We start from the raw sequence: 57,671 nt of genomic DNA on the forward strand, positions 1-57,671 counted from the left end.
ACGGGCCTGGAAGGCCCGGCCACGTCCGCTTGCTCACCCCTTTCAACGGCACCCACCGACCTCCCGACTCACAGCGTCAGGGCAGCGGCGGCGGCCCGGCAGATTCCCCGTCGCTCTTGCGGATCGGATACTTCGGCTGCCAGGTCGGGTGGTCCTCGCGCAACCAGCCATCGAGCCTGCCTGCCAATGACTTCACCATCTCGGGTTCCGTGGCCCCGAGATCCTTCGCCTCCCCCGGATCGTCGGTCAGGCAGAACAGCGACCACGCATCCGTCTCATAGTCATAGCAGGCCTTGAAACGTTTGCCGCCGATCTCATCGACCACCCAGGCGCCCGGCTGGGCACGGCGGTCGAGGTAGCCGGGAAACAGGAAGAACACCGGACCGCGGTCGGCATCCGTGCCCGGCTCGAGCATCTCCTTGGCGAAAGACTCCCCATCCAGCGGATGATCGGCAACCGGCGGCGTCCACCCGCCCCCGGCGAGTTCGAGCAAGGTCGGGTAGTAGTCGACCGCGTGCACCATGCGGTCGCTGGTCCTGCCGGCGGGCAGCCTGCCCTTCCAATACGCGATCAGCGGCACCCGCGTTCCGCCTTCGGTGAACATGCCCTTCACGCCCTTCAGCGGGGCGTTGCTGGCGTGCGTGCCCCCGTTGTCGGAGGTGAAAAGAACGACGGTGTTACCGGCGATCGAGTCGGCGGGATCCCCGTCGCCATCCGGATCCTCGAGCAGGTCGAGCAGTCGGCCGACGTTCTCGTCGACGCCGGCGATGAAGCCGAGATACTCGGCCTGGCGGTTGTCGGACGCCCGCTTCGCCGCCGCCTCGCGCAGGTCGGGCCGCGCCCGCACGGGTCCGTGCACGGCATAGGTGTGGAACTGCAGGTAGAAGGGCTTGCCGCCGGCGGCGAGGGTGCCGACGGTTTCCCCGAGGGCATCGCCAAGGGCGTCGCTGATGTGTTTGGGGGTGCCGGCCAAGGACTCCGGCAGCCCGCGCTTCTTCAGGTAGGCCGCGTCATACGGCGCCGCCCAGCGGTCGAAGTGGCCGAGCCCGACGCCCTTGAAGCCCCATCCGTCCTTCTGCTTCGTGGCGAAACAGGTCGGCTGGTGACCCTGCTGATGACCACCGAGATTGATGTCGAAGCCCTGCTTCTGCGGCAACGTCTCCGGGCCGGAGTGACCGCCGACGTGATACTTCCCGATGTGAGCCGTGGTGTAGCCGTTCTTCTTGAGCGCCTCGGCGAGGGTCACCGCCTCCGCGGCGACGTCCTCGGTCTGCTCCGCGCCGAGAAACTTCGCATCCTGCTTGGAGATGCCGCCGCGACCATAGCGGTTGAGGCTGCCGACCACATAGACGTCGTTGTGGATGCGCGCCGGATACTGGCCGGTGAGCATCGCGGCGCGGGTCGGCGCGCAGTTCGGCTGGGCGTAGGCGTGGGTGAAACTCACTCCGCCCGCCGCCAGCTTCTCGAGGCTGGGGGTCTGATAGACCGCCGGCGCCGTCCCCAGCGTCGGCTGTTCGGCGCTGATGTGGTTCCAGCCGAGGTCATCGACCATGAAGACGATGACATTGGGCCTGCCGTCCGAAGCCGTGGCGAAGGAGGGCTTGTCCGCCGAAGCCGTGGCGAAGGAGGAAGGTTCCGCAGCGACGGCTAGGCCGATCGCAGCGAAACTCGTGGGAAGCAGACGGGAGAGCATCTTTCCATTAAGGACTCCCGGCCGCCGATATTTCAATCAAGCCGCCTTGGGCCTCTTCAGCGGCAGCACGATCAGTCCGGCGATCACGCAAAGAACGCCGCAGATCGTGAAGGCGAGCGGGAAGTTGCCCAGGTCGCCGAGCTTGCCGGCCAGCACGGGGCCGATCAGGCCGCCGATCGCATAGGCAAGGAACACCCAGCCGTAGTTCTGCCCGATGTGCTTTGCCCCGAAGGTCTCCGCCGTGATGGTCGGGAACAAGGCGAAGATGCCCCCGTAGTTGAAACCGATCAGCGCCGCTCCGATGAACAGCAGGAAGGGCGTTCCGGCCATGAACTGGAAGCAGTAGACGATCAGCCCCTGCAGGATGGACATCAGGATGATCGAGCGCTTGCAGCCGAGCTTGTCGCCGATCATCCCCCAGATGATGCGGCCGAGGCCGTTGGCCAGCGCGTAGTACACCGCCGCCGCCGTGCCTGCCAGGGCGAGGGCCTTCTCGAGGTCATACCCGGACTCGACCAACGCCTCCTTCGGAAACTGCTTCATGATCCCGATGCTCATCAGGCCCGCCGCCGCACCGAAGGCAAAGGACAGCAGGATGGTGAAGTACTGCGGAGTTCGTAGCATCGCGCCGCTTTCCAGCCCGGGGCCGTCGTCGACCGGTGCCGCCTTGGCCTTTGTCGCAACCGGCGGCGCCCAGCCCTCGGGCGGATAGAACATCCACAGGCTTCCGATGCCGATCACCAGGATGAAGGTGATGCCGTAGGCGATGAAGGTTCCTCCGATACCGATGGTGTCCAGCAGGTGCCCCCACTCGCCGGCAAGCTTGATCCACAGCATCGCGCCGAAGCCGAAGCCGGCCACCGCGAGGCCGGAGATGAGCCCCTTGCGGTGGGGATACCAGCGGACCCCGACGGCGATCGGCACGACATAGGAGAGACCGATGCCGGCACCGCCCATGATGCCGATGAAGATGAACAGGAGCGGGTAGCTCGTGCCTCCGAACAGTCCCGCCAGAATGTAGCCGAGCCCGAGCAGGGCCCCGCCCGCCATGCAGACGTTGCGCGGGCCGAACTTCGGCAGCAACCGACCGGCCAGCACCATCACGATGGCAAAGGTGACCAGGCCCGCCGAGAACACGTTCTGGGTCTGGCTGACCGTCCATCCCACATCCTGAAGCGTCGGGGTAAAGGTCGACCAGGCGTAGATCGCGCCGAGGCAGTACTGGATCGCGATGGCCGCGATGACGATGTCGATGCGGGCGGCGGTGGGTGTTTCTTCGGTAGGCATGGCTTTACACCCCCGTTGGCCCCAGGGGGCGCCGCGTTCATGCCGCCTGACCCGGTTCGTTAGAAGCCACGCAAAATCCGTGCGCAGGGAATCAGAAACCCGGCGGACTTCCGATCGGACAATCACGTTCCGTTTGCCGGAAAGCCACTAATCCCTACGTTTTCCCCCCTCGCGCAGGGTGGCGATGTCATCGGGATGGATGGCCCCATCCGGCAGCGGCCCGGTGTTCAGCAGCAGTTTGCAGTTCATCGAGCGGGCCTTCTTCAGCATGCCCATGACCTGATCCGGCGTCTTGTGCCGAGCCTCGTCGGCCTTCATGTAGCCCCGGCCCTGCGGCTGTTGGGTGTCGCAGATCTCGTTGTGCTTGTCCTTGTTGGCGGCCCATGCCCGGGCGACGAGGTCGGTGATGAAGTCGGTGTCGAATTTCTCCGGATCGAAGCGCCCGGTGAGCTTCTCGTAGTCTTTCACCGGGATCTTCTCACGGAACATCACCCACTCGTGGCGCCCGAGGATGGAGTAGAGCCCGTGGTGCATGAAGAGCCCGAACTCCGCCTGCCCGAACCAGGCCAATGCGGCGTCGATGGGCCTGCGATGCAAGGCGGTGGCAAAGTGGGCGAGATGGGGTGGCACCTCCGCGCGACCGTTCCCAGCAAACAGGGGACCGGCAAGGGCGGTCGATGCCGCCGCCGTGGTCGTGGTGAGAAACTGGCGTCGTTGCATGGCGGCGATACGGCTGTCTTCCACCACCTCCTGTTAATCGACCGCCTCCTCCGACATCCACCCACCTCACGCCACCTCATCCCCCATCGTCAGGCGGAAGAGGGCGTCGGCGAGGGCTCGCTTGAAGTCCTTGTTGTTGGCGTAGAGCTTGTAGAGCTGGGTGTGGTCCTTCATCAGGCCGAGCATGGCCGTCTTGAGGGCGTCGTCGTGGGCGATGCGGATGGTCTGCTCGTTCTGCTTGCTGGACTTGGCGTTCTGGAAGCTCTCGTTGCCCCGGATCTTCTGCTGCAGCTCGTTCATGGTCTTCCGCAGGCGGTCCTCGTCCTCCCAGGCGATGTTGCCGAACTGGTCGTTGAAGCTCCTGATGATGTTCGAGAGCAGGTCGAAATCGGGCTCCTGCCTCCCGCCGCCACCGCCGACAGGGACCGGCTCCAGCGTCTCATCGCCTTCGAGGATGATGTCGTTGGTGGCCTGCTTCTCGACCCGGTAGGAATCCATGTCGATTGCCTCCATGATGCCGGCGGCAAGGTCGGGATCCTCTGGTGAAGGGAGTTTGTGGACCAGGAAGCGGAGGAAGGTCGCCAGCTTCTCCCATTCCAGGTTCTTGAAGGGCAGGATGCCGCCGAGGAAATTGTAGGTCCGCACGAAGGCCTTGGCGTTGCCCTTGAACTTGATCTGTCCGTCTTCGTCGAGCTCCTCCTTGTAGCAGGCGGCACAGGCGTCGAGGATCACATCGAGGTCGTAGCGGGACGCGTCCTGGAGAAACTTCGAGACGAAGGTGTCCACCTCTTCCTGTCCGTAGACTTGGGCGGCATCGAGTTCGGCCTTGAGGTCGTGGAGCTTGTTGGGGTCGGTCTCTTCGCTGAGGATCGTCGTCTTGTAGTAGGGCTCGAAGGACTTGCGGATTGGTTCGGCGTCGTTGTGGAAGTCGAGAACGAAGGTGTCGCGTTTCACACCCGGGATGGTGCGATTGAGCCGTGACAGTGTCTGAACCGCCTGCACGCCGGCCAGCTCCTTGTCCACATACATGGTGTGGAGCAGCGGCTGGTCGAAGCCGGTCTGGAACTTCTCGGCGACGATCAGGAAGCGGTATTCTTCCTTCTCAAACTCGTCGGGGATCTTGGCCCCGGCGAAGCCGTTCATGCTGTCCTCGGTGTATTTCTCGTCCTGGTATTTCTTCTCTCCAGTAAAGGCGACCAGGGCCTTGTAGGGGCTCCGTCGTTCGGCGAGGTAGGCGACGATGGCGAGCTTGTATTGGATCGCCCGCTCGATCCCGGAAGTCACGACCATCGCCTTGGCCTTGCCGTTGATCTTCCGCTTGGCGATCACCTCGTCGTGGAAGTGGTCGACCATGATCTCGGCCTTCATGCGGATGGCGTGCTCGTGGCTTTCCACGAACTTCTTCAGCTTCTTTCGGGCCTTGCGGGCATCAACCTCGGGGTCGTCCTCGACCTTCTTGAGCAGCTTGTAGTAGCTCGACCAGGTCGTGTAGTTCTGCAGCACGTCGAGGATGAAGCCCTCGTCGATGGCCTGCCGCATGGTGTAGGGGTGGAAGGGACCGAAGGTCCCGTCCGGCTGCTTCACGCCGAAGAGCTCGAGGGTCTTGTTCTTGGGCGTGGCGGTGAAGGCGAAGTAGCTGGCGTTATCGAGAAACTTGCGGCTTTCGATGATCTTGTTCAGTCGGTCTTCGTCGGTCTCGTAGAACTCTTCGTCGTCGTCCCGGAGGGTCTCGTTGAGCTTGGCGGCGGTCTGCCCGCCCTGGCTGGAGTGGGCCTCGTCGATGATGATCGCGAAGTTGTTGCCGGGCAGTGAGCGGATGTCATCGCAAACGAAGGGGAACTTCTGGATCGTGGTGATGATGATCTTCTTCCCGTTCTGGAGGGCCAACTTGAGCTGCTTGGAGCCCTGGGTGATGGCTTCCACGACGCCGGCGACGCGGGCGAACTGGGCGATGTTGTCGCGGAGCTGCTTGTCGAGGACCCGGCGGTCGGTGACGACGATGATGGAGTCGAAGACCGGATCGGTGGCTACCTGGCCGCGTAGCTCGGTGAGCTGGTGGGCGAGCCAGGTGATCGAGTTCGACTTTCCGGAGCCGGCGGAGTGCTGGACGAGGTAGCGTTTCCCCGGGCCGTTGGTCGCGGCATCGGAAAGGAGCTTGGTCACCACGTCGAGCTGGTGGTAGCGGGGGAAGATCTGCTTCCGCTTCTTCCGCTTCGTCTTGGGGTCCTCCTCGGTGATGATCTGGGCGAACTTCTCGATGATGCGGCCGAAGACCTCCTTGGTGAGAATCTCCTTCCACAGGTAGTCGGTCTTGAGTCCGTCGGGATTCGGCGGGTTGCCGGCTCCGTCCTTCCAGCCCTTGTTGAAGGGGAGGAAGACCGACCGCTCGTCGGCGAGGGCGGTGCAGAAAGCCACCGTCTGGTCATCAACGGCGAAATGCACCAGGCAGACCCCGAACTTGAAGAGCGGCTCGGTGGTCGGGCGGTCCCGTTGATACTGGCGGATCGCGTCCTTGGTGGACTGCTTGGTGAGCGAGTTCTTCAGCTCGAAGGTGGCGATCGGGAGTCCGTTGAGGAAGACCACCATGTCGAGCGAGCGGGCCTGCTCGTCCTGGGAGTAGCGGAGCTGACGGGTGACCACCCACCGGTTGGCGGCGTGATTCTTCCCGGCCTGCTCGTTGTGGGCACTGGGGGTCGGGTAGTAGAGGCGGATCTTGGCCACGGCCTGATGCCCGAAGCCGCTGCGAAGCACGTCCACCACACCCCGCTTCCGGATCTCGGCAGAAAGGCGGGACAGGAACTTGGTGCGTGATGCTTCCTCCTGCCCGATCCCGAGCTTCTTCACGATCTCGGGCTGGGTGGCCTCGAGAAATCCCATCAAGTGCGGCACGTCGAGGCACAGCGTGCGGTCGTAGTCGGCCGGGTCGCCCTTCGCGTAGCCGTTGGCGTCGAGCAGGTGAGACTCGATCAGGGCTTCGAGGGAGGCTTCGTTGAGGGAGGAGGGCATGGGGCCGAGAATCGGATTAGTCAGTCGCCAGCACGAACCGGGCACGCTCAGCCCGGAGCATCGAATACAGGTTCGTCCACTCGACGTCCATGGCTTGGCACACGTTCGGGATCTTCACCTTGCGGCTATTCTCCGGGACCGGAACTTCGTGGGTGACGACCTTGTGATCGTGGGCTTTTGCACAGGCAATCAAGAGCGGATCCGCCTTTGCGAAGAAGTTGGCCCGGTGTTCCTCCTTGTAGTCCTGGGCCATCACCCAAGCCGTAACCTCCCTCATCGCTACGGCGGTCGCGGCATCGGGTGCGAGAAACATCCCGGAGGCGTCCCTTACCGCCCACTCCGAAAGTTCATCCGTTTGACGACGCAGTTCGGTCGACACCGCCTCGATACTCAGGACGGAACCTTCTCCGATCTTGAGCACCAACCAGTCCCAAAAACCGGGGCACACCTCAAAAGAGTAGTGAGCGTTCTTGGCTTCGATCAGCGTGTTGGAATCGAGAAGGTACGCCATCACACCGAGAACTTGAGTTCGCTGGCAAACTTCCGAAACGTCTCTACCTTGCTGAAGCCCAACAGAGAAAGAGCGTCACGAATCAACGTTCGCCCCTCGAGCGTGCTGGCCACAAGAGCCCGGGAAAACCGGGGACCTATTCGGCCCGGCTGGTTCCTGTAAAAGTCGCCACCGGAAGCCCTCGGAGAATCGGCATGCTGATCGAGCCGCTCCTCATACCAAGCCTTGAACTGGTTGCGATTGATCTGCCCGATGTCGTGGAGACGGCGGATAATCACAAGGTCGCTGACCCGATACCGTCTGCGGAGCCTTTCGACGAGTTGACCGGGCTCGGACTCGTCTTGCTGAACCAGTTCCCGGAGCTCTTGGATCGGGACCAAATACTCGGCAGCAACCGCGTTGCAGTACGCCTCCACACGCTGATCGCGGGGGCTGTACGTGTTCTCCAAGTTGAAAATGGCGGACTGCCCCACCCACAGATGTACGACTTCGTGGATCAAGGTGAAGATCTGGGCGGCCTTGAAGTCCGCAGCATTCACAAAGATCAGCGGAGCGTATTCATCGACCAAGGCAAACCCGCGGAACTCCTCGGGGTCCAGTTTTCGCCGTGTCGCATTTCCGACAATACCGGCCCGCACGACCAGAATCCCGATGGCCTCGATCGCAGCACAAAGGTCGTTCAAGACGCCCTCGAGCGTTCGCTCGGTGCTTTCGGACGGGTGAAAACCGAGTTCGCGGCGAATCGCGGTGGCAACCCTCTCAGGGGACTGGCCGACATCCACGCTGTTAACAAAACCCAGCGGCTCCTCTTCCTCGGCGACAAGATAATCCCGGAACCAGTCCTGTCGCCTCAAGCTCTGATGGAGGACGTCAATCAAGTCGGGGCTCGGCCGTCCGACTGCTCTGCCACGGTGGGTCCGGAAGTCCGGAATCGGCAGCCGTTCTTCCGGCGGAGACTCCAGGAACAAATACCCGAAAGGCGTTCGGGTCGCCGCGGCGACCTTCTCGGCCTGCTTCCAGGTCAGCTCACCTTCCTCCTCCCAGCCAGCGACCTTCTCGACGCTCGTGCCAACCTTCTTCGCCAAGTCCTCGCGGCTGAGCTGGCCGCGGTCGCGGGCCCAGGCGAGCACTTCAGGTTGGAGAGTGATCTTCATTGGCGTCGAGGCAGATTATCGCAGGGGCTCTAGGATGTCGAACCGGACGGCATCTGGGTCAGGTCGCCGGCCTCGATCCAGCTCAGGAGCGTCTGGATCGGGTGCTGATTGACGGAGTAACGGGGCTGGGACATTGGGATCTTGATATGAGAAATGGCGAGCTTATGCTCACGACAAATCTGAATGCTGGCCTGAATGCTGGCTTGACCGGGTAGTAGGATTCCACCGGGGGCCGCAAGGCCCCCTTCATGCCTTCGCGGGGGAAAGTAGTTGGGCTATCAAATCCAGCACTTCCCGAATCTCCCCGTTGAAGTGCTCTCCCGAGCATTCGTCGATAAGAAGATGGAGTTCCCCTTTGCGGAGCAGCATCCGGGTGCCGCTCTTCGCGGCGAGGCGGCGGAAAAACTCTTCGGCGAAATCGCTCAGTTTGACGCCCGATGTCTGGGCCCGCCAGATCAGGCTCTTCTGGTTCGGTTCCGCTTCGAGGTAGGCGGAGAGATCCTCCTCGGCTCCGCCAAAGACCCGCTCCAGCAGCAGCTCCCGCTGAATCTCGTCGATCACCGGCCGGAAGCCCTCGAACAGTTCCTGATCGTCGAGGTGCCGCATCGCGTAGGCTGACAGCAATTCGGGGGTCACGAAGTAGTTCTCCGGCTCGTATCGCTTCCAGACGTGCTCGCGGAAGCCGCCTTCCTCGCCTTCGGTCGATCCGCGACGGGCGTCGCCATCCCTCAGCGCGAGGCCCCGCAGGTTCGGGACCATGTCGCGGAGCGCAAAGAAGTGCTTCCGGGCCGAAATCCCGTAGCCGCCTTCCACCCGTTCCAACTCCTGTTCGACCTCACGTTCAGCTTGCGGATAGTTGTCCTGGAGGTAGTAGGTGTTCAGCCGACTGCCTTGTTCCAGAACCTCTGCAACCGGATGATCGAGCTTGCGGGCGAAGCCCCGGAGCATGTCGATATCCGTGCTCCCTTCGACGTAGAGCACCGTCCCTGTCTGGCGAGCCCTGACGTAATGCTCGGCCCCGAAGTGCTTCAAGGAATTCCGGATCATCTCCGAGCCGCCGACCTGATCGGTCTGGCCGTCCAGAATCAGCGTCAGGTTGGTATCGATCGCCTCATTGAGCACCACCTCGGAATGGGTGACCATGACCACCTGCGACTCGTTTCGGTGCGCCACATCGCGTAGCAGCACATAGACTTGCCGCTGCCGAAGGATCTCCAGATGAGCATCCGGTTCATCAATCAGCAGGATGCTGCGCTTGTGGGAAAACAAGTAGGAGAGAATAAGCAGCATCTGCTGGAAGCCACGGCCTGCCATGCTGATATCCAGCGCCTCCTTGACCTCGGGCTGGCGGTAGAAAAGCTCGACCACGCCGCGCACTTCATCCTCCACCGGATTCATCAGCTCGGCCCCGAAAAGCCGCTTCATCAGGCCCGTGATCCTCCTCCAGTCGTCGGGAGTGTCGCGGGCGACGATCAAGCACAGGTTCCGCAGCACCTGGGCGGTCTGGCCCTGGCCGAGCAGGACGTTGATCCGCCCGGGCTTGATCACCGGTTCCTCGGTCTCGATGCCGGACATGGAATAGAGGAGCTCGACGTTCAGCCGAGCCGAATACTGGATCAGGTCGAGATCTTCGGAACAATCCTCGCCCGGCTCGCAGTAGGCGAGCTCGTCCGACTGAGACTTGAACTTCATGGTCACCGGCCGGACCTTCCCTTTGTACTCCACGCCGACGGTGATCGACATGATGATCGGCTGATTGCCCGTGCGGACGCGGGCGTCCTTCCAGAAGAACCGCGTCCGCGTGACCGGCACCGAGACGATGCTGAGCCGGTTCAGGGCGGTGGCGACCCGCTCGCTGGCCTTCGAGTCGCGGCGGCCGGAGTACCAGGTCTTGATCCCGAAGGACCAGAGGGCCAGTGCCTGGATCGCACTGGTCTTGCCGCAGTTGTTCGGGCCGATGAGCACCGCCGGGTGCTCCAGCTCGATGCGCTGGCGTTCCCCGAAACGCTTGAAGTTCTCGATCTCAAGGTAGTGGAGCAGGCGCATGGCGGCAGTCTGGTTCAGGTCGGGCGGTCCGTCACGTCGATCTTCCCCGTCACCGCCTCGGCGATGAGGGCGGTGCGGTATTCCTGCATCCGCTTGATCTGACGGCGGGCTCGGGTGATGGTGGTGTCGATTTTCTCCACCTCCTCATTGCATTCCCCAACGATCATCAATTGCAGCTTCTTCGGTGGCATCGGGATCTTCAGGTGCTTCAGGTCGTGGCAGGTAAGGGCCCCCTTGGTGCTCCCTGAATCATCGCTCATTGCCCTGAGTTGGGCATACAAACCACGAAGTGCGAGGTGGAGATACCTCGGCACGAGTCGTGGATTGGTGATTGTGATGAAGGCGAGATGCTGATTAATCGTTGCCTCGAAGTCGAGAAGGGCTGCTGTGCCACGGGTCTTACCTTGTCCGGTGATCGCAACAAGCACACTATGCCGGGGCACGATCGGAAGATGGCATTCTCGTAAGGCTGTCGGCGTTACAAATTGGTCAGACTCAGTAATCGTTCCTTGATTGACTGATGCACTGTTAAGCCACGGGTAGGCTCCCTCCGTCCAATAGCTCGGCTGTGACCTTGCAGGGGTCGACCCATTGCCGACTCTGGCGAGGTGACCTATTCTCCATGCTTCCCACCCCACCGGAATCTCTGGCAGCCAGGGGATGCCGGAGGGTTGGAGTTTGGGGTTGGGGTCGAGGCCGCGGGTGACGGCCCGGTGGATGAGGGCCCGCTTGCGTTCTTCCAAGAGAGCAATCTCCCGCTCCTTCACCCGCAGGTAGCGGTCGATCGCTTCGAGCTTCCCATCCAAATACGCCACGATGGCGTCTTGTTCGGGGCGAGGTGGCACGGGTAGCGGAATCCGGAGAAATTCCTCCGGATACAACCGTAGTCGGGATTGTCGGATGCCGGTTGAGCGACGCATGTATTCCGCGGCATATTCAGGTGTTCGGAGAAGGAGGTCCAGGAATCGTGGGTTGTAGGTCTGCGGATCGTGGAGGCGGTAGACACCATAGGAGGGACTGACTATTCCATGGTAGTTGGAGACGCCGAGGGCTGACATCCACGCCCACATCGTGTTGATCACCAAATCCCCCGGCCAGCAGAGCTTTGAACCCTCATACGACTCGGCTTCAAACATGGTGATATTCTTCTCCGACCGCGGTGTGACGCCAGTTACGTGAGAGACGGAAAGCAGCTCTTCTTCACCAGTAGCCGATCGAACGTCGATCTCGCGAAGGAGAAACTTCGCTCGCTTCGTTGGCCATCCATTCTGTGTAGTTGCCGCCATCTTACGCCAGCACCTCCTCAAGCAGTTGTTCGGCCTCGGCTTCGAGGGCCCGGAGGTCCTCGGCAATCTCCTCCAGCGGGCGGAGCGGCTGGTATTCGTAGAAGTGGCGGGTGAAGGGGATCTCGTAGCCGATCTGGGTCTTCTCGCCATCGATCCAGGCGTCCCCGACGTGGGGCTTCACCTCCCGCTGGAAGTAAGCCTCGATGCCGCCGGGCTCGGTGAGTGGCACCTGCTCCGTGTCCCGCAGCTCGGAGTCGGACTCATACTGGAGGAAGCCGCCCTTGTCCTTGTAGGTGCCATAGAGGGCCTCGCGTTCGAGGCTTTCCTCGGTGTGATACTTGGCGAGGCGCTTCTTGATGACCGGAGCGGCATCCGGGTTGCGGAAGGTGACGGCGGCGAGGAGGGCCTTCTTCTCGACGGTGGCGAGCTTCCGGTCGAGGTCCTTGAGGGCGGCCTTCAGGTCCTTCTCGAAGGCGGCGAAGTCATCCCACTGCCGGTCGGCCCCGAGGAACTCCTGCAGCTCCTGGGCGAGGGCGTGGAGGTCGGCATCGGCCTGCCAGGTCTTGGGGTCGAGGAACTGCTTGCGGGCCTTGGTCTTGAGCTTGGGCTCGTGGGCGTCGGCCATCTTCTCGAGGCGGGGCTTCAGCTCCTTGAACCGGGCGGGGTCGAGGAGGGCGTTGCCGTGCTTGTCCCAGGCCCGCCGGCGGAGGTCGTCGGGGCCGGTGCGGAAGCGCAGTGGATCGATGGCCTCGTCGCTGAAGCGGACGGAGAGCCGGAGTGGGCGTTCCACGACGATCTTCCAGTAGCCGAAGTCGGCGTTGTCGAAGATCTTCGACTTCACCGGGTTCTCCTCAGTGGCTTCCCGCTCCTCGAAGGCCATGAAGGCGTCCATGACCTGCTCGAGGTGCTCGTCCCGCAGCTCGCAGTTCTTCTTGCCGAGATTTTTGCGGAGCTTGGAGAAGGCCGCGGTGGCGTCGATGAGCTGGACCTTGCCCCGGCGGTGGGCCGGCTTGCGGTTCGAGACGACCCAGAGGTAGGTGGCGATGCCGGTGTTGTAGAAGAGGTTGAGCGGGAGGGCGACGATGGCCTCAAGGTAGTCGCTTTCGATCAGGTGGCGGCGGAAGTTCGACTCGCCCTGGCCGGCGTCGCCGGTGAAGAGGGCGGAGCCGTTGTGGACCGAGACAATGCGGGAGCCGAGCGGCGTGTCGTGCTTCATCTTGTCCACCATGGTGGCCAGGAACATGAGCTGGCCGTCGGAGGAGCGGGTGGTGAAGTTGAGATCGTCGCCGTCCTCGGTGGTGACGCGGAAGCGTGGGTCGACCATGTCGTCCTTCGAGCCGCCGCAGAGCTTGTCGAGGTCGTTCTTCCAGGACTTTCCGTAGGGCGGATTGGAAAGCATGAAGTCGAAGCGGGTCCGCGGGAAGCGGTCGGCACTGAGGGTGGAGCCGTAGCCGATGTTGTCGGTGGGGCGGCTCTTGATGAGCATGTCCGACTGGCAGATGGCGTAGGTCTCGGGGTTGATCTCCTGGCCGTAGAGGTGGATCTGGACCTTCTTCTGCTGCTCGTCGGCGAGGTGGAGCAGCCATTCCTCGCTCTCGGTGAGCATGCCGCCGGTGCCGCAGGCAGGGTCGTAGACGAGGTAGGGGGCCGACTCGATCTGGTCGGCAATGGGGCGGAAGATCAGCCGCGACATGAGGCGGATGATTTCCCGCGGGGTGAAGTGCTCGCCGGCCTCCTCGTTGTTCTCCTCGTTGAACTTGCGGATCAGCTCCTCGAAGACGTAGCCCATGCCGAGATTGCTGAGACCCGGCAGCTCGGTGCCGTCGGGCCGGGTGAAGGGCTCCGGGGAGAGGTTGATGTCCCGGGAGAGGAATTTCTCGACCAGGATGTAGAGGACGTCGGCTTCCTCGAGTGTGTCAAGCTGGTTGTAGAGTTTGAACTTGGAGATGATCTCCTGGACGTTCTTCGAGAAGCCGTTGAGGTAGGCCTCGAAGTCGTCGCGGAGGTTGGTGGGCGACTTGAGCAGGCCGCGGAGGGTGAACTTGGAGGTGTTGTAGAAGGGGTAGCCGGAGGCGTCCTGCAGCGGGGCGTCCTGCTCCTCGATGCCCTCCTTGTCACAGAAGGCCTTCATTTCGAGGACGGCGTCCTTGGTGGGCTCCAGGAGGGCGTCAAGCCGCCGGAGGACGGTCATGGGGAGGATGACGTCACGGTATTTGCCGCGGGCGTAGACGTCGCGGAGGACGTCGTCGGCGATGCCCCAGATGAAGGAGACGATCTGGTTGTGGGTGGAGTGGTCCATGGTGGGAGAATCGGGCCAGGAAAGGCGGCGAGCCGACCTTTCCCGGAGGCTGGGTCAGGTCTAACGGTGTGGCCGTCCGGGGACAAGGCTGGATGGCGGGGTGGGACAAAGGCGGGGCGGACCTCACTCCCCCGCCGCGCGGCGTGCAAGCCGGGCACGCTCGTCGAAGGCCGATGCCGTTCCAGCCTGCCCCATCGCCCGCGCGGCGTCGGCCAACCCCTCGAGGTCGTCCGCCACCTTGCCCGGCCGCGCGAGGTCGCGGTCGATCGCCAGGGCGCTTTCGAAAGCCGCTTGCGCCGCGACGGCATCGCCGGTGGCCAATGCCGCCCGGCCGCCCAGCCGGTGGGAATCCGCTGTCTCGGCGCGTTCGCCGGCGCGGCGGTTGATGCCCGCCGCCCGCCGGGCCACGGACAAGGCCCCGGCGGCATCGCCTTCCTCGAGACGGAGGCGTGCCTCCAGGTTGTCGAAGCGCCCCCGCATGCCGCGTGGCGGGCCGAGCGCGCGACCACGCTCCAACTCACGCCACGCGCTGCCACGACGTCCGGCATCCAGTTCGAGATAGGCCCGCATCCATGCCGCCTCGGCCCTCAACTCGTTGAGTTCCCCATCGATCTCTCCGGGGGAAAGTGTCGCCACGTAGCGGTCGACCGCATCGAGACAGTCCGACGCGTCGGACCTCGCCCCGGAGGCATTGCGGACGACGGCGATGTTGACCAGGGAGCGCACGATCCCGACCGGATCGTCGATCGAACGGTAGCGCGAGAGGGCCTCGCCATACGCCAGGGTCGCTTCCTCGATCCGGCCTTCGGCGAAGGCATCGTGGCCGTCGTCGGCCCGCTCGCGCGCCTCGCGCACCACCGGCGGAACGGCATTTCCCGGACCTGCGCAACCGGCAGCCAGCAGCACCAGCATCATCGTCATCCAGCGCTCAATCATCGCTCGAGGTCCTCAGGGTTTTGCCATCGTCCTTCGACACGCCGCCCCGGATCGGCCACATGTCGCGCACCGCACTCATCACATCGTCCGCCTTGTCGACCGTCCGCGAGCTCTTGCGGACCATCTCGGGCACTTCGGGACCGGCCACGTCGACCGCCTCGCGAAGACCCCCGACCACGCCGTCGGCCTCATCGATCAGCCCGCCGGCCTTGGCCAGGGTTTCATCCAGCCGGCCCGAGGCCGAGTCGAGCTTGGTCAGAATGGAGTCGAGGTGCTCGCTCATCGCCCGCGTGGCATCCTCGAACTGGTCGATGCCCTTCATCATGTCGTTGTCGGGTGCCCGCAGTTCCGCCACCAGCGATTCGATCTCCGCCAGGGCCGCGCTGAGCCGGGCGAAGCCCTGCTGAAGGTCGCCGTCCTCGCGACGCAGGTCCACGACCAACGCATGCGACTCGTCGATGACGCGATCCACCCGGTCCACCGTCAGCGGCAGCTTCTCCGCCACGCCTCCGAGTCCCACCAGGATCGGCTCGAACTCCTCCTTCAATTCCTCGACCATCGCCCCGATCGTCGGCTCGGCCTCGATCTGGATCTCCGCGCCTTCCGCTGCGGGCGGAGCTCCGGCACTGCCGGCCGTCAGCTCGATGAAACGGTCGCCAATCAGGTTCTCCCCGCGAACCTCTGCCCGCGAGTCGGTTTTCACGTAGTGAACGTACTCGTCGAAAACCTTCACACTCACGGTCACCTCGCCCGGACCGACCAGCTCGATCCCGTCCACCTTGCCGATCCGGAATCCACTCAGCCGCACGGCCATTCCCGTCTGCAAGCCCTCGCTGGTCTCCGCGGTCATCCGGTAGTGCTTCGCCCCGCGGAACCACTCCTGCCTCCAGATTCCGAAGCCGACCGCTCCTAACAGAACGAGCAGGATGACGCCGAGAAAGAATCCGGAGCGCAGTTCGACAAGGTGGAACCTCGGATCGGTGTTTTTCAGGAAGCGAGCCATGATTTCTCCTCCAGTTGGATGCAGTTGACGGGCGACCACGCCCTGAGTCCGAATGAATTCTCCACCGGACGCGTTGAATGCCTGAGGACGAGCATCGCGCTGCCCTCGTGCTGGCGGCCGAGCCAGTCGACCAGGGCCGCCACCCGGCGCGTCCGACCCTCGTCGAGGCGGTCGAAGATCCGGTCGCAGACCAGCAACCGGAATCCCGCGAGGTGGCAGCGAACCAGCGCGCAAACGATCCGCTCGAGGGCACTCAGCCGGTCCGGCACCTGGGGCATCAGGCCCACGGTCCGCTGCTCTTCGATGCCTGCTTGGGCGAATGCCTCGATGATGCGTTTCTCCACCTCCGCAGTGGACTCCGGCACCGGACCGAGCCGGGCCCGGCGGGGCAGCAGCAGGTTCTCCCAAACCCTCAGGTTGGCGATCAGCCCCCCTTCCGCCGAGGCGTAGCCCAATGCCTCGAGTCGTCCCAACAAGACCCTTTCCCTGCAACGCACGAGACTCCCGCCCGCCAGCAGCACGTCGTCTTCAGCAAGCCCCTCCAGCCCGGAAATCCGCTCCAGCAGTTCATCCAGGACCGGATTGGATCCCGACGAGAGGATCGCGGCGGCCCCGGCTTCGATCCCGAAGTCCAGTGCAACGGAGGACTCTCCTTCCGCAAGTTTCACCTCAAGGACCGGCTGATTCATGAAAGCAGGATGTGGATGATGGCGAAGACGAGATCGACGCCGAGGATCAGGATGAAGCCCCTCAGGACCGAAAGCTCCGCCGCCTGCGGAATCCAGGTCGGCTCCGGCGGGACGAAGCACCCGGTGGCACACGCCACCCCGGCGATCGACAGGCCCAGCATGGTCGTCTTCATCAGGGACAGGACCACGTCGAGGAGCCGGATCCCGGTGAAAAGCTCCATGTAGAAGGGTGTGAGCTCGACCTTCACGAAAACGGAAGCCACCAGCGGGCCCACGACCGCCGCCACGAACTGGAACACCACCGTCAGCGCCGGGACGGCGAGCGCACAGCCGATCACGCGGGGCATGAGCAGATACTCGCCGGGGCTGATGCCGAGCAGGTAGAGCGTGCGCAACTCGCCCCGGACCTTCATCCCGGAAATCTCGGCCGCCATCGCCGACCCACTGCGCCCAAGTACGATAAACGCCGTAAGAAGCGGGGCGAACTCGCGCAGGACCACGACCCGGAGCATCTTCACGTTCAGGTCCACCCCGCTGCCCAGCAGCAGGCGCATCTGGGTCATCAGCGCGATTCCGACGACCAGTCCCGCCACCGCCACCGGCAGCAGGGCCTGGATTCCGGTGAACAGGACCTGCTTGTGGAACACCAGCCGCACCGCCGGCCGGCGGAGCGCGGAGACATGAGTGCCGGCGTGGCCGATCACCTCAATCAGCTGCGCCGCAAACGTGCCCACCGACCGAACCACCTGCGTTCCGGTAAGCGAACTCGAACTCATTGCATGGATCAGCCTGCCACCCGGAAACCCCGAAAACGAGCCGCACCTTGCCGGACGCGGGGATATGCCCCGATTTTCGCAGGATGCGCGGCGCGATCCACCTTCGACGCGGGCCAGCGGTCCCGGCATCACCCCATGACCGATCTGGAGATCGAGAGAGTGGCCACTACGCGGCCGATCACATCACCGACCGTCCACCCCGCGCCGTCCCACGAACGTGCGATGGCGTTGCTTGCTCCTTGACGTGATCGGCAATCTCGCGGACATGGTATCTACAATGCAATGCCATTGGAGCATCCCCCCGCAGCGGGCAAGCGCCCTTGCCCGAACGCGCCCCGCTCGTCCGGCCAGGGGCTTTGCGCTGGTGATCACCATTTCCCTGATGGTGCTGCTGGCCCTGCTCGCCGTCGGACTGCTCAGCCTCTCGACCATCAGCCTGCGGAGCAGCAATCAAAGCATGGCCATGGCCGAGGCCCGGGCCAATGCCCGGCTGGCCCTGAGTGTCGCACTTGGAGAACTCCAAAAGGAGATGGGGCCGGACATGCGGATCAGCGCCGAGTCGGCCATCTTCGACGCCGATGAAACGTCGGCCCGCATCGAGGGAATCGCGCAGTCCCGCTGGCTCGCCAGCTACGACTCCTGGGGTTCCTGGCTCAATGCCTCCTACGAGCGCCCCGACGGTGGTGGCAGCCTGCAAATTGCCGACACCTACACTCCACGCCGCGAGGCGATGTTCCGTCGCTGGCTGCTGTCACTGCCGCCGGATGCGGAGATCAATCCCGACGCCCCGGACTCGCTCAGCGGATGGAACGAGGAAAACTCCGTGGTCCTCGTCGGCGAGGGCAGCCTGGGAGACAGCGCCGAAACCCAACCGGATCAGGTGACCCGGGCCGCTCTTGTCGAGGTCGACGGAGCCGGACGATACGCGTGGTGGATCGGGCCCGAAAACCACCGGGCCAAGATCGATCTCGCAAGCCGGCCGAGGGACCTCGCGGCGGACCAATGGGAAACCGCCCACGGCAGCACCAACGAAGTCGGCGTCGGCGCCCTCACCGGCTTCCGCTCCCTCGATGACGACGGGAAAGTCTCCGCCAAACTGATTTCCCATCTCACGCTCGGAAACACGGAGGTCGATCCGGCATTGGTGGCGCGCCACTTCTTCGACCTGACCGCGACCAGCAAGGCCCCGCTGGTGAGTGTCCGGACCGGTCACCTGAAGAAGGATCTCAGCCTGCTGCTGGAAAAAGAGAGTCGCGATCTTCCCGACCGCTACCGCTACGACAATGGCGACAATCAGGAGCCCTCGATCCGCCCGATGAGCCCGGACCTTCTCGCCAAGGGCCCGAAGATCACGGAACGGCACTTCGCCTCGTGGACCAACCTTCGCCACTACTACCGGATGTATCGGAACTCCAGCGATGCCAACACCGGAAGCATCGGCTCCTCGGGGGCCCTCCGGTGGGACGGGGCGGAACCCTGGACCGAGGCACAGGTGCCGCTTCTCTACCGCGACCGGTCCAACCGCAACCAATGGTGGGGCGACAATTCCTACCACCGGGTGCCGGTCCTGGCGAAGCTGACCTTCATCTACAGCCTCATGACCGAGATCGCCGGTGGCAGCGGCTCGGGCTCCGATCCCTACCGCTACCGGCTGTTCCTCGTCTACACGCCGGTCTTCACCTACTGGAATCCCTACAACGTGGAGCTGCGCATTCCCGACAACACGATGGGATCCCTCAGCTCGACCTATCAGGTGCTGCCGATGGGCAAGCAGTTCTTCCTGCGCGACACCCCCCAGCAGGAACCCGACGGCCTCTTCACCAGCAACGCCCACTCCTTCCTCCGCTCGGGCGGCGGCGGTGAGATCGTCTTCCGGCCGGGCGAGATCCGGCTGTTCTCCCACCCGTCGATCAGCCAGCAGGGCAACCAGTTCGCCCCCGAAAGCCTCATTCCCGGCTTCGATCCCGCTGCCTACGGCGGCGACCTGATGCGCATCGGCCGGAACAGCGGATACACCGAGGACGAGAGACCCGGCATCCGGATCCAGTTCCACCACTCCATCTGGGGCGGCAACGTGAGCTACGGAAACACGCCCGGATCGCTGTGCCACACGCCCTTCTGGCTGGCGGACTCGGATCGCGACCGCGCCTTCAACTGGAACATCCCGGTGATGTATCAGAACGACTGGTTCGACCTGAGCCAGACCTACACGCAGATGACCCCGCCGGGTGATGCCCACATCGCGCGCTGGGTCTTCACCGACAGGGACCCCGTGCCGGTCGCGTACGCGCAATTGGTGCTCAAGGGTCTTTCCGAGTTCGACTACGAAAGCATCAACTGGGCCCGCGACTGGCGGTGCCGCAACTGGATCCAGGCACCCCCGTTCTACTTCGGCAACGGCATGTATATCTCCGAGAACAACACGATCGCCCACACCCAGCGGCTCGACAATCCCTACGTGATGAATTTCGGACCGATGTCGAATGCCGAACTGCCGAAGGTGGTGGCCCACATCGGGGAACGTGCCTTCCTCGGATCGGGCTCCAATCCCTTCGAGCAGGTCACCGCCGTGCCCGCCCTCGAATTGCCCACCGCGCCCGTCGGCAGCCTCGCCGGCTTCGCCGGCATGCGGATCAATCCCGGCTACGCCGACCCCCTGAAAATGAATCCCGACTACTCGGTCGAGAGCCGGGGCGGCAGCAACACGGGAGATGCTTCCTACTACTATGCCGTCAACAAGACCCTCGCCTACCAGAGCGGCGTGACCGGTCCGGGTATCGGCAACTCCTTCATCCACCCGATGCTTCCGCGGGAGGACGTTTACAAGTTCTTCAACAACTCGGTCAGCGCCGACCCCGCCAACCGGGGAGCTCCGCTCGACAACATCAGCTTCAACGACACCAAGGCCTACTGCGACTACTGGGACCACGTCCTGCTGCTCAACGACGCGCTGTGGGACGACTACTTCCTCTCCTCGCTCGCCGACCAGACCCGGCCGGGTGCCTCGTCGGCCGACAGCCTCGACCAGAACCTGGATCGCCTGGTCGACGGGGAATCGCTGGTGGGCGGACGCTACATCCATTACCCCGCCGGGGAGACTCCGGAAGAGGTGAAAGCCCGGTTGAAGGACGAGGACGGATACCTCAAGGCCGCGGCGCACCTGATGGTTGACGGCATGTTCAACGTCAACAGCACCTCGGTGGACGCGTGGCATGCCCTCTTTGCCGGGATCCGCGAACGCCAACTCGTCTATCGCGATCAGAATGGGCGGCTCCGGCCCGTCGAGGTTCCTTCGGGAAAACGGATCGCCGTTTCGCGCTTCAACACGCCCACGACCGACCAGGAGATGACGGATCCGGCGACGGGCGTGAACCGCGACGATGGAACCAGGGCCTGGTCGGGCGTGCGCTTCCTCGATGACGACCAGCTCCGGACACTCGCCGAGAAGTGTGTCGAGCAGGTCAAGCGTCGCGGTCCTTTCCTGAACTTTTCGGAGTTCATCAACCGGCGGCTTTCCAACGATGAACTCGGCCTGATGGGTGCCCTCCAAAGCGCGATCGACTACGACGACGACAGTCCGGATCCCGACTCGATCAATTACCCCTTCAAGGCCGGCGGGGACTTCATGATGAGCGCCCGCGACCTGGGCCGTCACGGCTTCTCCACTCCGGAGGCGGTGGAAGGCTCGCGCTTCGCGGGAATCCCCGGCTACGTCATCCAGTCCGACATCCTCAAGCCCATTGCCAACCACCTTTCCGTGAGGGACGACACCTTCCGGATCCGCACCTACGGCGAGGCCCTCGACGGCAACGGCAACGTGGTCGCCCGCGCCTGGTGCGAGGCCATCGTCCAGCGGGTTCCGGAGTATCAGGATCCCGTGAATCCACCGGAAGAACCGGCCAGGACGATCGACGACAACGGCCGCTTCGTGGAGAACACCAACCTGGCCGCCACCAACCGCCGCTTCGGACGTCGGTTCGTCATCGAGAGCTTCCGCTGGCTCCATCCGGATGAGGTCTGATCCTGGCGATCTAGCCATTTGACCTTCCGGCCCCGGATCCCTATATCGTGGGTCCATGCACGCTATTTCCCGTTCCCTCGGGCTGCTCCACGCCGGACTTTTCGTCGCCACCTCCTCCCTCGCCGCCGCCGGGGATACTCCGACCGACCCGCCAAGAACCGACCTGCTCAACTGGGCCGAGGGTGCCTTCGTCGTTCGCACGCCCGAGCCACCCCGCTCGGAAGCCCATGTGATCGCGCTCGACGGCGATCCCGCGACCCGCCCGATCGGCGTCCCCCGTCATGCGCCGCTGCCCCATCAGTTCATCGTCGAGCTTCCCGCGACGACCACCTTCGACACCTTCGAGGTGCCGGTCCTCGGCGAGTTCGGCCCGGCCAAGGGCAAGCACGTGAAGACCGTCGAGATCGAGGGGTCGAGCGAAAGCGCCGAGGCTGGATTCGCCCCCCTGGCAAAGCTCATCATCGAGATTGAAAAAGAGGAACCCCAGACCTTTCCCGTTTCGGAACCCCGCCCGGTCCGGTGGCTCAGGGTCCGCTTCGTCGATCGCTACACGCCCCAGGCCAATGATGCCGACTCCGTCCTTTTCTCCGAACTGCGCGGCTACGGAACCCAGGAGGCGCGGACCGTTGAGGAAAACGCCTTCACCGGCGTGTGGAACCTCCGCCGCGGCCACGACGTGTCGCAAAACCTCATCGAGTTGCGGCAGAAGGGCGACCAGATCGAAGGCTGCCAGGTCGTCGGCGGACAGGACGGGACGATCCGGGGCACCGTGGTCGATGGCGTGGCGCGCCTGGTCACCACGACCACCCAGGGCGCACGCAAGGTCAGCACGCCATCGATCGCGCTGATCACCATCGAAGGAGAGATTCACGGCGTCCAGTCCCTCCACGCCGGCCTCCGTCCTTTCTCGGGCGTGCCCTCCGAGGACAGCATCACCACCCCCTGTTCCAAAACGCCGGAACCGATGAACCCCGTGACCGAGGCGCTCGAAGCCGGACTGCCCGCCATCCTCTACGGCATCCGCTTCGACGTGGACTCCGACGTCCTCCGCCCCGACGCCACTCCGGCTCTCGAGCAGATCCTCGAGGCGCTGGAAACGACCCCCTATCTGGCCATCGTGATCGAGGGCCACACCGACTCGGATGGCGGAGACGATCACAATCTCGACCTGTCCCAGCGGCGGGCTCAAGCGGTGGTGAACTGGCTCACGGAAAAAGGAATCGCCGGCGAGCGGCTGACCCCGAAGGGCAAGGGCGAGGCCGAACCCATCGCCTCGAATGACTCCGCGACCGGAAAGGCGATGAACCGCCGCGTCGAGGTCGAGAAGCACTCCGGGTGATCCAGGGTGCGCCCACTCCGGAAACCCGGCGAAAGGATGCCCGGGCAGCCGCGTTTGAATGACGATGCCGCGCTTCACCCGGCAGTCTCCCGTCATGAAACACCATCCGAGCCGACGAGTCGGCGCGATCACCCTGCTGGCCGGTCTCTCCATCGCCGCCGCCGAGTCCGGCGGTTCCTCACTCAGTGATGCCCTGAAGGGTGTGCTCGCGCAGTGCCCCGAGGACTACCCGGAGGAAGTCGTCGCCGTGCTGGAGAATGACAAGCTCTCCACGGTCGAGACCGAACAGCTCCTCGGCATGCTGGAGAGCTGGAATCCATCGGTCCGCCTCAACGCCGCCGGCGAACTCGGCAAGCGGGGCGATGACATCGAGGAAGTGCTCCGAAAAGGCACCCGGTCGGAGAACTGGATGGTCCGCGCCGGCGTCACCGCCGCCCTGGTCGCCGTGCTCAAGGACCGGCTTGATCGCTGGCAGGAATTCGCGCCCGGCGTCACCAATGCAAGGGAAGCCCAGGAGAAAATCCGGACGGATGCCGATCTCGACGAGACCTTCGTGCGACTCGCCAGAGATCCACGCCTCGAGGTCCGCGTGGAGGCCCTCAAGGGCATCTCCCTGCTCGGACCACGGTCGGCCGACATGATGCTCGCGGTTTTCGAGCTCAGCCGGGATGACGACCCCTTCCTGTCTCAGGATGCGGTCGTCACTCTGGACAAGCAGTTCGGCCCGATGGCCCTCGAGCAGGAGGGCGTGGTCGCCGCGCTCAAGGAAGCCATGAAGGCTCCCCTTCCGCGCGCCCGCGGCCATGCCGTGAATTTGATCACCAGGATGGACGAGGAGACCCAGCGCCAGTTCATCCCCGAGCTGCTCGCCCACCTCGACTGGCAGCCGAACCGCGACACGATGTTCGGTGCGGGCGGTCAGGCCGAGTCCATCCAGATTCTCACCAAACTCGGCGTCAAGGAACTGGTGCCGCGACTCCCCGCCCTGATGGCCAAGACCATGCGCGGTCCCGGGCTCTTCGACCCGTGCCTCGACTCCGCCAGAACCTTCGGAGCCGACGCCAGGGTGATCCTGCCGGAGCTGCGTAAAATGATGGAGGAAACCAAGCCCACCGAGCAGGAGCTCAAGGGCCGCAACGGTCCCGATCTTCAGCGGAAATACGACAAGCTCAGCGAGACCGTGGCCGCCATCGAGAAATCCTGATCGAAACGCTTTTCCCCAGCACGGACATGAACCGCTTTCCCCAATTCCTCCTGACGAGCACCGCCGCACTCATGGCGTTTGCCTCCGCCGAAGTGCCATCGTTGAAAAACGTTCCGAAGTATCAGACGCCGGTTCCCATTCCGGAATCTCGAATCTGGCACATCACCTACAACCTTGGACCAACCGGTGCGCGGGGTTGGCTCTACGGCCCCGACGGCCACTCACGGGACAGCCGCGAGATTCTCATCAAGAGCATCGAGCCGGGTTCCCCGGCCGACGGCGTCCTCGAGCTCCACGACCTCATCATCGGTGCCGCCGTCCCACCGGAAACGCCATCGACCGAGTGGCGATCCGCACCGGCGGTGAAGCCTTTCGACTCGGATGCCCGCATGTCCCTGGCCCGCGCCGTGACCTGGGCGGAAAGCGACCAGGGAAAGGGCCAGTTGCGCCTGCTCCGCCTCCGCAATGGCGAGCAGAAGCAAGTCGTGGTGCCGATCCAGGTGATGGGCAGCTACAGCGCGACCGCGCCCTTTGATTGCCCCAAGAGTTCGAAAATCGTCGAGCAGGCGGGTCGGTTCCTCGCCGACAGCATGCCGGCCGACGGCTACTCCAGTGGCATCGGTCGCCCACTCAATGCAATGTTTCTGCTCGCGACCGAGAACGCCGACTATCTCGACCACGTCCGCCGCAGCGCCTGCCGGATGAGCATCAACCACACCATCTCCGATGCCGGCCACGAAACCTGGCGCTGGGGCAACACCAACCTGTTCCTCTGCGAGTACTACCTCGCCACCGGCGATGCGCGCGTGCTGCCCTCGATCCAGGAATACTGCACCCGCCTCGCGGAAGGTCAGTGCAACCCCGGCACCTGGGGCCACCGGGTCGTTCCCGACTTCATCCCGCCCGGCTATGGCTCGCTGAACTCGACCGGACTCGTCTGCTTCCTTTCGATGATCCTTGGCGAAAGCTGCGGCGTGAAGGTCGACCACCAGGCTCTTGCCAACAGCATCCGCTTCTACGGCTCCTATGCCGGCCGTGGCGGCATCCCCTACGGCGACCACCCGCCGACCTACGATGCTTCCAGTAACGGCAAGAACGGCATGGCAGCCGTCGCCTTCCACATGCTCGACGCCGATCCCGCCGCGCAGTGGTTCGCGCGGATGGCCGGCAGTTCGAACCTGCTCGCCTTCGAGGGCGGACACACCGGCAACTTCTTCAACCAGACCTGGACGCCGCTCGGCGCCAGCCTGGCGGGGCGCGACAACTACGCCGCCTTCTGGGCACGCTTCAACAGCTACCGCGACCTCTGCCGTCGTCCCGACGGTTCCTTCATCGCCCAGCCCTTTCCGCAGAAGCGGGAAGGCGATCTCGGCACCGGCAACTACGTCTCGAAAGGTCCGATCTGGAACACCGGAGGCTTCGCCCTCAGCTATCTCGCCGACACCCGCCGGCTCGCCGTCCTCGGCCGCACCGACAGTGTCTTCTCGGCCTACGCGCCGGATGCACTTCGGCCCGCGCTGGATCTCTACGAGGCGAAGAAGTTCGACGCGGCCGCAAGTGCCGCCGCCGAGCTGGCCTCGTCATCCGACGCCCGCGTCAGGAGGCTCGCGCAACAACTCAAGGGCATCTCCGAACGCAACCAGTCGAGCATCGCCTCCACCTTGGCCGACATGGCCCGGTCGCTCGAAACCGGCGACCTCTACAAGATCAAGGTCCAGCTTCAGGCCATCGAGTCGGTCGTCGATGCCGACGACCCCCGCCTCGCGAAGTTCCGCCGCGCCGTCGATGACCCCGCCAACGCCGTGGCGCTGGAGGAAGGCCAGCGCTTCCATGCCTCGAACAAGCAGATCAGTTACACCGGCCCGAAAGGTTTCCAGTGGGTCACCGCTCCGGGCTCGCTGAGCGACCGGCGGACCCGCGACACGATGAGATTCCTCGCGGAGCGCGGCAAAAGCGCCTACCGCGACATGGCCGCGGCACACGTCGCCGCAGCGCCATCCGAACCGGCTATCGCCGACACGCCCCTCGTGCCCGGCAAAGACAAGGGAAGCCCCGTCTGGCGCATGATGCCGGCGACCTCGGAGGCGAAACCCAACTGGCGGGAGGTCACTTTCGACGACAGCCAATGGAAGCCTCTAACACTCCCCTCGAGGGAGGTCGCCGACAAGCGACTGCTCCGCGCCAGCTTCGAGATCGACGACCCGGCGGCGGTGGAATCGCTCCTCCTCGACTACCTCACTGGTGGAGAGATGCTCGTCCACCTGAACGGCACCTTGATCCTGCATCTCGCTCCCGAGGGAGGGCCATCAAAATACGACCGGGCCTCCATCCCGCTCAAGTCATCGACCCTCGAACTGCTTCGGGCAGGAAGAAATACCCTCGCCGTCGCCACCAATCACCCGAAGGCCGGCGACCCCTTCAACCTGACCCTCAAGGCGGCAATCAAGTAGTCCTCAAGGATCGCGCGACGCTGTCGCGCATCGAATCACTCAGCAAGATCGCGGAACGGAGAACGGTCGAATCTTCATATCGGCTGTCATCTGCCAGATTTGCGCCAGCTGCGCTCACCGTTCGATGCGCGACAGCGTCGCGCGGTCCTTCCCCACCTCCCGCGGAAGATCCGGCAAACGCGGGTCGTAATGAGGACCACCCACATGCTCAAGCACCTCACCCTCCTGGCCCTGCTCACAGCCGCGGTCACCGCCGACACGACGAACCCGATTCCGCCGCTGGACCCCAAGGGTGACGTTTACAAGACCGAAGGTCCCAACGACCCGCTCATCTACGGGCCCACCGTCGGCAAGCAGAAAGCCGTCCTGCTCTTCGTCGACTACCCCAACATCCCGCAGGAGGGCGACACCCGGGAGCGCGGCGAGAAACTCCTCGCCGGCGGCAAGTTCCAGCAACTCTTTCACGACCAGTCCTACGGCAAGTTCTCGATCGAGGTCGAACCCATCCACGGCTGGCGGCGCATGCCCAGGGAGAACAAGGCCTACGACCCCGGAACCACCGAGGGTCACCGCGAGCTGTTCGTCGATGCCTTCGCCCTCTATCCGAAGATCAACTTCCTCGACTACGACTACGTCATGATCAGCATGCCCGGTCGGGGGAACTTCGCCTTCGGCGAACGTGACGACAAGGCCATCCCCTACCGCGGCGAAAAGATCAACGTCGCCCTCAACCAGGGCAGCATGAGCTACTTTGTCCTCGCCCACGAGTTCGCCCACTGCATGGGCCTTCCCGACCTCTACACCTACACCGACCAGGTTCCGGAAGACGCCCCGAAGAACCCACTCGGACCCTGGGATGTCATGTCGTCCACCGGCACGGCCCCCGGGTTCATCGGCTGGCACAGGCACAAGTTCGGCTGGCTCGATACCGACCGGAAGACCTACCTGACCCAAGGCACCCACAAGCTCACGCTCACCCCGCTGGATGGGGAGCGAGGACTCTCCATGGTCGTGGTGCCGGCCGACAACCCCGCCAAGCCCAGCAAAGTGTTCGTGGTCGAATGCGCCCCGCCGTTGCGGATGGAAAAGGACGCCCCCAAGCCCGGCGGCGTGCTCATCTACAGCGTCGATGCGACCCTCCCCAGCGGCCAGAACGCCGTCGTCGTCCATCCCCGGGAAGACAAGGTGAACGCCTCCTTCCACCCGGGACAGGAGTTCGACGACCCGTCCGCTCCCCTCGGAGTGAAGGTCCGCGAAAAGACCGACGGCGGCGGCTACGCCATCGAAGTGGTGGTGAAGTGATCGAAAGTCGAAGGACGAGGCTCACTTGGTCATCCAACTTCGTCTACTAGCCCTGCTCTCCTCCTTCATCCCGTCCAGAGCCACGCGGTCTTCTCCCGCACATTTTCCACGACCTCGCCAAAGTCACGTGGTTCCAATCCGTTCTTCCGCAAAAAGGCATCCCACATCACCGACTTTTCGGCCACGAAGTCATCAGACAACCCCGCAGGCTGATCGGCCGGCAACGCCGTCTCACGACGACCAAACGTTGCCTTGATGGCGGCTTCGAGTTCCGAACGATCTGGAGGCGAACCTCCCAGCAGGAAGTCGAGATCGAAGAAGTCCTTCATTCGTGAGTTCTGCATGTCGAGCCGCACCAGTGCCTCGAACTTTTCGGCGATCACCGTGGCGACCGGGTAGGAGCGCAACCGGATGTCCGACAGGTCCGGCAGGAGGCTCGGAAGATCAAGCAGTTCGGGTCCGGGCGTGACCGCATCGCCAAACCCCACATCGACCTGCACCGAAATGCGGATCTTGCCGAGCAGGGCGCGGAACTTCGCCCGCAGCCCACCGTAATCCATGTCACTGCGGATCGGCTCGACCGAGAGACTCCCTTCATCGAAGACAAGCCCGTCCTCCGCGCACACGACCCGCATCACGTCCAGCACCGTGCGCCGCAGTTTCTCCGGATCATCCGGGCCGGAGCCGAGCAAATCGAGATCTCGGGTCGGCCGGTGAAGCTCGGGGTTCCAGACCTGGAACAGCGTCGCCCCTTTGAGGATGAAATGCCCCGCATGTCCGGACTGCGCGAGTCGGTGAAGGAAACGCTCAACTCCATAGCGCGCGAGCACGAAATCAAAACTCTCTCCGCGGCTCCGCGAAAGGTTGAGCAGGCGAGTTCGGATCGATTCGATGCGACCTTCAAACTTCATGCTGTCAGAGCCTCCAGGTAGGGTTTCATCACCCGACCCATTCTGCAGACGCGGGCGATCCGGTTGAGCTCCGCCAGCGTGAATCGCCGATCCCGCCAGCCCTCGCGCAGCGCCTCCAGCGCAACATCGATGCCCACTTTGTTGCGATAGCGAAACAGGTCCACCACCGTCCGCGCCACCGAATAGATCCGGAGCGTCGCGCCCTCCACCTCGTGCTCTTCCACTCCGAGCGCCGCATGCGCAAGACCGTAGCGGAGGACGCGCAGCGGTGGATGCTCGAACTCCGGTTTCCGGTCCTTCGGGCCGATCGCGATCCAGACCTCATGAGAAACCTGGGTGGTCAGTTCGTGAAACTCGAGCGCACTGAGCAGGCAGATCACAGCTTGGGGCACCCGCCTCGCCACAACCACCAGCGAATGGTGCGCCCCGATGTCCGCCCCAGGCAGGGCATAGAGTCCACGACCCACTCTATCCATCCTGCCTGCGGCGACGGCCTCACGAATCGCCGTCCGCGAAAATCCGCGTTCCTCCAGGTCCTTCGACCGGAGCACGGAGGCCCCGGCAAAAAGCGCTTCAATGGATTCCGAGTCACTCACAAAGCGTCGGCAGTTAAGAACAACATCCGACATTTTGTAAAGAACATCATCAACGTCGCGGTGCCTGCTACCACAACAAGACCGCAGCCCCTCATCGCACCGGCTTGGGACTTCCCTTCAGCGGAAAGTCCCGTGTGCCCGCCGACTTGAGGTCGAGGATGGGCGTGCCATCGAAGGCATCGATCCCGTCGATCGTCACGACGCCCTTCTCGACCGAGAGCACCTTGCACACGGTCACGGCGATCAGATTCGGCCGTCGCGGTGAGCGGGTGGCGAACACCCCGGTCAGGGGATTCCGCTCGTCGCCGCAGGGGTGAACCTTCAGCGTCCGCCGTTTCTCCGGCGTGTCGTTCTTGTCGAACCACCACAGGACCATCACGTGGGAGCAATGCTCAAGCCCTTCGAGGCCCTCGACATACTCGTCCGCAATCTTCAGTGCGACCGGCTTGCCTTCGACGTTCTGCACCTCACCGATCGGGCGCATCGTGAAAACGGGCTCTTCCCCGTCGGCATTTCCACCGACCCACAGGGCCAGCATCAGGGGCACGAGGCCCGGCAGTCTCATTGTTTTCATGGCATTCAAGCAGAGCCTAGTCGGGATCACGCTCCGGAGGAAGCCGCGACCCGACCGCCTCGCAGGCAATCAACAGGGCATGGCGCACCGAGACCTCGGGGACTTCGTCCGCCAGCTCGCGCATCGCGGGCAGATCCGCCGCCGTGGCGGTCCGGGCCAGCGCCACGGCAGCGGCATGACGCGTGTCCGGCGCATTCTCCGCATCTCCGAGGACGCCGAGGAGCGATGGCGTGGCACCCGGGTCGCCGATCCGGCCGAGTGCCCAGGCCGCCGCGGCTCGCCAGCACGGCGTGAGGTCGTTGTGGAGGAAATGCACGCCGGGGCCGAGCGGATCCGGCCGACCGGAGGCCGCCTCGGCGGGGCAATCATCAAGCGCGGAACGCAGGCTCGCCACCGAGGACGGGTCGCCGATCTGGCCAAGCGTCCGGGCCAGGTAGAACGAGGTCCAGTGACGGCTCGGCAGCTCGCTCACCACCGGGATGCCGATGTCGTAAACGCGCGGAATGTCATTGGGCAGCGACCGACAGCGCTCGAAGGCGGCGCGGACGCGGGCTTCGAGGGCCGGATCGCGGGTGACGAGCGAAAGAATCTGGGCGGCGCGGATGTCGGGACCCGGGGTGCCGGCCCATGCACCGTGGACCTCATTGAGAGCGGCGAGCACGTCGGGGTTCAGTGGCGCATCCGGATCACCAAGCACGTGGAGACAGGTTTCAACGACGGCGGCTTCGCGGCCCGAGCGACGGATCACCCGACCGACCAGGGTTTCAAAGTCGTCGCTTCCCGGGAACAGGGCGCGGTCGGGATCGGTCGGCACCATGCGGATCAAGGCGGGCACGTGAGGCCCGGCGGCCGTGCTGCCGAGAACATCGAGCGCCTCGACGATCCGCGCGTGGACCGGCGCAGCGTGGCAGGCGATCAGCGCGGGGTGGTCGCCATACCAGTAGCAGTGCTCGTGGTAGGGCGGCAGTTGGGGAATCAAATCGAGCAGGACCTGCTCGGCGGCGGTGGTTCCGATCTCACCGAGTGCCTCGACGCAGGCCTCGGCAAGAAACAGGTTGCCGGTCTTGGGGTCGAGGTTCCGGGCGGCGGTTTCCGCGAGCGCGGGCACCTCACCATCGCCGCCGAGGCTTCCGACGGCCCGGGTGACTTCCTGCAGGCTGCGTGGGTTGACCTCGGAACGCGAGTTGAAGCGCGTGCCGTCGCCCTGGTGCTTCCGTTTCCATTCGGGGAGCGGGTTGTGGGAGCGCTCGCTCAGGAGGTAGTCGACAAGCGCACCGACACTGGCCTGGTCGCCACAGTGGCTCAGCGAAACGGCGGCACGCCGGGCACGATCGCGGTCGGAGGCGTCGAGGGTCCTGGCGAGTTGCTGCTGCCATGCCGCATCCCCGACCCCGGCGAAGCGACGGGCGAACGCCGGAAGTTGCTTCCCGCGGTCGCGACGCGGGGCGAAGGGATCGAAGTCATCCAGCGGGATGCCTGTTAGATTCTCCAGTGCGACGACGGCAGCCTGGGCGACCAGCGGATCGCGATCGGCGAGCGCCCGGGTCAGGGGCTCCACGGATTCCCGCAGGCCGCAGGTCGCAAGCGCCATCGCCGCGGCGACCCGCAGCTCGCGATCGTCCGAGTCGAGGCAGGCCGCCAGCGCCGGGGCGCAGGCCGGATCGCGAAACACCCCGGCACGCTGGGCCGCACCATGCTGACGGTCCGGATCCCCCGATTCGAGGTCATCGATCAGCGCCGCGACCTCCTCCTTTCCGCTGCGATCGGCGGAGCGGTGCCGGTTGAGACCGGCGATCTCGCGGAAGCGATCAAATTGAAGCTCCATCAGTCCGGTGACGGCGGCATTGTTGCCACGGAACCGCAGTGGATCGCCGCGGCCGGTGAGCTTGAGCGGGCGGGTCCGCATCGCCTGCAGTGTCGTCGATCCGACGAGAGGCGGGGCGTTGGCGCGCGGCTGGTGGCAGCCCACGCAGCCTCGTGATTCGCCGGGCTTCACGTAAATCCAGGACATCTGGTTGAGCTCGGAGCGGCCCTCGGCATCGACTGCCTGGAAGGCGATCGCGGTGTTTGCCGGCACCTCCACCGCGAAGGAACCATCGGGCGCCAGCGGCACGGTTCCCAGGTCGACCGTTTCGTTGCCGGCATGGACCAGGTAGGAATGGGACGAGCGATAGTTGAGTCCTTTCCCGGCGAGCACCCGGACCGCGCGCACGTGCTCCCAGCCGGCGGTGCTGTTGTGGGTCAGCCGGACGTCCTGGCAGTAGAACACGCCGGTCTGGCCGGGGCGGTCGGTCGCCGCGGGATCCACCCGCTTGACCAGCCGGTGGGGCTTCGGCGTCGGACCGACGAAGATCGGAGAATGGACCGGCCCGCCGGAGGATTCATGCACGGTGACCGCCCCGCTTTCGTCCCCGTCCGGATCGATAATGGCGATCCGGTTGAAGGGCCACGCCGAGCCGGATTCCGTGCCGACGACCGTACCGACGAGTCGCGCATCGGGTAGCGCTGCGAGGTCCGCCGCATTGACCGGGATCCGGCGCCACATTTGCCGGGGTTCCCCGGGCCGGGCGACAAGGACCTGCTTGCCATCGACCCAGGCAACGCGCCCGTCGGCCAGCGGAGCGGCACTGCCGGCGTTGAACGCCCGCAGCCGCCCACCATATTCTGGCCCGTTCTCGAGTCCGAACTCGGTCTGGCCGGTGGTGCCATCGGGGTAGATTGCATGCAGTCGGGTCTCCACCTTGCCCCGGTCGAAAAAATTGTCCGAACGCAGGAAAAGAATGCGCCCGTCGGCGAGCATCCGCGGTTCGTTGTCGAAGACGATCGTGTGGGTCAGCGGGTGAATCGACCCGTTCAACTCGCGGACGAACAAGGCCCGCGCCGGCGGGTTGTGATACTCCTCGAAGACGCCGATGCGGGTGGAGGAGAAAACCAGCCGCCCGTCCGGAAGTTCGCAGGGATCGATGTCATGGAAGGGCCCGTCGGTGAGTTGCTCCGGGTTTCCCCCATCCGCCGCGATCCGATAAAGGTGGAAGAAGGCATCTCCCTCCGCCGCCATCGCGAAGTAGATCCAGCGGCCGTCGTACGAAGCCGCCGGTGAGCCAATCGCACCGCCACCGGCATCCCACAAGGTTGTCGGCTCGACCCCCGGGCGGGCGGGCCGGAGCGACATCAGGCGTCGGCCCATCTTCACGGGCGCAGGCAGATCGTGCTCGGGATAGGCCCGGGTGTGGTTGGGATTGAAGATGGTCACCCGCAGGCTGTCCTGGGCGGTGCCGGTGCCCTTGGCGGGTCGATACAGGCTGCAGTCGTCCGCGAGGAAAGCGATGGCGTCCGGCCAAGGATAGTCGGCAGGCGGGATGATCTCCGGCGGCGGTGCGGGTCCGGAACGGTTGCCGCGCCGGGTGCGAACCTTGGCGGCATGGAACTGCTTGAGTCGTGCCTCGGCAGGGGCTCCGGGTTGGGACAAGTTCGAGGTCACCGGCACCCTTCCCCATGGCGGCATGCCAAACTCCCCCACCACGTGGGCCGCGGGCCACCTCCGGTCGTCGAACTCCGGGTCCTGCCACCCCCCCTGCAGGCGATCGCTGCACTTCCACGACTCACCGCTGAGATGCCGGACCACATGGCCTCCGGTGATCCCAAGCTCGAGCGAGACGATCAAGCCCGCCGGCCCATGCACGGTATTCACCGCCTCGACCGCCACCGCGTTGCGGCCAGGCCGCAGCAGGCCGCGGATATCGATGCTCCGGGGCTGGTTCCAGTGGTTCGGGTCCATGTCGCAGGCTCCGACCGGCCGGCCATTGACGTGGAGCACCCACAGGTTGTCGGCGGTGATGGCAAGCCGGGCCGCTTCGACCTGCGCGGGGTCGGCGACATCGAAGCAACCCCGGAAGAACGCGCTGCCGGCGGGAAACTCGATCGAGTCGGGCATCGGCTCGGCCGAAAACCAGATCCACCGGGCGTCATCGAAGGCATGGGCCGCTGCGGCCCGAACCGGGAACAGAACCGCCACCACGGCAACCCATACCGCGAGCAACCACGGGGACCTGTGAAAGCGCTCAGGTCGCGTTTTCCTGCAATTCAAAGTCATGGAGCTGTGAGAAGGTGCGGGTCTGTGGACCGAAGCCGCCGCAGAACGGGGTCGGATGCGTTCCCGGATAGCGAAATACAGCGGTTCAGCTACCGGATAAGCGTCCAACCCGGGCAGGCTGTCGCCGGAGCGATTGACGCGCAGGCTTTGCAAGGATCTGCCGCCTCCGCCCCGGCAGCGTGGATGCCGGATTGCCAGGACGATTCCACGCCCCCACACTCCGCCCATGGACGACACCCGCAACCGCGGCAACCAACCGGTCGGAGCACTGTTGGAGCGTTGGGGGCTGAGCAACCACGACATGGTGGATTGGGAGCGACGTAGCCTCCGACCCTATTGTTTCCTCTCCTCTCGCCGGGCCACGTAGTTGATGGCGAGTCAAGGTCCGCACACGGCATCCCAGTGGTAGAATGGATGAGAACCAGCTCCTTTCGCGGACGCCCTCGGCGGCGTTCGCCGGTGGGTCTCTCGAAACGGGCACCAAACTGTGTGAGATACGAACACCGGATGCCACGCGAAGTTGGTACCCCCTGCCCCACCACAACCTGCTAAGTGAGGTGCTTGACCAACTCGGTAGTGCAGGCTTCCGACTCACCGGAGAATCTCACGCCCTCAGCCACGAGGGAGCCCGATACTTCGGAGTTCTCGAGATTACTCTTCCCGATCGACAGGTCGGCTCCGACTACGGTTGGATCGTCGGACTGCGCAACAGCCACGACAAGGTCTTCCCGGCCGGACTGGTGGCGGGCACCCGAACCTTCGTTTGTGATAATATGGCGTTTTCCGGCGAAGTCCGGATCTCTCGCAAGCACACGAGGAACGCCTGGCGCGACCTTCGGCATCTCACCGCCCGGGCAGTCGGTCAACTCGGAGACCGATTTCAGTCCCTCGACCGACGGATCGAACTCTACCGATCCGAACCGATGGCTGACTGGTCGGCCCTCGACCTGGTGATCCGGGCGATGGATTGCCAAGCGATCACCCCGAGCCAATTACCCCGCGTCCTGAACGAGTGGCGCAAGCCCCGACACGACGCGTTCTGTCCCCGAAACCTCTGGAGCCTTTTCAACAGCTTCACCGAGGTTTTCAAAGGCCAGAATCCAGTCACTACCATGCGTCGCTCCCAAGCCCTTCACGGTTTGTGCGATACAATTGTCGGAATCAACTGATGACTAAAATCAAACAGCAAGACCCGTCCACTTCGGACGGGTCTTTTTCATGCTCAGCTCGACCGGCACTTGTCTTCGGACTCGCACTCGCCGACTTCAGTCCGTCACCTGATATGCCCTGCCGAGGCAGATGCCCGCGAGAACATCGGTCAACCCTAAGACTCATGGGAAATCACCACCGCCCAAGTTCACGCCACCATGCGGGTCGACGGGGCGTCAACTGGAGCTAACGCCACGTCACAACCTCCCACTTCAGCACGGTGGGGCCACCGATCCTGGCAGGCGTATCCTGGTTCAACGGACTGACCACAATCTCGACCCGGTTTTCGCCAGGTCTCAGGAATTCCCCAACCTCCCAGGCAAAAGGTGGCATCCAACGGGTTTCAAGCTCCCTCCCGTTGAGGCTTCCCCCGGCCATGATCTGGACATCACCGAGATCGAGCCGGATGGGGTTCGCGGGGCGAATGCCGGAGGGAAGCACGAAGCGGCTCGTGTAGGTTTGGAGGCCCTTGGCATCGGGTTCTCCGTGAGGCTGAAGCTCGATGGCGGACTGATGGGCCTCGATCTGGACTTGCTTCGTGCTTCCATCGCTGGAGGTCACCGCATGGATGCCGCTTTGATCGCCTTCGGCGACAAGCCCTCCCGCATCGTCGAGCCAGAGATGAATGGGGCCATCTACGGCGGTCACGGAGGGCTCCACGGCGGGTTCGCGGAAAACCACGAAGCAGCTGTCCGCAAGGTCGTCGATCTGAAAACGGACACGCGTGCCTCCCTTCACCTCCCGCCACGTGGCCAGTTTGCGGATTTGGCCGGTGACTGGATCGAAAAACTCGGGCTGCAGACCCTCGACTTTCAGGTTGGCCTCGAAGGGGCCGGTTCGCTCGAAGTTGCAGAGAAGGAAGATGCGGCCGCTCCCGGTCTCGCGGACCTTCCACTTGAAGTCCTGATTGGCGTCCCAGACCACGGGGTTCAGGCCGGTGCTGGCGAGGTCATCACCGGTAATGGGAAGGGAGTCGAAGACCGGTCCCCCCGCCTTCTTCAGTTCGGCGATGCGGCGGGCGACGGCCGGGCGGACGTGACCGGTGTCGGGAATGACGAGCGCTCCGTAGCTTGAGGCGCCGGGCAGGTCGATCACCCAGCGGCTGTCTTCGAACTCGAGGTGGTTCAGCAGGACGTCGGAGTTGATGTAGTCGAAGTCGTAGCCATGGGGAACGGGGTTCTCCGGGCCGACGGTGATCGGACTGAAGTCGCCGTAGTAGACGGCGATGTCGGCAGAGGGTTTGCCTTCCTGCAGCATGGTGTGCATCCGCTGGTGGTACTTCACCCACGAGCGGCTCGACATGAACCAGGGCGTGTTGCGGTGGAACTGGATGCCGAACCAGGGATTGCGTCCGGGAACGCCTTCCTGAGGCTGATGAACGACGACGTGCAGCACGGCGTGGTTCACCCCATGGGTGAACAATTCCTCGGCCCGCCGTTTCATCACATAGGGATGATGGAAGGGCTTGATGAAGGAGGTGTAGGACTCGGCGAAGACCCGGGGTTTGCCGTAGATGTGTGCGGTGGAGCTGGCGATCCGGCACATCTGCACTCCCATGGGCCGGCCCATCCAGAACTCGCCGCTGACCATGTCGGCATGCTTGCCGTAGTAGAGGGCGTCGCCGGGAAAGCCCCAGCTGCCGTAGTTCTCCATCCAGACGTCGAGCCCGACCTCGTCGCCGTATTCGTTGATGGTCGCCAGATAGTTCTCCGAGATGAGGTCGGCGACGGTGCGGCGCAGGTCCGACAGGAAGGTATCGGACGCCTCGGCGCTGTTGACGGTGCGGCCGGTGAAGGTCGGAAGGAAGCGGATCGGGTCGTAGCCGATCCGCTGTTCCAGGATCTGGTCGAAGTCGTCGGTCCAGTTCTGTGTGCCGGCCTCGTAGCTGTCGGCAACGATGGTCTTGATCACGCTTCGCTCCTCGGCACTGAGTTTGGCGAAGATCGGCGTGAACATGCTCTCGAGATGATGGCGTGTGTGTTCCTTGCTGAGCTTGTCGCACTCGAGTCCGGTGGCTTCCGGCGGCGCCGGGATATTGGTCTTGCCGGTGCTGGTCATGCCGAAGCAGAGGACCGTCCATGATCCCTCGGGCAGGGTGCAGGTCAGGCGGCCTTCGGCGTCTGGCCGTTCGTCGATGAGGTGAACCTCGTTGGCCTGCAGCACCAGGCCCCGCCCGGCCGGCTCGACGGTGTCCGGATAGACGTGCTGCTTCCACTCCGGGAACTGCCGGGCGTGAAGGCGGGCGAGTTGCTTCTCATAGGGCTGACTGACCTTGGGCTCGGCGCTGATCGTGGCGCTGAGGAGCTTCCTGGTCGCGCCCTCGAGCTCGAGGATGAACTCCTTCGCGGTGACCTCGGCAAAGCTGTAGATCTCGGGCGCCGTCGGCTGGCTGTCGCAGGTGTCACGGGAGTTGTCCGGGCGATCGAGCCGGAGCAATTGCCTGCTGCTGCCGTCGGCCAGCTTGGCGTGAAGGGTGCCGGCGAAGGTGTATTTCGGTCCGACCTCGAGGCTCATCGAACGGGCGGTGATCGGCTCCTCGCTCTGGAACCGGATCACGTTTCCATCCGGGCGGGAGCTGATGCTGGCGAACGGCCGCCGCGGCACGGCCATCACTGCGATGTCCTGTACGGGGAACTTCGAGACCGGACGCACCACCTCGGAGAACCCGCCGCCTTCGGCCGGGGTTTCCGTCCAGATGACGTGCCTCATCGACTGTTCAGGCTTGTTCCACGGTCCGCCGGACATGCTGTAGCCCGGGCTGTTGAACATCCCGATCTCGATATCGAGTCGATGGGCTTCCCGGAGGGCGTGGCGGAAGAGTTCCATCCAATCGTCGGTGAGGATCTCGACGTGAGGACGGCCCTCTCTCGGGCGTCCGCTGATGCTGGCGGTGAAGGCCTTCTTGATGCCGACCTCGGCCATCGACTCGAGATCCCGGGTGAGTCCCTCGGCGGTGATGTCGCCACCGAGCCAATACCAGTAGCACCACGGTTTGGTCTCCTCGACCGGGTCAGTGAAACGCGAGTCGAGGTCGCCGGCGGCGGTCAGGGGGATCAGGAAGGCGAGGAGGGCGGAAAGGCTGCCATGGAGTTTCATGCGAGTATGCTTGGACAAGGCGGATGAATCAAACTCGCGGACGTCACTCGCCTTGCAGCTTGCCGATCGCTTCAAGGACCTTGACCGCGGCATCGTCGATCCTGCCCTTCTTGTTGGGCGGGACGTTGAGAAGATAGTTCGAGTTGCGGGCATTGACCGCCTCGAGGCGCTGGACGTGGCCTTCGGGGCCGCCGTATCCACGGAGGCCCTCATTCCAGAACCACTTCCGTCCTGCCAACGACCAGCACGTCTCGCCTGGACCCTTGTGATCCTCGGGAAACATCCGCAGTTCCTTGACGCCGATGTCGAGGTAGGGCTGACCTTTCTTGCCCCAGCTCCACCAGTTCGAGCTGGTGAGCAGGCCCGGGTTGATGCCTCGCCCGAACTCCAGCAGTTCTTCGGCGGTCCCGACGCCCGGATCGAAGGCGTCGTTCCAGAAATAGAAGCATTCGGGGTACTTCTCCAGCAGTTCTCCGATCTGCTTGAGTTGGAATTCCTTCTGCGCCTCCAGGTCATGGCTGGCCGGGTCGCATTCCGGGGCCAGGACCTTGTGTTTCTCCGGGTCACCAAAGCCGGGGTGACGCCAGCAATAGTAAAGGCCGACCTTGAGTCCGCGGCTTGTGAAAGACTCGATGAACTTGGCCACGATGTCCTCTTGAACCGGGCAGTCCGGGTGCATGATGTCGTAGGTTGTGTGCTTGCTGTCCCACAAGCAGAAGCCGGAAACGTGCTTGGCGGTAAGCACGGCGTATTTCATCCCTGCCGCCTTGGCGGCGTCTGCCCACTGGTTGGTATCGACCGGGCCGCCGGGGTCGAAAGTGGAAGGATCCGGGTAGCCCTTGACCCACTCTTCATTGGTGTAGGTCGCCATGTTGTAGTGGAGGAACATCCCAAACTTGAGATCAAGGAACTCTTCCTGGAGTTGGGCGACGGATTTCCGAGGGGTGGTTTCATCAGCCCTCGTCGCTTGGATGGAGGCCAGGAGGAGTGTCAGGGTAGCGATGATGGTGCTGGTGCTCATTGATTCGAATGGATGTTTCTTCTGCTTGTTGGAATGCGCCCTCGGAAATGTTCCAGCCTTGCGGTTCTCAAGGCGAGGACGTCGAGATGGAGGTGGCCACCCTTTCACCGTTCATCGTCATCCAAAGGGCGTTCTCCCTTGAAAGGTCCCCAGCGGAGCAGCTTGGCGTGGTCTTTCGAGGCCTTGTAGAGTTCGGGGTCGTAGTCGGGGTTGGCCTTCGGCAGGCGCGCTTCGACATTCCTGAAATAGCTCATCATCTCGCCATGGAGCTCGGCGTGCCGGTCCGGATCCTCCCTGGCGATGTTCTCCACCTCCCCGGGATCCCGGGAGAGATCGAACAGCATCGGGATCTCGGGGTGATCGTAGAAATGCATCACCTTGTACTGTCCCGCGATGAGGGCGGAGTGCGGCCGCGACGACCGATAATGGGGATAGTGAAAGTAAAGGGGCCGCCCGAGGAACTCAGGCGCCGGTGTCGCTCCCTTCATGTAACCCGCGAGCGAGCGGCCATCGATCTCCTCCAACGCCTCCGGGTCACCTCCCGCCCAGTCCACGAAGGTGGGCAGGAAATCGTAATTGATGACGTTGCCGTCGAAGACGGATCCCGGCCTGATGCCCGGGCCCCGGACGATCATGGGCACCCGGATTCCCCCGTCCCAGACCCACCACTTCGCGCCGTGCAAGGGCTGGGTGAGACCGGGTAGAAACGAATGACGGTATCCGTTGTCGGACACGAGGACCACGTAGGTTTCGTCCTCGATCCCGAGTTTGGCGACTTCATCGAGCACCGCCCCGATGCGCCCGTCGAGGTCCTCGCCCATGCCCAGCCAGACGGCGGGATCGGACTTGCGGTTCACCGTCTCCGCGGTGGTGCCCGTCTTCCGGTAGTATTCCTGCACCGCGGGATGATCGACATACTTGGCCCGTGTGGCGGGCAGGCATTCCCTCCCCTCGTGCATCGCGTAGTGGGAGATCTGCAGGTAGAACGGCGTACCCGCCTCGACCTGCTCGTTCATGAAGGCGATCGCCTTCCGGGTGAGGCTGAACATCAGCTTCGGGTCGCTCAGGTCGGCAGGCAGCCGCCTCTTCCCCTCCCCGGTCAAGGTGTTGCCGGGCGTGTTGCTGGTATCCCCGTCGTGAACCGAGTAGCCCGCCGCACCCGGGTCGCTGCGCAGGTGCCACTTGCCGAGGTGGGCGCAGGTGTAACCCAGAGGCTTCAGTGCCTTCGGGATGGTCAGCGCGTCCGCGTCGAGCGACATGTCGGAGATGCAGGGGACGAGCGGGTAGCCGGGAAACGACTTTTTGTCGTAGTAGTCCTGACCCTTGCTGTTCATGAAGACGCTGAAGCCGTTGCGTGGGGTCGACTGCCCGGTCTGCACACATGCCCGGCCGGGCGAACACTGCGGAGACCCGTAGGCATTGCGGAACTTCATTCCCTGGCCCGCGAGCTTTGCGACGTTCGGCATCCGCAAAACGGGCATGCGCGAATTCGGCATGCCATCATCCATCGCCACAGGCGTGCCGTTCCAGGCCCAGTCATCGATGTAAAGAAGGATGATGTTGGGTCTCTGCGGCGGGGCTTCGCACCGAGCGGTAGCCGCCCCTGCCGCAAGCGAAGCGAGGCACACCATCCACGCATGCACGCGGATCCGCCCCATTCGGATCTTCCTGCGGGCTCCTGCGGCGGTTCCGCCGTCCCGAGGACGGATCTCATCAGGCAATCCCGAGCTTCCGACCATGTTCAAGTTCATTGTCATCGTGTTTCATCCAAACCATTTCCACTTCAAGAACCGCGCAGCTTGCCGGGGCGCCGGGGGGAGTCACGCTTTTCGTCCGGGGGCGTTGCGGATGGTTCCCAGCGAAAGCTTGTTCCCTCGATGATCAGTTCCTTCCGTCGATTCAGCTTCCGCTCGTGGGGGGCGAAGGTTTCGGGGGCGGCGCGCTTCAACTTGCGGATCAATTCCTGATGTGCTCCGGGCTCCTGGAATAACAGGTTGTTCCATTCGTTGGGGTCCTTCCGGAGATCGTAGAGTTCCTCACCGCCATTCGGGTAGTGGATGTATCGCCAGTCGCGATTGATCACCGCGTAGCCGCCGGGCTCCATGTAGGGCAGGAACACATCGCGATCCTTCGCCGACGCCGGGTTCTTCAAGGTGTCGGCGAGCGATTCCCCCTCCAACTTCTGTGGAGTTGCCGGCAGGCCACAGAGGTCCACGAGGGTGGGATACATGTCGATGAGGCTCACGGTCACGTCACTGACCGCGCCCTTCGCGACCCCCGGACCAGCCCAGATGAAGGGGACGTTCGAGGTCCGCTCCCAGAGGGTGTGCTTGCCCCAGTCGCCCTTCTCACCGTGGTGGTAACCGTGATCGCTCCAGAAAACCACAATGGTGTTGTCGGCATAAGGGCTTTTCTCCAACGCATCGAGAATCCTCCCGACCAGCGCGTCGGCATAACTCATGCAGGCGAGGTAGCCGAGGATGGCGTCGTCGACCGCATCGATGGCCACCAGCCGGTCGTGGTGGGCCTTCCTGCGGTTGGTCTTCTGGCGCCGGATGGGCTCGGGAAGGTCGTCGAGATCGTCATCCTTCATCGGAGGCAACGGGATCTCCTTGCCCTCGTAGAGTTTGAAATACTTTTCCGGGCAGTAGTTCGGAAAGTGCGGTGTGTAGAGGCCGACGGCCAGGAAGAAGGGCTGGTCGTGCTTCTCGCCGAGCTTGGACACCGCCCAGTTCGCCCGGATGGTGTCGGCGAGATCCTCTTCCCGCTCGTCCGGCACCGCCCCCCACTCGAGGAACAATCCCCCGCCCAGGTCCTTTCCCTTGTTGTAGGTCCGGTTGTAGATGCTCGCAGGAAAGGGATCGGGGAAGGGTACCTCCTCGCTCCAGTTGTCGAGGCTCCACGCGCGGCGATACTGGTCGGGCTTCCGCAGGAAGAATCCGGTCCAGCCTCGGACGTCGATGTGGCCCTCGGGGTGATGGAACAGCTTGCCGCCTCCGAAGGTCGCATAGCCTCCCTCCTGCAGGCTGACCTGGAGCGGCCTCAGCTCGGGGCGGTTCACGAAGTAGTGGGCGGTCCGGTAGCAGCCGGTGGAAGATGCATACTGCCCGGAGAAGATCGCCGCGCGCGAAGGAGCACAGAATATCCCGGCGGTGTGCGCGTTGGTGAAATTGAACCCCCGCTCCGCCAATCGGTCGATGTTCGGGGTGATGGCCGCGGGAGTCGCCCCAAGACACCCGATCCAATCATTCATGTCGTCGACGGCGATCATGAGGACGTTCGGCCGCGAGTCCGCCGCGACCCCGGAGCATGGGCAAAGGGCCAGCAGCAGCGCCCCGAAACGCAGAATCCGTGCTCCGATTCGCGGCAACTTGGCGGAGCGATGCTCGGTTCGTGAGTGGTTCGGATTCATGGTTGGAATGACGACGTTTACTCGCTCCTCTTCGGGACATCCTCGCGGTCCCTCGTCTTCGGATCGGTGCGGCGGTAGAGTTCCGGGTCGGCGGGGATTTCGCCGCGCAGCAGGCGCCCGCCCTGTCCGGCGAGCCAAAGATAGTGGTCGCTTGGAACGTCCCCAATGTCCACGAAGCGGGCGGGCGGATTCCCGGCCGGCGCATCGTGAGAGAGCTTGAAGATCGCGGTTCCCTCGTCGACCTCGTCGAACATGGCCACGTAAAGCATCTTCGCGCCGGCCTCCACGGACCCGTGGATCATTTGCCAGAAGAACTTTCCTCCCCGACGCGGGATCTTGTCCAACTCTTCCTCCCCGCCCTTCAGGTTGTGCCAACTGAAGCCGGGATAGACGCAGGGCGCGTAGTCGAGTCCCCGAGTCCGGCACCATGCCAAGTCGTCCCGAACCTGCGACCGGAACTTCTCCCGCTCCCGGCCCTCAAGCGTCCTGAACCGCCCGACCATCCACGGCAGAACCACGTCCGCCTTCTCCATCAACTCATGGAGGTAGGGATCAGCGCGGGTGTCGGCCCGCAGGGTCCGGAAATGGGTGGGCACCCCGAGCAAAATACTGCATCCGCCGTACTCCGGATCGTCGCGGAGAAAGTCGATCAGCTTGTCGACCCCGATCCGGCGGATGTCGTAGTCGCGCCCGGTGAAACCCAGCCCCCAGATTGCCACCAGTGGCTTTCCCCGGTGGTAGAGATAGCTCTGTTCCCGGCCTTGCGAGGTTGCCTTCAGCTCATCGACGATCTCCTTCCAGTCCTGGATCACCGACTCGCAGTCCTGGCCGTTCGTTGCGATACCGGAAAGGTCGTACATCACCGCCACCGCCCGTTGGTGCCGCTCGGCGGCGGTCAGCGCGTGCCCGAGGATCACCCGACCTTCCCGGCGCCGTTCCCCGGTGGTGGTGACGCGGAAGAAGCGCTGCATGAAGGCGCCGTCGATGCCGTGCTCCTTCATCCAGCGGAAGTGGGTATCGACCGTGCTGGCGTCCCACGAGCTGAACACCCGGGCCGGTTCGCCATTCGCCAGCGTGAAGGGCGTTTCGTAGGTTTTCGGGTACTCCGAAACCTCGGGCCAGAGGTCGATGCTGACATGCTGGGGGTCGAACCGCCCCCGCTTGCCCCAGTGCACCCAGCGACTCCCCGAGCCGTCGTCGGGTGTCCGGAACCAGCCCTGATATCCGGCCATGACACGTCCCTCGTAGGACATGAACCGCGAGGAAGGTGAGTGCTTCGTGCCCGCGGTTGCCGTCAACGAGGCGAGAAGAAAGACGCACCCGGCCATGAGAGACCGTCCGGCGCAGCCGTTGATGGCGATCGACCCTCGCCGAGGGAGCAATGCAAACCTGATTCTCTGGGAGCTGGTCAAGGAGCCGATTAAGAATTCCGGGAGCTTCGACTTCTAGTCCCCATTTCGGGGACTCCGATGAAATCGCTTCGATAAATCGCAGCGGGACGCCTATCGTTCGCAGACCTCGATCCTCCACGTGTCACGAACCGCAACCACCACCGGCTCCTCCTTCTTCGCTGCCCTTTTGCGCACGATGGGGATCGTCGTGCTCGCCGGTGCGGCGACGGGAGAAACTCCATCGACCACCATCGAGGCATTCGCCGACGAAACCCGTTTGGTCCCGCAGGACGAAATCGCGCTCGCTCCCCTGAACGCGTCCTCCCTCCAGTTTCAGGTTGTCCCGGCCAGCCTGCGAGTGCGCTACCGCCTCGAGGGGGCGGACAAGGTGTGGCAGGAGCGAAGCGGAACCATGATGTTCGTCGTCCGCTTCATCGACAAGGAAGGGAACCGGATTCTTCATCATGACTTCCCCGCCAAGCACGCAACTCCAGGCTGGAGCGGATCGGAAGCCCCCTTCGCCTTCGTTTCTCGCAAGGAAACCCTTCGAGTCCCCGAAAGCGCCGAATACCTCTCGGTGGCGGTTTCCTCCTCCGGTCCTTTGAGCGCGGTCGGCGTCATCGCGATCCGTGGTATCACGATCCGTTCCCTCCCCACCACCGACCGACCGGAGCGATGGCTGATGCGCGAGGCGCTCGGGCCGGACTCCCGCCCGATCCGCTGGAACAAGGCCGGAAGTCGGCCCACCATGGGTTCCATCATTCATCCGGACGGCCAGCGCGACTCGCCGCCGACCCTGGTCATCGTGGACGACGACCTCGAGGCGCACGCCGACATCGCGAGCGGGCACTACGAACTCCCGGCGCTTCGGCCTGGTGAGCAAATCGAGGTCGAATGGCAGGAAGCCTATTCGGTGGGACTCGGAGGCCCCTTCGAGCTCGACTACGAGCGGCTTCCGGCCGCCGACTACCGCTTCCTCGTTGAGGAGCTCTCGATCGACGGCATCCCCACCGGACGAACCTCGGTCCTCGTGGTGGATGTCCCCGGCGTGTTCTGGAAGAAATGGTGGTTCTGGCTCGGGTGCCTCGCGGGAGTCGGGAGCCTCGTCGGGCTCTGGGCCCGGGCTCTCGTCCGGCGAAGAATCAGACGCCAACTCCGGCACGCCCAGCTGCTCTCCGACGAGCGGCTCCGCATCGCCCGGGACCTCCACGACGACCTTGGCACCCGTCTTTCCCACATTTCCCTGGTCGGGGCCAACGCGGAGGCCGTCACCGCCGATCCCGAGTCGCAGGCGGCCTTCCGCCAGATCCGCGAACTCACCGGCGAACTGGTCGGTGCCCTTTCGGAATCGGTCTGGATGCTCAACCCGAGAAACAGCGACCTCGAATCGTTGATCAATTACCTGTGCCGCCTCGTCAGCGAACTCTGCCGGCTCGCCGGCATCCGCTGCCGGATCGACGATGCCGGTCTCGAGCACAACCACCCCATCAGCCACGAGTTCCGCCACAACTTCTCCCTCGCGGTCAAGGAAACGGTGAACAACGCGCTGCGCCACGCGGAAGCATCCGAAATTCTCATCAGGATCCGGATCGACCGGGGCAGCTTCAGTGTGTCGATCAGCGACGACGGCGTGGGAATCCGGGAAGATGCGGAAAGCCCCCCGGGAGACCCCGGAGGGAGCGGCCTCGAGAGCGTGCGCCAGCGCATGCAGTCGATCGGGGGCCGATGTGGCATCTCGAATCTCGATCCCCGCGGCCTGCGAGTCGTGTTGACAGCGCCGGTCCTCATGCGAGAACGATAGCACCTCATGGCTTTCCATCGAAAAACCGTGGTCGTTGTGGAGGACGACCTCCGCCTGCAGGAGCAACTCGTGAAGATCCTCGAGCGTCCAGACGACATCGAATGCCTGTACGCGGTCTCGTCCGGGGAGGAGGCCCTTTCCCGCATCCCCTGCGATCCGCCCGACGTGGTCCTCATGGACATCAAACTGCCGGGCCGATCCGGGATCGACTGCATCCGGGAATTGAAAAAGGGCCATCCCGAAATGGAAGTGGTGATGTTGACCGCCTACGACGAGGAGGACAACATCTTCCGGGCCTTGAAGGAGGGTGCGAGCGGCTATCTTCTCAAGACCAGCAGCCCGGACGACATCTTCAACGCCATCCGCGACGTGTTCTCGGGCGGCGCTCCCTTCTCAAGCCACATCGCGCGCAAGGTCGCCCAGCATTTTCGGAAGGACCGCGAGATCGAGGACGAGAATCAGAAGCTATCGGCTCGGGAGCACGAGGTTCTCGGCCTGCTCGCCTCCGGCTACATCTACAAGGAGGTGGCGGACGAACTGGACATCACGATCGAAACGGTCCGCACCTACGTGAAGCGAATCTGCCAGAAGCTCCATGTCCGGAGCAAGGTCGAAGCGATCATCAAGTACCGCGCCTGACCATGCCCGGTCCGGGTCAGCGGAACCCACGCTTGGGAGCGAGCTTCTCCCCCGATCAGGGTTGCTCGTCATCACGAAAGTCCGGAAAGACCAGTACGCGGGGCGTCCGGATGCCGGCCTTCGGGATGATGAAGGCGACGCTCCGGCTTCGTGGGTCGTGCATCCATTTCGTTTCGCAAAGCGGGTAGAGGTGATCCTCGTCGGGAATACGGAACCCGAGATCGACCTGGTAGCGTTCGTTGCCGCGGGCCGGAGGGTCGATGACGGTGCGGGCTCCGGGTTGAACGACGAGCCTCTCCGATCCGACGGTGCCGCCGATCGTGTTCCTCGTCAGATTGAACCAGAGCATCTGTCCCCGCTTGAGCCGATCGCTGCCGGCATGGATCGCCTGCATGCGCACGGGGGCGACCTTGTTCTCCGGGTCGCTGGTGAGCAGAAGGTAGAAATCGGTGACGCCGGCCGAAACCTTGGCACACGGAGCTCCGTCCGGAAGCTGCTCGGGGTCGTCCAGAGCGGTTGAAAGCAGGTGCAACCTGAGCGCACCCGCAGGCAACGAGTACACTTTTGAGAAGTTCATCCGCGGCAAGTCGACCTCGCGGGATTCGCTGCCATCGAAAAGAAACAACGAGGTCGGTGCCGAGGCGGGCGCTTCGAGGAATAGGATACGACAGGTGCGCACCGATGGTTCCACCGCAGTGAGGGGAAGAATTAAGGCCAACAGGATGCTGTGCTTCATGGATGTCGGAAGATTCTGTCAGGCCCCATGGATCCGGCGGAAATCACACCTCCTTGGGGGACAACCAGCGGAACGAGACCATTTCAAAGCGTCGCCCGAACCGGCGGTTGATCTCCCGTTCGGGAGCCTCGAAGCGGTCGGCTTCATCGGACGGATCGACATAGTCCCGCATCCGCCGGACCGTAGCCTCACACCATGCCTGCGCGATCACGCTTCCGGCGGCGTCCCGGGCATCACCGTAGGCCCGGATGGTGAAAGTGTCGTCCCGGACGGAGAGGATCGGGGCGAGCGGTCGTAGGATGTCAGCCTGACGGGTCCACCCAGGCATGCCGTAGGCGCTGTGCCCTTCCACAGCCTTGCGAAACTGATAGCCCTCGTCGTGTCCTGCCACATTCGGTGGGTCGCCGATGGAAACCGTGGAGAGAGCTTTGAGATGGGCGAAGGGGTCGAGAGCCGGTTGCTTCGAAAGCGCATTCAAGGCGCCTTGAATGGTGCCGGCGAGTGCGAGGTCACCAGAGGAAAGCTGGCGATTGACGAACTCGGAAAGCGAGAGGAAAGGGCCCCGAAGACGAATCTGGCTGACCACTTCCTCCGCCATGGCATCGATGAACTCCGGATCCACCGTGCGATAACCGGCGAATTGGGTCGCTTCGGGAAACGCACCCGAGTCGCCGATGGTTCCGGCCTCGGAGTCCGCCGCCACACTGAAACGGTTGAAAATGTGATCTGATTCTGCCGACAGTCCGATATCCCAATCGGGAGCGGCCCCACGAATGTGCGGCACTTTCTGGTCTCTCGCGTGTCCCAACAGGGCGCGCCATGCGATGACCGAGGTGGAGTTCACGTTGAACATTCCCTCCACCTCAAGCCTCGCCGCGATGGTTTTCCATGCATCCGCAGGCTCGACGTGCTCGCTGTATATCTCCGCGGCCTCCTCGGCGGAAGACACCATGTCAGCCAGGATCGGGCGGTAGGCGCGGTTCACCAGTGGCCGGGTGCCGGTGAGGAAGTCGGCATGGACTGCCTCCAAACCGCGTCCTGCGCTGCCCGGTAGCCGCGAATCGGGCGCGATTGACGAGACGAACCAGTCGTCAAAGAGCAGATGATTCATGCAATATGAATCGTCGTTCTGCCGGTTGATGGCTTCCCCAGCATCCTTGCTGTTGAGAACGGCGTCGGACTGAATGAGTGGAGATGCGTCGGAATTGGCGACCTGGTTGAGCGAATAGGGTGGGGCCGGATTGTCAAAGCGGGCGTCCCAATGGGTCAGCTCGGCCAGCGACGCGAGAGGCAGTAGCGGAAGCTCGGCGATGACGCAGCGCGCAAGACCATCAGCTTTGCTGAAGCCGGTGACGATGTAGCTGCGGTTGGTCGTGTCGCCGACGTTCGGCAGCAGGCTGTCGCCACCCGGAGCATGCTTCACGAAGCTGAAGTCAGAGGGCGAATTCACCGGGTGCGTTTGGCCATAGTAGAAATCCCCTGTTCTGCGCATTCTCGCGTGATTGACCATGGGGTTAGACTGAATGAAGCCCTTCGTGGCCATGTGTGTGCTGCTGGCAGTGCGCGCGCCAAAGACGGCCGAGAGGAAAGGAAGCGGATTGCCTGAACAGGCCTCCAGCGACGTTTCGGCCATATCTGAGAGTGGGGAATAAACAGCGTTCGCCGTGTCTTCGGTGAAGAACATCCGGTAAGCGAGATGGCTCTTCTTGTCTTCCCTCTGAAGATCCAGGTAGACCCCCACATGGGACACTTCCCTGTATCGGTCCTTGGTGTCGAAACGGGCATCAGCCTTGATGCGTGTCGATCCCGGAAGCTTCAACGGTGATTCGCCCCGGGCACCTCTTACCTGGAAGTAGTAGCCGCCCCCGGGCCGATAGCCTGGCCCGAGATTGAGCTGGGCTCGGCTGTGTTTGACCGGGTTGGTCGATTTCGGGCTGAATAACCGCGTTTCGCCAGGAATGAGATTGAAGGGCGCAGCGATCCGGAGTAGAAAATCAACCCTTTCACGTCCGACAGTCTCCTCTCCGAACCAAGACAGCGGAGGTTGGTTGTTCAACGCTGTGGTCAGCGCGTTGTAGTCGGGATTTTTCTGACCATCGAAGGAATACCGGAAGGCGGTCGGCAAGGTGACCGGCATCTGTAGTCGAAAGTTTGGAGGGCAGCTTATCGCGACATTGTAGGGGTTCCATAGGGTAACGACCGGAGTGAGGTGAAGACGTGGCTCATACAGCGGTTCGGCGCCCTCCTCGGCGGGTGGCAACTCCTGGGCTCCGTGGGAAAACACCCATTGAATTCGCGCGATTACGGGAAGGATCCGAATCTTGTGATGATAATCGTGGGTATTTGCTCCGTCGTAGACAGACACCGAATGCAGAGAAGTGCTGGCCCGACCTGTGGAGCCGATCGATACCCGTTTGTAGTGCGTCACATGGTCGATCAGATGCGCCCAGCTTGACGAGGCTCCTGTTCGAAAGATCGGGTGTTCGCCCGGCGAGCCCCGATAGGCAGCCCAGGGATAGACCATTGCTCCGTCGGGCACCGGATCCATCCGGGTTGGGATGACCGCCTGCGAGTCGCGGTCCGGGGAGATCCTGAAAAGCGGCAAGCCGGTTCTCGGTTGGCGGCCCCAGTTCTCGCTCAGTAGCGAAAGGTCCTTGCGCCATCCGCCGGTGGCGGTGTTGGTCAGCAGTCCGACGGATGAAGTTGATAAGTCGTGGAAAAATTCGTCCGGCTCGGCATCGCCCTCCGTCCTGAGCAGGCCGACCGTGTTGAGGCTGATCGCCTTCTCCGCCGGGTCCGGATCAACCAGCAACGGATCCAATCCGAACGGGCTCGGGTCGGCAACCGCATGGCTGTTGGCGATGCCAACCCACCCAGAGATCGTGTCGCCATGCGGTTCGTACGGTTTCGGCAACCGTGCCTTCTGGTTCTCGCCACTGGCCCACCAAGCCATCGCGCCACGGCTTGAGACAGGCACCGGGGTGACGTGCACTTCACGCTCGCTGCCCGCCGAAAGAGTTCCTGTAGACAGCAATGGAACGGAAGTCTCGGAAGCCGTTGCACTTGTCAATTTGGCGGCGTCTTCGATGGAAGTTGTGGACCGGGCCGCTGAAACCAACCACGAAAGGAACCGTCCACCATCGCTTTCCGTCCGCTCTTTGGCGCCATAGTCTGGAGTGACCGGACGTCCGGCGAATCTTCCGTCTGTCTCATGATCCTTGCCTTCCCAACTGCGCCAGACCCCGGTCAGTGTTGAAGAGCCCCCGTCAATGATGTCGCCAGGTGCCGTAACCCGCGTGTCCGGCCCAGCCCGCATTTGCAGTTCGCCAAGGGCGACGATCAGAGCCACTCGGGCATTGGCCCGGGCCTCGGCCATCGCCATGGCATTTGAGGACTTCCGCAGGGCCACCGACGAGAGCGACAGGAGTCCGATCACCAGCAGCACCAGGAGCACCATGAGCGACACGGTGACCACCAGGGCGAACCCTGAACGACGCAGACGATCAGCGCCTTTTCGAGGAAACCCAACCGCAGCGCAGCAAGACCCGAAAGAGCCCATGCCGGATGCGGATTGGACTACCGTCTTGTCTTTGGCATTGATGAAGATGGGTTTGTCGAATGGAGGGTTTGAACGGGATCGGAGTATTCGCCGGAAGATTACAAGCTCGGCGCTTGAGCCAGAGGTTTAAGTATTTGAAATCAACAATTCCCTCTGCCCTCCACAAGTCCCCAAATGGGGGACAGCGCGCCTCGCGCCGGTCGCGCCCGATCTGGGGACTTGTGACCGACCCGGTGCCCTGTTTTCCCCAAGGAGGCCGGGGCCAAAGTTCAAACTGTCGGGATCAGCCCTCTTTCTCCTGTTTCGTGAGGGTGAGTCCCTTGAGCTGCATGATCCAGACGCTATCGACATCCGAACGCTGTGGATCGAGCGCGAGGTCGTGCCGACCCTTTTCGAACCGGACCGTGCCGACCGCCGCCTTCTCGTATTTGTCCCAGCCCTTCTGGTGGGTCACGTCGAAGCTAAGGCTGCGCTCGCCATCGACCAGCAGGTCGATCGGGATGCCGGATGCACGCTTGATCGAGCCATACTCAATCTGTACCCGATACTCCCCCGATTCCGGCACCTCGAAGGTCCACGCCACCGTTGCTCCGCTCCCCTTGTTGTAGCGCCAGTTGACGATCGCGTCCGCTTCGGGGTCATACGAAAGGTTGAGCGATTTGATGTTGCTCGCAAAGGCCTGGAAGTTCGCCGGAGCAAGTGAGATCCGTTTGGACTCGGGATCGTAGGCGTGCCTGAAGGGGTCCAGGCGGATTTCGTCCCCGTCCGTCTCCAGCCTGATCACCGTCGCGACCGGATGAGCTGTCACCCCGGAAACATCGATGATGATCGTGGCGTTGCCGCTCGCATCACGATTTCGCCGATGGGGGAGCTGCTTGCGGACCTCGCCCTCGAGAACCGTCACCGCCTCGATCTCGTTGCGGAGGAGGGGCAGGGACACCTCGCCGCTTGAGGGCCAATTCGTCACGATAAGAAAAAGGTCGCCGCCTTTCCGGGTACAGGTGCCCCAGGGATGCTGCACCGAGCTTTCGCCGGTATACGGCGTCTGGCGGGTCCCGAAAACAGCCTCGCGGTTCGCCGACGTCCACTTGCCAACCTCGGTCAAGGTCTCCATGTCCTCCCGGGCGATCGTGCCATCCGCCTTGGGCCCGATGTTCAGCAGGTAGTTGCCGCCGTGAGCTGCGGTGCGGATGAGCTTGCGGATGATCCACGCCGGCTCCTTGTGCTCATGGTCTCCCGAGTGGTATCCGAAGCTGTGATTGATCGAGCTCCCGGTTTCCCAGGGATACTCGACCGGAATCCCGATGTCGCCGTTGTCCCCGCAATTCAGGTAGTTGCCGAGTCCCCTGCCCAGCCGGCCATTGATGATGGTGTTCGGGCTCAGGCGGTTGACATGCTCCGCGAGTTCCCGGGCCTGGGTCGGGGTGATGATCCGGGGGACATCAAACCATATCATCCCGATATCGCCGTAGCCCGTGAGCAACTCGGTCAATTGAGGCTTCACCTTGCGGTCCAGGTAGCTCTGGAAGACCTCGGGTGTCGGATCGGGATGGGGCTCGTAACCGAAGCTGGCTGCGTCCCTTTCCCACCAGTCGGCACAATGCGAATAGTAGAAGCAGAGCCTGACCTCAAAAGGCCCGTCGGTCTTCGTCCTGGCGCAGGCATCAGCAAGTTCCTTCAGGGGGTCGCGCCCCGACGAACGACCGTAGGGGGTGGCATCGCGGATGTTCCATGCACTGGCCTGCGACGGCCAGATCGCGAAGCCGTCATGGTGCTTGGTCGTGATCACGATGTAGCGCTGACCGGACGCGTGGCAGAGATCGACGATCTTCTGCGCATCAAAGCCTGACCAGTCGAAGAGCTGCGCAATCTTCTCGTACTCGCCCAGGGGCATGTCGGTCGCGTGGAGGAGGCGCTCGCTGTAGGCATGTGGGCTATGCAGGTCCTTGCCACTCTTCCAGCCCTCGAAGGTGTTGTCCTTGGACCAGAATCCCGCAGGAACCGCATAGACCCCCCAATGGATGAACAACCCGAACTTCGCGTCGCGAAACCACCGCATCTTGTCGGCGCTGGCTTCGGTGTAGGCAGGGGCCTCGTAGTCTGTGCGGAGGTGGGGCTTGTCGCTGCCATCAAGGCTCGACGCAAAGCCGGCGGCGCAGAGAACCAGCGCCACAAGCCTCGTGGTGAAGCTTCTCGTCCGTGAAACGATGAAGCCCACGGGGTGGTTCGGCTGGGCGCTAGCGGTTGCCGGTTCGACCCTACTCGCGTTCATTGCTCCAACTCTGAAATCTCTCAAGTTGCCTTCCCCCGCCCCGAAAGAAACCGGACCGGGATCAACTCTTCAAGCTGCCGCTCATTCACGCGAATGCGGGGTTCATCCACCAGTCCCCAAAGCGGGGACAAGCCGTGAATCTTCTTGAAGAGCTGGAATCCTTCAGACGGCGAAGAAGCGCTGAGACCCGATGCCCGGGGCCGACCGTGTCCCCACTCTGGGGACTTGTGACCGAACCGCCGCCCTGTTGTCCTCGACGTGTCGATGGCTGGCGACAATCCCGGACCTTTCGGGAGCCGGGGCCAGGATTCCAGAGATTCCCAACAGCCAGTCATCCACACCATCCTTCACCAGCCATCGAATCGACCACCCGTTCCCTGCGCTCGCGCCCACCATGATCGAATCCATCCCACGCCGTAACTTCCTCCGCACCGGCCTGCTGGCCGGAGGCGGCACCCTCATCAGCAATCACCGGGCATGGGCCCAGCGCTCCTCGAACCGCAAGCTCAAGGTCGCCCTGATCGGGGCCGGCGGGATCGCAAAGACCGCCTACAACGACTGCGCGCGCGAGCAGGTGATTGCCATCGCCGATGTGGACGCGAAGCAGGGCGAACCGGGCTTCAAGAAGTTCCCCGACGCCAAGCGCTACACCGACTTCCGCAAGCTGCTCGACGCCCACGGGAAGGAGCTCGACGCCGTCATCGTCAGCACCCCCGACCACACTCATTTCGCGGCCACTTACGACGCGATGCAGCGTGGCATCGCGGTCCACACGCAAAAGCCGCTGACGCATGACCTCTGGCAGGCGCGGACCCTGCGAAAAGCATACCACGAGTTCAAGGTGCCGACCGTCATGGGCAACCAGGGCCACACGATGGAGGGCATGCGATACATCCGCGAATGGTACGAGGCCGGCCTCGCCGGCGAGATCGTGGAGGTCCACGCCTGGACCAACCGGACCACCAAGAACAACACCAACGCAGAACGCTTCAAGGACCTGCCCGGCATTCCCGTGCCGGGCCACCTCGACTGGGATCTCTGGCAGGGGCCGGTTCCGGAGAAACGCCTGCTCGAGGGTCTCGTCCCTTCCGGCTGGAGGTGGTGGTGGGACTACGGACTCGGTGGGCTCGGCGACATCGGTTGTCACACGCTCGACATTCCGGTCTATGCCCTCGGGCTCGGCATGCCGGTCTCGGTGCGCACCGACAAGAGCATTGATTTCAGCAAGGAATCCGGAGGGAAGACGCCCAGACCCGAGGCGATGACCTACATCTACGAGTTCGCGCGCGGCGGCGGAAAACCGAACCTGAAGGTCTTCTGGTATGAGGGCGGCCACCTGCCGCGGCTTCCGGATTCACTGAAGGGCGGCAAGATGGACGGATCGGGAGGCTGTCTCCTGGTCGGCGAGAAGAACACCATCGTGTCTCCCGGGATGCGCCCGACCAGCCCCCGGATGCTCGAGAACTGGGACGAGATCCGCAGGAATCTTCCTGCCAAGACTCTGCCACGGGCCGTCGGCGGACCCATCAAGGAACTCTTCGCCGCAATTCGCGGCGAGATCGAGAAGCCCGGTTCGGACTTCGACTATGCCGCACCACTGACCGAGATCGTGATCCTCGGCACCATTGCCATGCGGAGCGGCAAGGAGGTTCGCTACCAACCCGAAACCCTGACCTTCGAAGACACCTCACTCGACCCCTACGTCAAGGCACCCGTGCGGCCAGGCTGGGACTACGGTGTCGATCTTTGGAAAGACTGAAGCCCCCGGACATCCCTCCGCCACCATTGCGTCATCTCTATGAAGGCAAGCCTAACAAACATCCTTCCCTGCCTCCTGTTTCTCGTCGGTCCGCTCCAAGGCGAAGAACCAGAATGGATCGACCTGTTCGACGGCAAGACCCTCGAGGGATGGTCCAAAACCGGTGGCGACGCCGTCTTCGAAGCCGCGGACGGCACGATCACCGGAAGCGGCGCAAAGAAGACGACCTTCCTCGTCACCAAGGAGGACTACGGCGACTTCGAACTGGTCTTCGAATACAAGCTCCACGACCTCGATCTCAATTCCGGCGTGCAGTTCCGCTCCGAACGCACTCCGAGCCGCGAGCGGGTCAACACCCTTAAGGGCCCCCAGATCGAACTCACCAAGTCACCCGGCCGGTCCGGCCTGATCTTCCGACAGGGCGGCGGCGCGTGGATCACCCCCGAAGACAAACTGGTTAGAAACAATGCCGCGAAGAACGGCGAGTGGAACACCGTGAAACTCCGGGTTGAAGGTCCCCGGATCCAGACGTGGATCAATGGAATCCTCATAAACGACTCGGTGAGCGAGGAGGATCACAAACGGTATCCGAGCGGTGCCATCGGACTCCAGGTCCACGGCATCCGGGACTACGACGGCACCCCGCGTCGGGTCTCGTGGCGCGGAATCCGGCTCAAGAAGCTTTAGCAGCCGACTCAACCCGGGCTTGCCCGATCCATCTCAACTTTCGTCCGACCGTCTCAGGGATGGACGATCTCGACCTTGAGTTCCTGGTCCGTCTCAAGGACCACCGGCTCTTGAAGGCGGAGGGTCAACGACTCGCCATCGCTGTCAGACACGGTGCCAAGCTTTCGTCCGCCGAGATTCACCTCCGCGCGGTGGGGCCCGGGTTTTCCCGTGACGAACGAGAGGGTTACGAGGCGGAGTTTGCCGGATTTCAGCTCCAGAGTGGCCTCCTGTGAGCCATCGACCCGCCGCTGGGTGAAAGTCCCCCAGCCTTCCGCAGTGATGAAGGGGGCGCGGAAATCTTCTGGAGTGATCTTGGGCGCGAAGCCGAGATGGCCTTTCGGCCCATGGTGCTCGAATCCGCAAAGGCTCACGAACACCCCGTGGCTGGCCATCGAGCGGGCGTAGTGGTCGCTGCACTCGATCTCGTTGTAGGGGTTGCGCCTGGAGGGATGGTAGCGGTCGTGGACCGCGCGTGTCACTGCCAGGCCTTCCTGCACGAGCCCCTCGGCGATCATGTGCCAGGCGGCCTGGTATTCGAAGCCGTTCATGCACTCATTGAAGTAGCCGGCGAAGCCGTGCCTCGGATTGCCGCCGCGGGCCTCACGCTCACCACCCTTGGGAAAAGTACACATGATCAGGCCGGCTTCGCCCGGCATCGCGTACCAACGTCCGCCCTTGTACTGCCTGCGGTAGGGTCCGACATCGGGCGTGAAATTGTAGCGCCAGAGTGATTTCAGTGCGGTTTGCGTCTTGTCGGCGGGCAGGACGCGGTCCAACCCGAGTTGGTGCGCCCAGCCCTGGCCCATCACCTGGTCGATGTGACAACCAATGCCGGCGCCGATCGCCTTCGGATGCTCGGGATCGCGCCTGTGGTAAAAATACTCCCCGTCAAAAAGGTTCTCGCTGATCCACTGCATCCCACTCTCCACGAGTCGATCACACCTCTGCGCAAAGTCCTCGTCGTCCATCTCCCGGGCCATGACCGCTGCCGCCCGCAGCGCGGCCAGGTAGAGCGAGCTCAACCAGGAAACCGGGCCATACCAAACGGCATCGAGCGTGTTGTGCTGGGCTCCTTCGAGGACGCCGTTGCCATCGCTGTCTTCACGAATGAGAAACTCCACCGACTGTTTCACGCGAGGCCAGAGCCTCTTCAGAAAAGCGCTGTCTGCGGACATGCAGTGTTCCCGGTAGACGCGCAGGATGGTGCCGCACTGACCATCGGTGGCGGCCTGGTCCCACTTCGGTTTTCCTCCCTCGGCCCTGAAGAAGATCGCACCGTCCCGCTGGAAGGCGCGATCAGGGTTGTAGTCCACGTGCTCGCGGGTGATGCGTTCCAGTTCAGGAAAGACCCGTCCAACGGACTGGGCGTAGTGCCAGACGTGCGTGCAGGTTCCGGGGCAACAGTTGACACCTTCCCAGCCCCAAAAGCGTCCGTTGGCGAACCTCAGGCAGGTGCTGGTCGCAAGTGTCGAGGTGTTGACGAAAACCCGGTCGAGCAGCCAGTGCGGCAGCGTCGAGTCATACCAGGTGTCGTGCCAGAGACGTGTCCGCGCGTAAGCCTGCTGGAACCCGGCGGCGTGGTGGTCCATGACCGACAGGCTGGATTCGAATCGCTCCGCGTAGTAGTGACCGCTGTCACCCACGCGCGCAAACGGGGAAGGCGCGTTCGGAAATCGCCAGGCGACCCCAAAGCTCACCGTGGCCTCCGCCCCGGGCTCCAGTGTCAGGGTTCTCCCGACGATGCCCTTGGGGCGATCATCGGCCGGGCCACGCGCCGTTTCAGGCCCCGCGTCGAAGCGTGCCTCCTTAGAGATCCGCGCCGATGAAAAGCGATTCCCCTCGATGCCCAGCACGGCGAGGGTCATGTCTCCAAAGTCGGCGGCTTTCCGCTTCGACTTTTCCGCCGTGCAATGCAGACAGAGGGAATTCCCGCGTTTGGCAACGCGATTGACGAAATCCGCCCCGCTGCCCTTGCCGGAATTCATCAGGACCGGGTTGGTCAGGGCTCCCGCGATCGATACCTCCAGTGAATCTTTTGAACTATTGCGCACCGTGTAGCGCATCACCGTGAGCGGCAGCGACGAGGCGTCGACATCCAGCGGCACGAAGGGCGAGAAGGCCTCCAGCGACACCTTCACCGGAAGTTCCTCG

General features: G+C 63.6%; 37 protein-coding genes (1 of these 37 running past the window's edge). 11 read left to right on the plus strand and 26 right to left on the minus strand.

Going from position 1 to position 57,671, the window contains the following annotated elements; genetic code table 11:
* Positions 1-76: 76 nt before the first annotated feature.
* From ACG2LG_RS08585 to ACG2LG_RS08645, 13 genes are all read right to left on the minus strand, one after another.
* A complete protein-coding gene (locus ACG2LG_RS08585) occupies positions 77-1,693 on the minus strand; it encodes a sulfatase-like hydrolase/transferase (protein WP_396258131.1) in 1,617 nt (538 codons plus the stop codon).
* Between the two features lie 36 nt (positions 1,694-1,729).
* Positions 1,730-2,980: an OFA family MFS transporter gene (locus ACG2LG_RS08590; protein WP_396258133.1), complete on the minus strand. Its 1,251-nt coding sequence runs from the start codon at positions 2,978-2,980 to the stop codon at positions 1,730-1,732.
* A gap of 147 nt (positions 2,981-3,127) precedes the next feature.
* The gene (locus ACG2LG_RS08595; protein ID WP_396258135.1) at positions 3,128-3,700 is read right to left on the minus strand and encodes an alpha-L-fucosidase; all 573 of its coding nucleotides are present in this window, start codon (positions 3,698-3,700) and stop codon (positions 3,128-3,130) included.
* 66 nt (positions 3,701-3,766) lie between these two features.
* Positions 3,767-6,706: a type I restriction endonuclease subunit R gene (locus tag ACG2LG_RS08600; RefSeq protein WP_396258137.1), complete on the minus strand. Its 2,940-nt coding sequence runs from the start codon at positions 6,704-6,706 to the stop codon at positions 3,767-3,769.
* Positions 6,707-6,722: 16 nt separating this feature from the next.
* Positions 6,723-7,217: a DUF4411 family protein gene (locus ACG2LG_RS08605; RefSeq protein ID WP_396258139.1), complete on the minus strand. Its 495-nt coding sequence runs from the start codon at positions 7,215-7,217 to the stop codon at positions 6,723-6,725.
* On the minus strand, positions 7,217-8,371 hold the full coding sequence (locus ACG2LG_RS08610) for an ImmA/IrrE family metallo-endopeptidase (protein WP_396258141.1): 1,155 nt from the start codon (positions 8,369-8,371) through the stop codon (positions 7,217-7,219). The genes ACG2LG_RS08605 and ACG2LG_RS08610 overlap by 1 nt, the downstream gene beginning before the upstream one ends.
* Before the next feature lie 246 nt (positions 8,372-8,617).
* Positions 8,618-10,417 carry an ATP-dependent nuclease gene (locus ACG2LG_RS08615; RefSeq protein WP_396258143.1) on the minus strand — a complete coding sequence of 600 codons (1,800 nt, stop codon included), beginning with the start codon at positions 10,415-10,417 and terminating at the stop codon, positions 8,618-8,620.
* Positions 10,418-10,431: 14 nt separating this feature from the next.
* Positions 10,432-11,553, minus strand: a complete 1,122-nt coding sequence (locus ACG2LG_RS08620) for a restriction endonuclease subunit S (RefSeq protein WP_396258145.1) — start codon at positions 11,551-11,553, stop codon at positions 10,432-10,434.
* 151 nt (positions 11,554-11,704) lie between these two features.
* Entirely contained in the window at positions 11,705-14,002 is a 2,298-nt protein-coding gene (locus ACG2LG_RS08625) for an N-6 DNA methylase (protein ID WP_396258147.1), read from the minus strand.
* A 123-nt stretch (positions 14,003-14,125) separates the two neighbouring features.
* Positions 14,126-14,938, minus strand: coding sequence for a hypothetical protein (locus tag ACG2LG_RS08630; protein ID WP_396258149.1), 813 nt, complete (start codon positions 14,936-14,938; stop codon positions 14,126-14,128).
* Positions 14,931-15,941 (minus strand): MlaD family protein, encoded by a 1,011-nt coding sequence (locus ACG2LG_RS08635; protein WP_396258151.1) that lies wholly within the window; start codon positions 15,939-15,941, stop codon positions 14,931-14,933. The genes ACG2LG_RS08630 and ACG2LG_RS08635 overlap by 8 nt, the downstream gene beginning before the upstream one ends.
* Positions 15,926-16,630 (minus strand): hypothetical protein, encoded by a 705-nt coding sequence (locus ACG2LG_RS08640; protein WP_396258152.1) that lies wholly within the window; start codon positions 16,628-16,630, stop codon positions 15,926-15,928. Before ACG2LG_RS08640 ends, ACG2LG_RS08635 begins: the two co-directional genes overlap by 16 nt.
* Positions 16,627-17,406 carry an MlaE family ABC transporter permease gene (locus tag ACG2LG_RS08645; protein WP_396258154.1) on the minus strand — a complete coding sequence of 260 codons (780 nt, stop codon included), beginning with the start codon at positions 17,404-17,406 and terminating at the stop codon, positions 16,627-16,629. The genes ACG2LG_RS08640 and ACG2LG_RS08645 overlap by 4 nt, the downstream gene beginning before the upstream one ends.
* 364 nt (positions 17,407-17,770) lie before the next feature.
* Between ACG2LG_RS08645 and ACG2LG_RS08650 the strand changes: the two genes are divergently transcribed.
* From ACG2LG_RS08650 to ACG2LG_RS08670, 5 genes are all read left to right on the plus strand, one after another.
* The gene (locus ACG2LG_RS08650) at positions 17,771-21,427 is read left to right on the plus strand and encodes a hypothetical protein (RefSeq protein ID WP_396258156.1); all 3,657 of its coding nucleotides are present in this window, start codon (positions 17,771-17,773) and stop codon (positions 21,425-21,427) included.
* A 55-nt stretch (positions 21,428-21,482) separates the two neighbouring features.
* Positions 21,483-22,766, plus strand: coding sequence for an OmpA family protein (locus tag ACG2LG_RS08655; RefSeq protein WP_396258158.1), 1,284 nt, complete (start codon positions 21,483-21,485; stop codon positions 22,764-22,766).
* A gap of 94 nt (positions 22,767-22,860) precedes the next feature.
* On the plus strand, positions 22,861-23,970 hold the full coding sequence (locus tag ACG2LG_RS08660; RefSeq protein WP_396258160.1) for a HEAT repeat domain-containing protein: 1,110 nt from the start codon (positions 22,861-22,863) through the stop codon (positions 23,968-23,970).
* Between the two features lie 26 nt (positions 23,971-23,996).
* The gene (locus tag ACG2LG_RS08665) at positions 23,997-26,420 is read left to right on the plus strand and encodes a DUF6288 domain-containing protein (protein ID WP_396258162.1); all 2,424 of its coding nucleotides are present in this window, start codon (positions 23,997-23,999) and stop codon (positions 26,418-26,420) included.
* Between the two features lie 189 nt (positions 26,421-26,609).
* Positions 26,610-27,722, plus strand: coding sequence for a hypothetical protein (locus ACG2LG_RS08670; RefSeq protein WP_396258163.1), 1,113 nt, complete (start codon positions 26,610-26,612; stop codon positions 27,720-27,722).
* 65 nt (positions 27,723-27,787) lie between these two features.
* On the opposite strand, the gene ACG2LG_RS08675 is transcribed toward ACG2LG_RS08670, so the two are convergent.
* The 4 genes from ACG2LG_RS08675 to ACG2LG_RS08690 form a co-directional block, all read right to left on the minus strand.
* Entirely contained in the window at positions 27,788-28,633 is an 846-nt protein-coding gene (locus tag ACG2LG_RS08675; RefSeq protein ID WP_396258165.1) for a nucleotidyl transferase AbiEii/AbiGii toxin family protein, read from the minus strand.
* On the minus strand, positions 28,630-29,229 hold the full coding sequence (locus tag ACG2LG_RS08680; RefSeq protein WP_396258167.1) for an AbiEi antitoxin N-terminal domain-containing protein: 600 nt from the start codon (positions 29,227-29,229) through the stop codon (positions 28,630-28,632). Before ACG2LG_RS08680 ends, ACG2LG_RS08675 begins: the two co-directional genes overlap by 4 nt.
* A gap of 91 nt (positions 29,230-29,320) precedes the next feature.
* Positions 29,321-29,803 carry a tRNA (N6-threonylcarbamoyladenosine(37)-N6)-methyltransferase TrmO gene (tsaA, locus tag ACG2LG_RS08685; RefSeq protein ID WP_396258168.1) on the minus strand — a complete coding sequence of 161 codons (483 nt, stop codon included), beginning with the start codon at positions 29,801-29,803 and terminating at the stop codon, positions 29,321-29,323.
* 16 nt (positions 29,804-29,819) lie between these two features.
* Positions 29,820-33,818 carry a HEAT repeat domain-containing protein gene (locus ACG2LG_RS08690; RefSeq protein WP_396258170.1) on the minus strand — a complete coding sequence of 1,333 codons (3,999 nt, stop codon included), beginning with the start codon at positions 33,816-33,818 and terminating at the stop codon, positions 29,820-29,822.
* Positions 33,819-34,453: 635 nt separating this feature from the next.
* Here ACG2LG_RS08690 and ACG2LG_RS08695 point away from each other — a divergent pair.
* Complete coding sequence (locus ACG2LG_RS08695; protein ID WP_396258171.1) at positions 34,454-35,065, plus strand: DUF932 domain-containing protein; 612 nt, start codon at positions 34,454-34,456, stop codon at positions 35,063-35,065.
* A gap of 226 nt (positions 35,066-35,291) precedes the next feature.
* Here ACG2LG_RS08695 and ACG2LG_RS08700 read toward each other — a convergent pair whose 3' ends face one another.
* From ACG2LG_RS08700 to ACG2LG_RS08720, 5 genes are all read right to left on the minus strand, one after another.
* Entirely contained in the window at positions 35,292-38,201 is a 2,910-nt protein-coding gene (locus ACG2LG_RS08700) for a glycosyl hydrolase (RefSeq protein WP_396258173.1), read from the minus strand.
* A gap of 43 nt (positions 38,202-38,244) precedes the next feature.
* The gene (locus ACG2LG_RS08705; RefSeq protein WP_396258175.1) at positions 38,245-39,222 is read right to left on the minus strand and encodes an alpha-L-fucosidase; all 978 of its coding nucleotides are present in this window, start codon (positions 39,220-39,222) and stop codon (positions 38,245-38,247) included.
* A gap of 104 nt (positions 39,223-39,326) precedes the next feature.
* Positions 39,327-40,880, minus strand: coding sequence for a sulfatase-like hydrolase/transferase (locus tag ACG2LG_RS08710; RefSeq protein WP_396258177.1), 1,554 nt, complete (start codon positions 40,878-40,880; stop codon positions 39,327-39,329).
* A 125-nt stretch (positions 40,881-41,005) separates the two neighbouring features.
* A complete protein-coding gene (locus tag ACG2LG_RS08715) occupies positions 41,006-42,634 on the minus strand; it encodes a sulfatase (protein WP_396258179.1) in 1,629 nt (542 codons plus the stop codon).
* 17 nt (positions 42,635-42,651) lie between these two features.
* Positions 42,652-43,887: a glycoside hydrolase family 71/99-like protein gene (locus ACG2LG_RS08720; protein WP_396258180.1), complete on the minus strand. Its 1,236-nt coding sequence runs from the start codon at positions 43,885-43,887 to the stop codon at positions 42,652-42,654.
* Between ACG2LG_RS08720 and ACG2LG_RS08725 the strand changes: the two genes are divergently transcribed.
* The 3 genes from ACG2LG_RS08725 (at position 43,886) to ACG2LG_RS08735 (ending at position 46,465) form a co-directional block, all read left to right on the plus strand.
* Positions 43,886-44,083, plus strand: a complete 198-nt coding sequence (locus ACG2LG_RS08725) for a hypothetical protein (protein WP_396258182.1) — start codon at positions 43,886-43,888, stop codon at positions 44,081-44,083. The two genes, ACG2LG_RS08720 and ACG2LG_RS08725, sit on opposite strands and share 2 nt — an antisense overlap.
* Before the next feature lie 81 nt (positions 44,084-44,164).
* Positions 44,165-45,826 (plus strand): sensor histidine kinase, encoded by a 1,662-nt coding sequence (locus ACG2LG_RS08730; protein ID WP_396258184.1) that lies wholly within the window; start codon positions 44,165-44,167, stop codon positions 45,824-45,826.
* A gap of 6 nt (positions 45,827-45,832) precedes the next feature.
* The gene (locus ACG2LG_RS08735) at positions 45,833-46,465 is read left to right on the plus strand and encodes a response regulator (protein ID WP_396258186.1); all 633 of its coding nucleotides are present in this window, start codon (positions 45,833-45,835) and stop codon (positions 46,463-46,465) included.
* Between the two features lie 55 nt (positions 46,466-46,520).
* Here the strand turns inward: ACG2LG_RS08735 and ACG2LG_RS08740 are convergent, their stop codons facing one another.
* The 3 genes from ACG2LG_RS08740 to ACG2LG_RS08750 all read right to left on the minus strand — a co-directional run bounded on the left by ACG2LG_RS08740 (position 46,521) and on the right by ACG2LG_RS08750 (position 53,032).
* Positions 46,521-47,201, minus strand: a complete 681-nt coding sequence (locus ACG2LG_RS08740; RefSeq protein WP_396258187.1) for a hypothetical protein — start codon at positions 47,199-47,201, stop codon at positions 46,521-46,523.
* Between the two features lie 43 nt (positions 47,202-47,244).
* Positions 47,245-50,658: a hypothetical protein gene (locus ACG2LG_RS08745; protein ID WP_396258189.1), complete on the minus strand. Its 3,414-nt coding sequence runs from the start codon at positions 50,656-50,658 to the stop codon at positions 47,245-47,247.
* Between the two features lie 385 nt (positions 50,659-51,043).
* Complete coding sequence (locus ACG2LG_RS08750; RefSeq protein ID WP_396258191.1) at positions 51,044-53,032, minus strand: alpha-L-fucosidase; 1,989 nt, start codon at positions 53,030-53,032, stop codon at positions 51,044-51,046.
* 394 nt (positions 53,033-53,426) lie between these two features.
* Here ACG2LG_RS08750 and ACG2LG_RS08755 point away from each other — a divergent pair, with 394 nt between their 5' ends.
* Together ACG2LG_RS08755 and ACG2LG_RS08760 are read left to right on the plus strand one after the other, a co-directional pair.
* Positions 53,427-54,791 (plus strand): Gfo/Idh/MocA family protein, encoded by a 1,365-nt coding sequence (locus tag ACG2LG_RS08755; RefSeq protein WP_396258192.1) that lies wholly within the window; start codon positions 53,427-53,429, stop codon positions 54,789-54,791.
* Between the two features lie 39 nt (positions 54,792-54,830).
* The gene (locus ACG2LG_RS08760; protein ID WP_396258194.1) at positions 54,831-55,478 is read left to right on the plus strand and encodes a DUF1080 domain-containing protein; all 648 of its coding nucleotides are present in this window, start codon (positions 54,831-54,833) and stop codon (positions 55,476-55,478) included.
* A gap of 53 nt (positions 55,479-55,531) precedes the next feature.
* Here the strand turns inward: ACG2LG_RS08760 and ACG2LG_RS08765 are convergent, their stop codons facing one another.
* Positions 55,532-57,671: the 3' portion of a GH116 family glycosyl hydrolase gene (locus ACG2LG_RS08765; RefSeq protein ID WP_396258196.1), read on the minus strand. Its footprint extends 497 nt past the window's final position; the window shows 2,140 of its 2,637 coding nt (coding positions 498-2,637); the start codon falls outside the window, past its right edge — the gene reads right to left on this strand; it ends in the stop codon at positions 55,532-55,534.

The sequence above is a fragment of the Haloferula sp. A504 genome (assembly GCF_044385805.1).
Lineage (GTDB): Bacteria > Verrucomicrobiota > Verrucomicrobiia > Verrucomicrobiales > Akkermansiaceae > Haloferula.

What these genes read in the sequence shown, in the direction of transcription:
- ACG2LG_RS08670 (WP_396258163.1), top strand. Translation starts at nt 26,610, where the DNA reads ATGAGGACCACCCACATGCTCAAGCACCTCACCCTCCTGGCCCTGCTC.
- ACG2LG_RS08700 (WP_396258173.1), bottom strand. Translation starts at nt 38,201, where the DNA reads ATGAAACTCCATGGCAGCCTTTCCGCCCTCCTCGCCTTCCTGATCCCC.
- ACG2LG_RS08660 (WP_396258160.1), top strand. Translation starts at nt 22,861, where the DNA reads ATGAAACACCATCCGAGCCGACGAGTCGGCGCGATCACCCTGCTGGCC.
- ACG2LG_RS08735 (WP_396258186.1), top strand. Translation starts at nt 45,833, where the DNA reads ATGGCTTTCCATCGAAAAACCGTGGTCGTTGTGGAGGACGACCTCCGC.
- ACG2LG_RS08610 (WP_396258141.1), bottom strand. Translation starts at nt 8,371, where the DNA reads ATGAAGATCACTCTCCAACCTGAAGTGCTCGCCTGGGCCCGCGACCGC.
- ACG2LG_RS08720 (WP_396258180.1), bottom strand. Translation starts at nt 43,887, where the DNA reads ATGTCCTACGAGGGACGTGTCATGGCCGGATATCAGGGCTGGTTCCGG.
- ACG2LG_RS08600 (WP_396258137.1), bottom strand. Translation starts at nt 6,706, where the DNA reads ATGCCCTCCTCCCTCAACGAAGCCTCCCTCGAAGCCCTGATCGAGTCT.
- ACG2LG_RS08630 (WP_396258149.1), bottom strand. Translation starts at nt 14,938, where the DNA reads ATGATTGAGCGCTGGATGACGATGATGCTGGTGCTGCTGGCTGCCGGT.
- tsaA (WP_396258168.1), bottom strand. Translation starts at nt 29,803, where the DNA reads ATGAAAACAATGAGACTGCCGGGCCTCGTGCCCCTGATGCTGGCCCTG.
- ACG2LG_RS08620 (WP_396258145.1), bottom strand. Translation starts at nt 11,553, where the DNA reads ATGTTTGAAGCCGAGTCGTATGAGGGTTCAAAGCTCTGCTGGCCGGGG.
- ACG2LG_RS08705 (WP_396258175.1), bottom strand. Translation starts at nt 39,222, where the DNA reads ATGAGCACCAGCACCATCATCGCTACCCTGACACTCCTCCTGGCCTCC.
- ACG2LG_RS08745 (WP_396258189.1), bottom strand. Translation starts at nt 50,658, where the DNA reads ATGGTGCTCCTGGTGCTGCTGGTGATCGGACTCCTGTCGCTCTCGTCG.
- ACG2LG_RS08710 (WP_396258177.1), bottom strand. Translation starts at nt 40,880, where the DNA reads ATGGGGCGGATCCGCGTGCATGCGTGGATGGTGTGCCTCGCTTCGCTT.
- ACG2LG_RS08645 (WP_396258154.1), bottom strand. Translation starts at nt 17,406, where the DNA reads ATGAGTTCGAGTTCGCTTACCGGAACGCAGGTGGTTCGGTCGGTGGGC.
- ACG2LG_RS08750 (WP_396258191.1), bottom strand. Translation starts at nt 53,032, where the DNA reads ATGAACGCGAGTAGGGTCGAACCGGCAACCGCTAGCGCCCAGCCGAAC.
- ACG2LG_RS08760 (WP_396258194.1), top strand. Translation starts at nt 54,831, where the DNA reads ATGAAGGCAAGCCTAACAAACATCCTTCCCTGCCTCCTGTTTCTCGTC.
- ACG2LG_RS08640 (WP_396258152.1), bottom strand. Translation starts at nt 16,630, where the DNA reads ATGAATCAGCCGGTCCTTGAGGTGAAACTTGCGGAAGGAGAGTCCTCC.
- ACG2LG_RS08605 (WP_396258139.1), bottom strand. Translation starts at nt 7,217, where the DNA reads ATGGCGTACCTTCTCGATTCCAACACGCTGATCGAAGCCAAGAACGCT.
- ACG2LG_RS08655 (WP_396258158.1), top strand. Translation starts at nt 21,483, where the DNA reads ATGCACGCTATTTCCCGTTCCCTCGGGCTGCTCCACGCCGGACTTTTC.
- ACG2LG_RS08595 (WP_396258135.1), bottom strand. Translation starts at nt 3,700, where the DNA reads ATGCAACGACGCCAGTTTCTCACCACGACCACGGCGGCGGCATCGACC.
- ACG2LG_RS08625 (WP_396258147.1), bottom strand. Translation starts at nt 14,002, where the DNA reads ATGGACCACTCCACCCACAACCAGATCGTCTCCTTCATCTGGGGCATC.
- ACG2LG_RS08615 (WP_396258143.1), bottom strand. Translation starts at nt 10,417, where the DNA reads ATGCGCCTGCTCCACTACCTTGAGATCGAGAACTTCAAGCGTTTCGGG.
- ACG2LG_RS08715 (WP_396258179.1), bottom strand. Translation starts at nt 42,634, where the DNA reads ATGAATCCGAACCACTCACGAACCGAGCATCGCTCCGCCAAGTTGCCG.
- ACG2LG_RS08740 (WP_396258187.1), bottom strand. Translation starts at nt 47,201, where the DNA reads ATGAAGCACAGCATCCTGTTGGCCTTAATTCTTCCCCTCACTGCGGTG.
- ACG2LG_RS08635 (WP_396258151.1), bottom strand. Translation starts at nt 15,941, where the DNA reads ATGGCTCGCTTCCTGAAAAACACCGATCCGAGGTTCCACCTTGTCGAA.
- ACG2LG_RS08675 (WP_396258165.1), bottom strand. Translation starts at nt 28,633, where the DNA reads ATGAAGTTTGAAGGTCGCATCGAATCGATCCGAACTCGCCTGCTCAAC.
- ACG2LG_RS08590 (WP_396258133.1), bottom strand. Translation starts at nt 2,980, where the DNA reads ATGCCTACCGAAGAAACACCCACCGCCGCCCGCATCGACATCGTCATC.
- ACG2LG_RS08665 (WP_396258162.1), top strand. Translation starts at nt 23,997, where the DNA reads ATGAACCGCTTTCCCCAATTCCTCCTGACGAGCACCGCCGCACTCATG.
- ACG2LG_RS08755 (WP_396258192.1), top strand. Translation starts at nt 53,427, where the DNA reads ATGATCGAATCCATCCCACGCCGTAACTTCCTCCGCACCGGCCTGCTG.
- ACG2LG_RS08585 (WP_396258131.1), bottom strand. Translation starts at nt 1,693, where the DNA reads ATGCTCTCCCGTCTGCTTCCCACGAGTTTCGCTGCGATCGGCCTAGCC.
- ACG2LG_RS08725 (WP_396258182.1), top strand. Translation starts at nt 43,886, where the DNA reads ATGAACCGCGAGGAAGGTGAGTGCTTCGTGCCCGCGGTTGCCGTCAAC.